General features: G+C 71.9%; 47 protein-coding genes (1 of these 47 cut by a window edge). 16 read left to right on the forward strand and 31 right to left on the reverse strand.

What is annotated here, in order from left to right; translation table 11 throughout:
- Both H490_RS20170 and H490_RS20175 read right to left on the reverse strand, forming a co-directional pair.
- On the reverse strand, nt 1-943 hold a 943-nt coding region (locus tag H490_RS20170), incomplete at its 3' end, for an ABC transporter permease (protein WP_069187453.1).
- Nucleotides 940-2,574: a TIGR04028 family ABC transporter substrate-binding protein gene (locus H490_RS20175; RefSeq protein ID WP_017883234.1), complete on the reverse strand. Its 1,635-nt coding sequence runs from the start codon at nt 2,572-2,574 to the stop codon at nt 940-942. The genes H490_RS20170 and H490_RS20175, both read right to left, overlap by 4 nt.
- Nucleotides 2,575-2,802: 228 nt before the next feature.
- Between H490_RS20175 and H490_RS20180 the strand changes: the two genes are divergently transcribed.
- The 3 genes from H490_RS20180 to H490_RS20190 all read left to right on the forward strand — a co-directional run bounded on the left by H490_RS20180 (nt 2,803) and on the right by H490_RS20190 (nt 6,221).
- Entirely contained in the window at nt 2,803-4,896 is a 2,094-nt protein-coding gene (locus H490_RS20180; RefSeq protein WP_017883235.1) for an FAD/NAD(P)-binding protein, read from the forward strand.
- A complete protein-coding gene (locus tag H490_RS20185) occupies nt 4,889-5,584 on the forward strand; it encodes an SDR family oxidoreductase (protein ID WP_017883236.1) in 696 nt (231 codons plus the stop codon). Before H490_RS20180 ends, H490_RS20185 begins: the two co-directional genes overlap by 8 nt.
- A 166-nt stretch (nt 5,585-5,750) precedes the next feature.
- Nucleotides 5,751-6,221, forward strand: coding sequence for a hypothetical protein (locus H490_RS20190; RefSeq protein ID WP_128387110.1), 471 nt, complete (start codon nt 5,751-5,753; stop codon nt 6,219-6,221).
- Nucleotides 6,222-6,440: 219 nt separating this feature from the next.
- Here H490_RS20190 and H490_RS20195 read toward each other — a convergent pair whose 3' ends face one another.
- Together H490_RS20195 and H490_RS20200 are read right to left on the reverse strand one after the other, a co-directional pair.
- Nucleotides 6,441-7,787, reverse strand: coding sequence for a pyridoxal phosphate-dependent aminotransferase (locus H490_RS20195; protein ID WP_017883238.1), 1,347 nt, complete (start codon nt 7,785-7,787; stop codon nt 6,441-6,443).
- A gap of 9 nt (nt 7,788-7,796) precedes the next feature.
- Complete coding sequence (locus H490_RS20200) at nt 7,797-11,567, reverse strand: TM0106 family RecB-like putative nuclease (protein ID WP_017883239.1); 3,771 nt, start codon at nt 11,565-11,567, stop codon at nt 7,797-7,799.
- 131 nt (nt 11,568-11,698) lie between these two features.
- On the opposite strand from H490_RS20200, the gene H490_RS20205 reads away from it, so the two are divergent.
- Entirely contained in the window at nt 11,699-12,229 is a 531-nt protein-coding gene (locus H490_RS20205; RefSeq protein WP_017883240.1) for an Lrp/AsnC family transcriptional regulator, read from the forward strand.
- Between the two features lie 3 nt (nt 12,230-12,232).
- Here H490_RS20205 and H490_RS20210 read toward each other — a convergent pair whose 3' ends face one another.
- The 9 genes from H490_RS20210 to H490_RS20250 all read right to left on the reverse strand — a co-directional run bounded on the left by H490_RS20210 (nt 12,233) and on the right by H490_RS20250 (nt 20,921).
- A complete protein-coding gene (locus H490_RS20210) occupies nt 12,233-12,709 on the reverse strand; it encodes an Lrp/AsnC family transcriptional regulator (RefSeq protein ID WP_017883241.1) in 477 nt (158 codons plus the stop codon).
- Nucleotides 12,710-12,943: 234 nt separating this feature from the next.
- Nucleotides 12,944-13,669 carry a 3-keto-5-aminohexanoate cleavage protein gene (locus tag H490_RS20215; protein ID WP_017883242.1) on the reverse strand — a complete coding sequence of 242 codons (726 nt, stop codon included), beginning with the start codon at nt 13,667-13,669 and terminating at the stop codon, nt 12,944-12,946.
- An 87-nt stretch (nt 13,670-13,756) separates the two neighbouring features.
- On the reverse strand, nt 13,757-14,443 hold the full coding sequence (locus tag H490_RS20220) for an RraA family protein (RefSeq protein WP_017883243.1): 687 nt from the start codon (nt 14,441-14,443) through the stop codon (nt 13,757-13,759).
- Between the two features lie 24 nt (nt 14,444-14,467).
- Nucleotides 14,468-15,268, reverse strand: a complete 801-nt coding sequence (locus H490_RS20225) for a carbon-nitrogen hydrolase family protein (RefSeq protein ID WP_017883244.1) — start codon at nt 15,266-15,268, stop codon at nt 14,468-14,470.
- 156 nt (nt 15,269-15,424) lie between these two features.
- Complete coding sequence (locus H490_RS20230; protein WP_017883245.1) at nt 15,425-16,522, reverse strand: ABC transporter ATP-binding protein; 1,098 nt, start codon at nt 16,520-16,522, stop codon at nt 15,425-15,427.
- A 44-nt stretch (nt 16,523-16,566) separates the two neighbouring features.
- Nucleotides 16,567-17,622 carry an ABC transporter substrate-binding protein gene (locus H490_RS20235; protein WP_017883246.1) on the reverse strand — a complete coding sequence of 352 codons (1,056 nt, stop codon included), beginning with the start codon at nt 17,620-17,622 and terminating at the stop codon, nt 16,567-16,569.
- Between the two features lie 45 nt (nt 17,623-17,667).
- The gene (locus tag H490_RS20240) at nt 17,668-18,450 is read right to left on the reverse strand and encodes an ABC transporter permease (RefSeq protein ID WP_017883247.1); all 783 of its coding nucleotides are present in this window, start codon (nt 18,448-18,450) and stop codon (nt 17,668-17,670) included.
- A gap of 3 nt (nt 18,451-18,453) precedes the next feature.
- Nucleotides 18,454-19,320: an ABC transporter permease gene (locus H490_RS20245; protein WP_017883248.1), complete on the reverse strand. Its 867-nt coding sequence runs from the start codon at nt 19,318-19,320 to the stop codon at nt 18,454-18,456.
- Between the two features lie 317 nt (nt 19,321-19,637).
- On the reverse strand, nt 19,638-20,921 hold the full coding sequence (locus tag H490_RS20250; protein WP_017883249.1) for an ATP-binding protein: 1,284 nt from the start codon (nt 20,919-20,921) through the stop codon (nt 19,638-19,640).
- A gap of 380 nt (nt 20,922-21,301) precedes the next feature.
- Here H490_RS20250 and H490_RS20255 point away from each other — a divergent pair, with 380 nt between their 5' ends.
- From H490_RS20255 to H490_RS31035, 3 genes are all read left to right on the forward strand, one after another.
- The gene (locus H490_RS20255) at nt 21,302-22,900 is read left to right on the forward strand and encodes a DEAD/DEAH box helicase (RefSeq protein ID WP_017883250.1); all 1,599 of its coding nucleotides are present in this window, start codon (nt 21,302-21,304) and stop codon (nt 22,898-22,900) included.
- Nucleotides 22,901-23,028: 128 nt separating this feature from the next.
- Nucleotides 23,029-24,264 (forward strand): MFS transporter, encoded by a 1,236-nt coding sequence (locus H490_RS20260; RefSeq protein ID WP_017883251.1) that lies wholly within the window; start codon nt 23,029-23,031, stop codon nt 24,262-24,264.
- A gap of 95 nt (nt 24,265-24,359) precedes the next feature.
- A complete protein-coding gene (locus tag H490_RS31035; protein WP_017883252.1) occupies nt 24,360-25,424 on the forward strand; it encodes a DUF4349 domain-containing protein in 1,065 nt (354 codons plus the stop codon).
- On the opposite strand, the gene H490_RS20265 is transcribed toward H490_RS31035, so the two are convergent.
- The 3 genes from H490_RS20265 to H490_RS20275 all read right to left on the reverse strand — a co-directional run bounded on the left by H490_RS20265 (nt 25,391) and on the right by H490_RS20275 (nt 29,329).
- On the reverse strand, nt 25,391-26,758 hold the full coding sequence (locus tag H490_RS20265; protein ID WP_017883253.1) for a flavin monoamine oxidase family protein: 1,368 nt from the start codon (nt 26,756-26,758) through the stop codon (nt 25,391-25,393). The two genes, H490_RS31035 and H490_RS20265, sit on opposite strands and share 34 nt — an antisense overlap.
- Before the next feature lie 122 nt (nt 26,759-26,880).
- The gene (locus H490_RS20270; RefSeq protein ID WP_164884535.1) at nt 26,881-27,552 is read right to left on the reverse strand and encodes an antibiotic biosynthesis monooxygenase; all 672 of its coding nucleotides are present in this window, start codon (nt 27,550-27,552) and stop codon (nt 26,881-26,883) included.
- A gap of 256 nt (nt 27,553-27,808) precedes the next feature.
- Entirely contained in the window at nt 27,809-29,329 is a 1,521-nt protein-coding gene (locus H490_RS20275; RefSeq protein WP_017883255.1) for an APC family permease, read from the reverse strand.
- Nucleotides 29,330-29,572: 243 nt separating this feature from the next.
- Here H490_RS20275 and H490_RS20280 point away from each other — a divergent pair, with 243 nt between their 5' ends.
- Nucleotides 29,573-30,928 (forward strand): NAD-dependent succinate-semialdehyde dehydrogenase, encoded by a 1,356-nt coding sequence (locus H490_RS20280; RefSeq protein ID WP_017883256.1) that lies wholly within the window; start codon nt 29,573-29,575, stop codon nt 30,926-30,928.
- Nucleotides 30,929-31,332: 404 nt separating this feature from the next.
- On the opposite strand, the gene H490_RS20285 is transcribed toward H490_RS20280, so the two are convergent.
- The 4 genes from H490_RS20285 to H490_RS20300 all read right to left on the reverse strand — a co-directional run bounded on the left by H490_RS20285 (nt 31,333) and on the right by H490_RS20300 (nt 36,251).
- Nucleotides 31,333-32,472 (reverse strand): FAD-dependent oxidoreductase, encoded by a 1,140-nt coding sequence (locus tag H490_RS20285; RefSeq protein ID WP_031289760.1) that lies wholly within the window; start codon nt 32,470-32,472, stop codon nt 31,333-31,335.
- Nucleotides 32,469-33,095, reverse strand: a complete 627-nt coding sequence (locus tag H490_RS20290; RefSeq protein ID WP_017883258.1) for an MBL fold metallo-hydrolase — start codon at nt 33,093-33,095, stop codon at nt 32,469-32,471. The genes H490_RS20285 and H490_RS20290 overlap by 4 nt, the downstream gene beginning before the upstream one ends.
- On the reverse strand, nt 33,095-34,180 hold the full coding sequence (locus H490_RS20295; protein ID WP_031289761.1) for an S-(hydroxymethyl)mycothiol dehydrogenase: 1,086 nt from the start codon (nt 34,178-34,180) through the stop codon (nt 33,095-33,097). The genes H490_RS20290 and H490_RS20295 overlap by 1 nt, the downstream gene beginning before the upstream one ends.
- A 169-nt stretch (nt 34,181-34,349) precedes the next feature.
- Nucleotides 34,350-36,251: an FAD-dependent monooxygenase gene (locus H490_RS20300; protein ID WP_017883260.1), complete on the reverse strand. Its 1,902-nt coding sequence runs from the start codon at nt 36,249-36,251 to the stop codon at nt 34,350-34,352.
- A 141-nt stretch (nt 36,252-36,392) separates the two neighbouring features.
- On the opposite strand from H490_RS20300, the gene H490_RS20305 reads away from it, so the two are divergent.
- The 5 genes from H490_RS20305 (at nt 36,393) to H490_RS20325 (ending at nt 42,621) form a co-directional block, all read left to right on the forward strand.
- A complete protein-coding gene (locus H490_RS20305) occupies nt 36,393-37,109 on the forward strand; it encodes an IclR family transcriptional regulator (RefSeq protein WP_017883261.1) in 717 nt (238 codons plus the stop codon).
- A gap of 165 nt (nt 37,110-37,274) precedes the next feature.
- Nucleotides 37,275-39,083 carry a thiamine pyrophosphate-binding protein gene (locus H490_RS20310; protein ID WP_017883262.1) on the forward strand — a complete coding sequence of 603 codons (1,809 nt, stop codon included), beginning with the start codon at nt 37,275-37,277 and terminating at the stop codon, nt 39,081-39,083.
- Nucleotides 39,084-39,389: 306 nt separating this feature from the next.
- A complete protein-coding gene (gene dctP, locus H490_RS20315; protein ID WP_017883263.1) occupies nt 39,390-40,520 on the forward strand; it encodes a TRAP transporter substrate-binding protein DctP in 1,131 nt (376 codons plus the stop codon).
- A gap of 78 nt (nt 40,521-40,598) precedes the next feature.
- Nucleotides 40,599-41,231, forward strand: coding sequence for a TRAP transporter small permease (locus H490_RS20320; RefSeq protein WP_017883264.1), 633 nt, complete (start codon nt 40,599-40,601; stop codon nt 41,229-41,231).
- The gene (locus H490_RS20325) at nt 41,224-42,621 is read left to right on the forward strand and encodes a TRAP transporter large permease (RefSeq protein ID WP_017883265.1); all 1,398 of its coding nucleotides are present in this window, start codon (nt 41,224-41,226) and stop codon (nt 42,619-42,621) included. The genes H490_RS20320 and H490_RS20325 overlap by 8 nt, the downstream gene beginning before the upstream one ends.
- A gap of 153 nt (nt 42,622-42,774) precedes the next feature.
- Here H490_RS20325 and H490_RS32280 read toward each other — a convergent pair whose 3' ends face one another.
- From H490_RS32280 to H490_RS20365, 8 genes are all read right to left on the reverse strand, one after another.
- A complete protein-coding gene (locus tag H490_RS32280) occupies nt 42,775-43,305 on the reverse strand; it encodes a DUF3237 domain-containing protein (protein ID WP_017883266.1) in 531 nt (176 codons plus the stop codon).
- On the reverse strand, nt 43,302-44,597 hold the full coding sequence (locus tag H490_RS20335; protein ID WP_017883267.1) for a flavin-dependent oxidoreductase: 1,296 nt from the start codon (nt 44,595-44,597) through the stop codon (nt 43,302-43,304). Before H490_RS20335 ends, H490_RS32280 begins: the two co-directional genes overlap by 4 nt.
- Nucleotides 44,598-44,610: 13 nt before the next feature.
- Nucleotides 44,611-46,272: an amidohydrolase gene (locus H490_RS20340; protein ID WP_017883268.1), complete on the reverse strand. Its 1,662-nt coding sequence runs from the start codon at nt 46,270-46,272 to the stop codon at nt 44,611-44,613.
- Between the two features lie 68 nt (nt 46,273-46,340).
- Nucleotides 46,341-46,832 (reverse strand): DUF3237 domain-containing protein, encoded by a 492-nt coding sequence (locus H490_RS20345; RefSeq protein ID WP_017883269.1) that lies wholly within the window; start codon nt 46,830-46,832, stop codon nt 46,341-46,343.
- The gene (locus H490_RS20350; protein ID WP_017883270.1) at nt 46,829-48,676 is read right to left on the reverse strand and encodes an ABC transporter ATP-binding protein; all 1,848 of its coding nucleotides are present in this window, start codon (nt 48,674-48,676) and stop codon (nt 46,829-46,831) included. The genes H490_RS20345 and H490_RS20350 overlap by 4 nt, the downstream gene beginning before the upstream one ends.
- A complete protein-coding gene (locus H490_RS20355) occupies nt 48,673-49,536 on the reverse strand; it encodes an ABC transporter permease (RefSeq protein WP_017883271.1) in 864 nt (287 codons plus the stop codon). The genes H490_RS20350 and H490_RS20355 overlap by 4 nt, the downstream gene beginning before the upstream one ends.
- Nucleotides 49,533-50,492 carry an ABC transporter permease gene (locus H490_RS20360; protein WP_017883272.1) on the reverse strand — a complete coding sequence of 320 codons (960 nt, stop codon included), beginning with the start codon at nt 50,490-50,492 and terminating at the stop codon, nt 49,533-49,535. The genes H490_RS20355 and H490_RS20360 overlap by 4 nt, the downstream gene beginning before the upstream one ends.
- A 98-nt stretch (nt 50,493-50,590) precedes the next feature.
- Nucleotides 50,591-52,234: an ABC transporter substrate-binding protein gene (locus tag H490_RS20365; RefSeq protein ID WP_017883273.1), complete on the reverse strand. Its 1,644-nt coding sequence runs from the start codon at nt 52,232-52,234 to the stop codon at nt 50,591-50,593.
- A gap of 123 nt (nt 52,235-52,357) precedes the next feature.
- On the opposite strand from H490_RS20365, the gene H490_RS20370 reads away from it, so the two are divergent.
- Entirely contained in the window at nt 52,358-52,933 is a 576-nt protein-coding gene (locus H490_RS20370; RefSeq protein WP_017883274.1) for a TetR/AcrR family transcriptional regulator, read from the forward strand.
- Nucleotides 52,934-52,995: 62 nt separating this feature from the next.
- Here the strand turns inward: H490_RS20370 and H490_RS20375 are convergent, their stop codons facing one another.
- Together H490_RS20375 and H490_RS20380 are read right to left on the reverse strand one after the other, a co-directional pair.
- Nucleotides 52,996-53,523 carry a DUF3237 domain-containing protein gene (locus tag H490_RS20375; RefSeq protein WP_017883275.1) on the reverse strand — a complete coding sequence of 176 codons (528 nt, stop codon included), beginning with the start codon at nt 53,521-53,523 and terminating at the stop codon, nt 52,996-52,998.
- Entirely contained in the window at nt 53,520-55,298 is a 1,779-nt protein-coding gene (locus H490_RS20380) for a CocE/NonD family hydrolase (RefSeq protein WP_017883276.1), read from the reverse strand. The genes H490_RS20375 and H490_RS20380 overlap by 4 nt, the downstream gene beginning before the upstream one ends.
- A gap of 315 nt (nt 55,299-55,613) precedes the next feature.
- On the opposite strand from H490_RS20380, the gene H490_RS20385 reads away from it, so the two are divergent.
- Nucleotides 55,614-56,183 (forward strand): TetR/AcrR family transcriptional regulator, encoded by a 570-nt coding sequence (locus H490_RS20385; RefSeq protein WP_017883277.1) that lies wholly within the window; start codon nt 55,614-55,616, stop codon nt 56,181-56,183.
- 180 nt (nt 56,184-56,363) lie between these two features.
- Here the strand turns inward: H490_RS20385 and H490_RS20390 are convergent, their stop codons facing one another.
- Complete coding sequence (locus tag H490_RS20390; protein ID WP_017883278.1) at nt 56,364-56,972, reverse strand: TetR/AcrR family transcriptional regulator; 609 nt, start codon at nt 56,970-56,972, stop codon at nt 56,364-56,366.
- A 116-nt stretch (nt 56,973-57,088) separates the two neighbouring features.
- On the opposite strand from H490_RS20390, the gene H490_RS20395 reads away from it, so the two are divergent.
- Nucleotides 57,089-57,671, forward strand: partial view of a phosphotransferase enzyme family protein gene (locus tag H490_RS20395; protein WP_017883279.1) — the 5' portion only. It continues 419 nt past the right edge of the window; only the first 583 of its 1,002 coding nucleotides appear in the window; it begins with the start codon at nt 57,089-57,091; its stop codon lies off the right edge, out of view.

The raw sequence follows: 57,671 nt of genomic DNA on the forward strand, positions 1-57,671 counted from the left end.
GTCCTCGGTCTAAAACGGTTTCGAAAAGCGGATCGAGCACGGGATAGAGCAGGTCGACGATCAGGTTGATCGTCACGTAGACCACCGTGGCGATCACCACGACCGCGAGCAGCACGGGGGTGTCTCGGTGGGCGACGGCCTGCGCGGTGAGGCTGCCGATGCCGGTGCGGCCGAAGACGGCCTCCGTGATGATCGCGCCGCCGACCAGTTCGCCGAAGAGCAGGCCCGCCATCGTGAGCACCGGGAGCAGTGCGTTGGGGGCGACGTTGCGCCACAGCAGCCAGCTGGTGCTGGCACCCCTCGCCTTCACCACCGAGACGAAGGGCTGCTCGCGCACCTCGTCGATGCTGCGCAGGAAGACCTGCGCGAGCGGCGCCGCGATCGGGATCGTGAGCGTGAGGGCGGGCAGGATCAGGGCTTGCGCCTCGCTCGCCCCGATGACCGGGATGAGCCCCAGCTGGAACGAGAAGACCTGGATCAGCACGATGCCGATCCAGAACACCGGCACCGACACGAAGAGCGGCGGCAGGTTGCGGAAGAGGCGGCGCAGCCACTCTCCCTTGCCGTAGGCGGCGGTGAACGCGATCACCACGGCGAGGAAGACGGCGCCCGCGAGGGCGAGTGCTGCAAGCGTGAGCGTGGACGGCAGCGCCTCGGCGAGCAGGTCGGAGACGGCCGCGCCGCTCTGCACCGAGTATCCGAGGTCGCCGCTGAGGAACGCGCCGATCGACTCGAAGTAGCGCACGACGAGCGGCCGATCGACGCCGTAGGAGGCCCGGATCTGCTCGAGCTGCTCCGGGGTGAGGCCCAGGTCGGGGTTGCCGAACCGGGCCATCACCGCGTCGCCGGGCAGCGCCGCGAGCAGCACATAGGCGCCCGTGTAGGCCAGCCAGAGCACGAGCACGGCCTGGCCTACACGTCGCAGCACTGCGCCTCGGGTCATCGCTGCAGTGTCACTTCGTAGAACGACGGGCGGCCGATCGACTCGGTCTTGAAGCCCTCGACCTGCGAGCGCAGACCGAACACCTGCGGCTCCTCGAAGAGCGGCAGCACGTAGGCCTGGTCGGCGAGGTGCTGCTGCGCGGCGACCGAGGCCTGCTGGCGCTCCTCGGTGGTCGGCACCGACGCGATCTGCGCGAGCAGGGCGTCGAGCTCGGCGTCGTGCAGCTCGTTCGTGGCGGGGTCGAGGTTGAGCAGCGCGTTGCGGTTCGCGGAGTGGAACTGCGACTTGATCACGTCGAAGTCGGCGCGGCCGACCATGGAGTGGTAGACCTGGATCGTGTCGAGTTCGAGACGCGCGGCGTCCTGCGCGGCCTGATCACCAGCGAACAGCTCGACGCCGACGCCGATCTCGCCCAGCTGCTCCTGGATCAGGGTCACGACCTCCTTGGACCGCGGCTGCGGCAGCGCCTCGTTGAAGGTGAGCACGAGCTTCTCGCCGTCCTTCTCGCGGATCCCGTCGCTGCCGGGAGCCCAGCCCGCCTCGTCGAGCAGCTGCTCGGCGCGGTCGGGGTCGTAGACGTAGTTCTGCGAGGTGTCGGTGTAGCCGAGCGCCGTCTTCGCGAGGATGCCCGTCGCGAGCGGGTAGCTCTCGCTGAAGAGCGTGTCGACGATCTCCTCGCGGTCGATGCCCGCGATGAGGGCCTGCCGCACCCGGATATCCTGCAGCAAGGGGTGCGCGAAGCGGAAGCTGAGGCTGTTGTTCACGCCGTTCGTGGAGGCCGCGACCAGTTCCAGGCCGTCCGCGGCGAACTGCGCCTCGTCGGGTGCGGGGATGGTGCGCGCGACATCGGCCTGACCCGAGGTGACGGTGCCCACGCGCACGCTCGCCTCGCCGGCGACGATGAAGTCGACGCCGTCGATCTGCGGGGCGCCCTGGTGCTCGAGCGACGGGGGCGCCCAGTCGTAGTCCTCGCGCGCGGCGAGCGAGAGCTCGGTGCCGATCTTCTCGTCGTCGATCACGAACGGGCCGCTGCCGACGATCTCGGCCGCGTTGCCCGGGCCGAACTCCTCGTTGGTGCGGTCGAGGGTCGCGTTCGAGAGCAGCCCGGAGTTGATGGTCGAGACGGCCTGCGCGAAGCCGGGCGACGGCGCGGTGAAGAAGAACTTGACGGTGCGCTCGTCGACGACCTCGCCGCGGTCGTAGTTGTTGATCGCCTCGGAGACGGAGAGCGCGCGGTCGCTGTCGCCCTTGCCGAAGAGGTCGAAGTTCTTCACGACGTTCTCGGCGTCGAGCGGGGTGCCGTCGGAGTAGGTGACGCCCTCACGCAGCGTGAAGGTGTACTCGGTGGCGTCGGCGTTGACCTGTGGCAGCTCCTCGGCGATCCACGGCTCGAGCTCGAGCGTCTCGGGGTTCTGGTAGAGCAGCCGATCGGTGATCTGGTTGAGCACGCCGCCGTTCGGGTAGAAGCCGCCCGCCGGCGGGTAGAGGGTGTTCCAGGTCTGCGGTTCGAGGTAGGTGAGGGTGCCGCCGCCGTCAGCGCCGCCGTCGTTGCCCCCGCTCGAGGAGCAGCCGGTCATCGCGATCGCGACGGCAGCCAGGGCTCCGATCCAGGCGATACGACGTTTCTTCATGGGGATACTCCTCGTGGTGGTCGGGGCGGGGATCGTGATGGGATCCGCGATCTCGGTGTCGTGGGCAGACTTCTGCACCGAAAGCTATTGTTATGGCTCGCATAACGGAAAGGAAATCTGATCTGTAACAGAACTACACACGCGGCGGGGGCCGCCGCCACCGGCCGGAGCCGTCACATTCGGTCATCTGCCGCGGACTTTCCAGGGGAAGAGGCCTATAACGGAAGCATGCCCTCTGCGAACCGAGCCGCCATCGCGATCGTCGGAGCAGGCCCCCGCGGGGCCTCGCTCATCGAGCGCATCGGTGCGAACCTGAGCGACGACGCGCCGCCGCTCGACGTGCACGTCATCGATCCCGCTCCCTCCGGAGCGGGGCGCATCTGGCGCACGGATCAGGATCGCGAGCTCTGCATGAACACGCTCTCGCACGCCGTGACGCTGTTCACCGAGCCGGGCAGCACCGTAGCCGGGCCCGTGATCCCCGGCCCCACGCTCTACGAGTGGAGCGTGCTCGTTCTCCACGGCGCGTTCCCGTCGCCGCGCACCGCCGAGATCGCGGCCGGCATCCCGCCCGCCCACATCGCCGCGTTCGAGGCGTTCACCACCCGCGACGGCCTCGCCGCCGACTACCGCGACGAGCTCGAGCGCACCCTGCCGGAGTCGCACCCCAGCCGCGCCCTCTACGGCGAGTACCTGACGTGGTGCTACGAGCGCGCGGTCGCGTCGCTCCCACCGCGGGCACGGGTGACCCGCCACCGCACGGCCGCCGTCGGAATCGATCGTCGAGGTTCGCGCGAGCGCGTCGAGCTCGCCGATGCCGGCTCCGACGGAGAGCGGTGGGTCGAGGCCGACGCAGTGATCCTCGCCACCGGCTGGATGCCGCGCTCCGAGACCTCGTCCGAGCGCGCCCTCGCGCACGAGCTCGAGCGGCGCCCCGGCCTCGTGTGGGTGCGGCCCGCGAGCCCCGTCGAGCAGGATCTCTCGCGCATCCAGCCCGGATCCCCCGCCATCGTGCGGGGACTCGGCATGGGGTTCTTCGACACGATGGCGCTGCTCACGATCGGGCGGGGCGGCAGGTTCGTGGAGGATCCGGATGCGAGCCACGGCCTGCGCTACGAGCCATCCGGCCGCGAGCCCGTGCTGCACGCCACCTCGCGCCGGGGGGTGCCCTTCCGCGCCAAGTCGCTCTACCACTCGCTGCCGCCGAGCCCCGAGCAGCGCCTGCTGCTCGGCGTCGACTGGGCCTCCGAACCGCGCCCCATCGACTTCGACCGCTCGCTCTGGCCGCGCATCGTCGCCGACGCGTTCATCGACCACGCCGAGACCCTGCACCGCGTGCGGCCCGAGGCGATCACCGCCTCGCCGCAGCAGGCGCGGCGGGCCGTGATCGAAGCGCTCGACGAGCTGCTGCGCACCGCGATCCCGAGCCCCGCCCCCGGAGGCGACGACCTCGACCGAGCGCCGGCACGGATCGCGCAGGCCGTCGCCCCGTTCATCCCCGACCCCGCCGACCGCTTCGACCTGCTCGGCGAGATGCACCCCGCCGACCGCGACTTCGCCTCGCCGCAGGCCTTCGACGCCTTCGTGCGCGAGCGCACCGCGAGCGACCTGCGCGAGGCCGAGCTCGGACGCGACAGCGCCGTCAAGGCCGGCCTCTGGTCGATCAGCGCGGCCCGCGCCGCCGCGGCGAAGATCGGCACCCTCGGCGGCTTCGACGCCGAGTCGCGCGGCTCGGGCTACGCGCTGCTGACCTCGCTCGGAGGCATGGTCGGGTCCGGCCCGCCCGCCTTCCGCAACCGCCAACTGCTCGCACTCGCCGACGCCGGCCTCGTGCAGTTCATCGGCCCGCACGCCCCCGTGCACCTGGGCGAGCACGCGTTCGTGGCGGAGTCGCCACGGGTCGCGGGGTCGCGGATCACCGCTCCCGCGCTGCTCGACGCCTGGATGCACTTCCACCGCCTCGGCGAGACGACCGACCCGCTCGCCCGAGCCCTCCTCGACACCGGTCGCGCGCGCCCCTTCGAGGTCGCCGCGCGCGACGGCGCCCCCCTCACGACCGGTTCCTTCGACATCGACTTCGCCACCGGCCGGCTCGTCACGCGCGACGGCCTGGACCCCGCCGTGCACGTCGCCGGCATCCCCGTCGACGAGCAGTTGCACGGCACCATCATCAGCCCCATGCCGGGCACCGATCCGCCCATGCTGCGAGAGACCGACCGCGTCGCCCGCAGCGCGATCGAGACCGCGCTGGCGAACGCGCGCTCCGCGTGCGCCCCCGGCACCGACCCGCAGCCCGAACTCGAAGGAGCCCTCAATGTCTGACCCCCGCCCCGTCGCCCTCATCACCGGCGCATCGAGCGGCATGGGGCGCGAGATCGCCCGCGAACTCGCCCGCACCCACCGCATCATCGCCGTCGGGCGCGACGCGCAGCGCCTCGACGCCGTCGCGCGCGAGACCGGCGCCGAGGCCTGGCGGCTCGACGTGACCGACGAGGCGGCCCTCGCCGAGCGGATCGAGGGCCTCGACCGGCTCGACGTGCTCGTCAACGCCGCGGCCGTCTCGCAGCAGCGCTCGGTCGCCGACGCGAGCGCCGACGAGTGGGCCGAGCAGCTCGCCGTCAACGTGACCGCACCCGCCCTGATCACGCGGCACTCGCTCCCGCTGCTGCGCGCCTCCCGCGGAACGGTGATCTTCATCGGTTCGGGGGCCGGCACGCGCCCCGTGCCCGGCAGCGCGATCTACACCGCGTCGAAGCACGCCCTGCGGGCCGTCGCCGACGTGCTGCGGATCGACGAGGAGCCCCACCGCGTGCGGGTGGCGACCGTCGCCCCCGGCCAGACCGACACCGCCATGCTGCGCAGCATGATCCCCTCCGACTCGTACGAGCCCGACCGCTACATCACCCCGGCCTCCGTGGCGGGTGCGGTGCGCTTCGTTGTCGACGCGCCCGACGACGTGCAGATCACCGACATCGCGGTGCGCCCGCGGCAGGAGATCGCCCGCATCTAGGGGGTGGCCTATGCCGCGGCCTGGCCGACAGCATCGCAGCGGCAGGCAGCAGATGGGATCGATGATCTCAGACGCAGCGGCGGCAATGGCCGAGCCGCTTGCCGAGGGCGCCCGCGACCGAGCGCACGGTCAGCTCGACGCGGAGCGCGGGCGTAGGCTGGTGGTCATGGATCTGAAGTTCACCTTCAACGGCGGCACGCAGGCGTCCGAGCACTCGCACGATGCGGGCACCGGGGCGGCACCAGGCATCCCGCTCCCCTTCTCGACCGTTCCGGCGGCGACGAGCAGCGTGCTCGAGCTGCACGCCCGCCTCAGCGGCGGCGCGGTCGTCGCCGAGGCGCTGTCCGGAGACGGCGTGAGCTACGCGAGCGCCGAGGTCGAGCGCGCAGCGGAGCCGGGTGACGCCGCTGCGCTGGGCAAGGCCGTGCGGTCGGCGCTCGCGCGCGCCGTGGCCGGGCTCGAGGGCCCGCTCTCGGAGGCGGTCACGTCGCTGGTGCTGGATCTGGGCGGCGCCGAGGCCGAAGCGCTGCGGTCGATCGGCATCGCGGTCGACGAGACCGCGGATCCGCGTGCCGTCGTCGACGACGCCCTGCAGCGCCGCATCGGCGTCGCCGCGGGTACACCGATCGCGTTCTGACGAACCGCCCCGCTATCGAGCGGGCCGCGCTGAGCCGCCCCCTATCGAGCCGGCCTATTCGTGTCGAGCCGGCCTATTGCTCGCGTGATTCCCGTGCCGACTCGACACGAATAGGCCGACTCGGCGCGTGCGAACCGGCCGGCTCGGCAAGGGCACGCCGACTCAGCGCGGGCACGCCGACTCAGCGCGGGCACGCCGACTCAGCGCGGGCACGCCGGCTCAGCGCTGGAAGCGGATGATCCGCTCGAGCGCCTCGGCCACGGCGGCCTCGCCGGCTGCGTAGGAGAGGCGCACGGCGCGGCCCCCCGCAACCGGGTCGAAGTCGACTCCGGGCACCACCGCGACGTCGGCGCCCTCGAGCAGTGCTCGAGCGTACGCGACCGAGTCGGGGAAGCGTTCGAGCTGCGGGCCGAGTTCGGAGTAGTAGTAGAAGGCTCCGTCGGAGGGGGCGGCGATCCCCCAGTCGAGCTGCGGCTCGGCTTCGAGGATAAGTGCGCGCGCACGGGCGAAGCCTTCGACGACGGCGTCGCGCTGCGCGTAGCTCTCGTCGGTGAACGCCGAGAGGGCGAGCTCCTGAGCCGGCGCGGGCGGTGAGAGCGCGAAGTTCGAGGCGAGCGCTTCGAAGGGGGCCACGAGGGAGGTCGGCAGCAGCGCCCATCCGAGTCGCCAGCCGGTCATGCCCCAGTACTTCGAGAACGAGTTGATCACGATCGCCTCGGTGTCGAGTTCGCGCACCGACACCCCGCGGGGGTCTGGCTCGCCCGGTTCGGGGAACGTGATGCCGTGGTAGATCTCGTCGCTGATGAGCCGTGCACGGTTGATATGGCACCACTCGACGAGCGCCTCGAGCTCCGGGCGGCCGAGCATCGTGCCGGTGGGGTTGGCGGGTGAGGCGATGACGATCCCGGCGAGGGGGCCGTGCGCGCGCACCGCCGCGTCGAGGAGCGCGGGGGTCGGCTGGTAGCGGGTCTCGGGGCCGGTGGGGATCTCGACGACCTGCACGCCGAGCGCCGCGAGGATGTTGCGGTAGGCCGGATACCCCGGGCTGGCGAGCGCAACCCGGTCGCCGGGGTCGAAGGCCGCGAGGAAGACGAGCTGGAACGCGCCTGAGGAGCCGGTGGTCACCGCTACCGTGCCCGGATCGACCTCCACGCCGTACCAGGAGCGGTAGTGCCCGGCGATCGCCTCGCGCAGGGGCCCGGTGCCGAGGGGGCCCGTGTAGCCCGCGGGCTTGAGCGTGCCGGGCGCCGGGCGTGCACCCGGCTCCCCCGCGCAGAGCGAGACGACGTCGCGGCCGGCGGCGCGGCGGCGCGCGATCTCGTCGGTGATGCGCATCACCTCGAATGCGGGAATGCCCGAGCGGGCCGACGCCCGCAGGCCCGGATCGTCGGCAGTCCGCGTCGGAGCGGCCGGGCTCCCCTGCCCGTCGAGGGTCGTCGGGACCGCCGCCTCGGGGCCGGCCGACGCGCCCGGCCCGAGCGAGCCGGCGCCGCCGCTCGCGGGCGCCGCCGGCGGCGGGAGCCTGCGTGACGGCGGGGTCTTGAAGGGGCCTGCGGGTTTCACCATGCCTCCAAACTAGCGCGCCTCGTCGGGCCGCGGGGCGGCTTCGCGGGACGGCGACGGAATCGCCCGCTCGATGAGCCGCAGGTACCCCGAGAGCGCCGCGAGACCCTCGGCCGTACCGGGCAGCCCGTCGCCGAGGCGATCGGAGGAGACGAGGTGCGCCGCCCACTGGGCGCGGCTGATGGCGACGTTGAGCCGGTTGCGCATGAGCAGGAACTCGAGGCCGCGAGGCACGTCTTCGGGGCTCGAGGCCGCGAGTGTGACGACGGCGATCGCGGCCTCCTGCCCCTGGAACCTGTCGACGGTGCCGACGCGCACGCGGCCGAAGCCGGCCTGCGCGAGCGTCTCGGCGACGCACTCGACCTGCGCGTTGTAGGCGGCGACGACGATGAGGTCGTGCTCGGTGAGCCGTCTGGGAGCGCCGAGCCGATCGCTCATCCGGGCCGCGCCGCCTGCGCCGCCGCCCTCGCCCTCGCCCTCGCCCGGCTGCGCGGACTGGGCGATGGACCCGGCGAGCGACTCGCGCACGATCCGCACCACCTCCGCGGCCTCCTCGGGCGAGCTGGTGGAGTTGCCGCTGTGCCCGACGGCGTGCCAGACGAGGCCCGCGGGCCCGGCCCCGCGCACCTCGCGCCGCGCGGCGCTCGGGTGGGCGTGCAGCCGACCCTCGTAGGCGAGCTCGGAGACGACGTCGGCGAGCTCGGGCCGCATGCGTCTCGTCTGCGAGAGGAAGTAGCCGAGCGCATCGGGTACGGTCTCGAAGTCGCCGAGCAGCCACCCGAGCGCCGAGGTGTCGACCGGCTCGGGGTGGTCGCCCTGCGACACCTGCGGCAGCTGCTGGGGGTCTCCGAGCAGCAGCAGGCGCTCGGCGGCGACCGAGGCGGCGATGGTGGGGGCGAGCGAGAACTGGCCGGCCTCGTCGATCACGAGCAGATCGAGCGATTTGCGGTCGAATCTGGCGGGGTTGCTGAAGTCCCAGGCCGTGCCGCCGATGACGCACCCCCGCCCGAGGTCGCGGTGCCCCGCGACGAAGCGCGCGTGGCCGTTGCGGGGCAGCACCGTGTAAGCGGGGGCGGACTCGCCCTCGCCGAGCGCGCCGCCCTGGGGCACCTTGCCGACCTGCCCAGCGGGGAGCCCCGCCGCGACGGCGCCCTCGAGCACGTTCTCGACCACGCGGTGCGACTGGGCGACCACGCCGATGCGCCAGCCGTGCTGCTCGACGAGCCGTCGGATCACTCGCGCGGCGAGGTAGGTCTTGCCGGTGCCGGGCGGCCCCTGCACCGCGAGGTAGCTGCGGTCGAGACGCAGCAGGCTGCGCACGACCGCGCCGATGGTGTCGGCGTCGCCGTCGGCCCCCTCGATGCGCTCGGGCCGCGTGAGCGCGCCGTCGCCCGCGAGTCTGGGCGGCACCCTGCGGATGAGGTCGACGACCGGGTCGGGCGGAAACCCGCCCGCGTCGAGCGCTTCGGCGAGCCGGGCGCCCCACTGCTCGATGGCGCCCTTCTGCGCGCCCGCCGGAGGCGGCGGCCCGGGCACGAGGGCGATCGGCAGCCCCGTGTAGGGCTCGGCGTCTCCGAGCGGCTCCTCGATCACGGCGCCATCGTCGAGTCGCTCGACGATTCGCGCCCGGCGCACGCCTCGGGCTCCGGGCGCGGCGCCCCGCTGCGGGAAGGGCGCAGGATGCTCGTAGAGCGCGTAGGCCTCGCCGCCCTCCTTCAGCGTGCTGCCGGGCGCGACCGCGCCCCGCAGCCGCAGGCGACGCCGCGGCACCCGCGCGCGCTGCGGCATGAACCAGTCGGAGTCGACCACGCTGAGCGCTTCGTCGACGATCATGACGTCTCGTGCGTCGGCCCAGTCTTCGACGGGGTCGAGGAGCCTCGCGAAGTGCGCCCACCAGAACGACTTCTGCTCGCGCTGGTGGTAGTCGATCGCGCTGGCGGCGAGCGCCGCGGCGGCGCGGTCCCGCGGCGCGGCCGAGTCGGCGTGCATCGTCAGCGCTCGTGCGACGGGGCTGAGCTCGATCGCGGGCCCGGTGTCTTCGACTGCCTCGCCGGATGGCAAGGGCGCGACGCCCCGATCGGCGGAGAGCCCGAGCAGCCAGTCGCGCAGCCGCAGCGTGGAGACGCAGTCGTATCGGTTGTAGTCGGCGATGGCCTCGAGGCGCCGCCTCCCCTCGGCCCGCTCGCTCTCGTCGGCCGCGGCGAGCTGCGCACTCGCCTCGGCGTACTCGGTGACGGACTGGGCCCCGCTCGTCACCCCGCCCTCATCGCGCAGTTCGTCGCCCATGTAGAGCGGTTCGAGCTTCTTGATCGAGTAGGAGCGCGAGCTGACCCGCAGAGCTCGACGCACGATCGGGTAGAGGTCGACGAGCACGTGCTCGCGCAGCAGCTGATCGACCTGCGCCTCGCCCACGCCGTGCCTCGCGGCGATGCTGAGCAGATGGGTCCGCTCGTAGGGCGCGTAGTGGTAGATGTGCATGCGCGGATACCGAGCCCGCCGCTCTGCGACGAGTTCGAGGAAATCGAGCAGGGCGCGCTTCTCGGCTTCGAGGTCGTGCGCCCAGAGCGGTGTGAAACGCTCGTCGGCGTCGACCATGCCGAAGAGGTAGTCGAGCCCCCACCGGGCCGTCTCGTGCGGCCCGGGCTCGCGATACATGGGGTCGCCCTCGAAGTCGAAGAAGAGGTCTCCCGGGTCGGGCTGCGGCAGCGCGGCGAGCGCGGCGGGGTCGATGACGCGGTAGGGGGGCGCGGCGGCGGCGCTCGCCTCGATCTGCAGGGCGGCCTGCGACGCGAGCCGCTCGAGCACGGCGCTCGGCAGCCCCTCGACGGCGACGGCCGGGGCGCCGGGAGCCGGGAGCAGCGCCGCTACCTGCTCGATCGTGCGGCACCCGGCCGAGAGCAGCGCGTCGCGCTGCGCCCGCCGGATCCCCGCGATGAGCAGCGGATCGCGCGCGCGCACCGCTTCGGGCTCGCAGACCTCGCAGCGGCCGCACGCCGCGATCCCGTCGTCGGCCCACGAGATCGGGGGCGCGCTCTCCCGGCGCCCGTCGGGGCCCTCTGCGGTGACGCGCTCCCGCAGCAGACGGTGCAGCCGCTGCCGGCGCGCGCGGAACACCGGGGCGATGTCGGCGATGCGGTGCCGCGAGCGGGCGCCGTCTCCGAGGATCAGCACGGCCTCGGGAGCGACCGGCACGCCGATGCGCTCGAGCTGCTCGGCGTAGGCCGCGAGCTGCATGAGCGCGGTCGCCTTCGCCCGCCGCGCGAGCTTCGTGTCCTGCACCTCGTAGGAGCCGTCGGCCTCGAGGCGCAGGAAGTCCGCGAAGCCGACGAAGCCGATCTCGGGGTCGTCGGGGGCCCCGTCTCGGCCGCACCGGTCGCCCTGCGCCCCCTCCCCGACGGCGGTCGTCGGCTCGAAGAAGGTGGCCTGGAACACCACCTCTGCCCGCCCGAGCAGCGCCTCGCGCGTCTGCTCGGCGACCCGGCGCAGCGCGGTCTCGCTCATCGACTCCGGGCGGGGGATCTCGACCACTCCGCCCGGCGCGCCGACGACCCCGCCGCCCAGACGGTCGCGGTAGCCGTCGAGCGTGCGCTCCTCGTGGGCGTCGCCGAGTCGCGCCGCCCGGGCCAGCATCGGATCGTCGGCGGGCGGCACCTCGACATCGCGCCCGAGCTTGGCGTCGACGCGTCGCAGGAACGCGAACTCGCACGTGCTCGCCGCGGTCAGGTCGCTCGCGCTCGTCACGACGCGCTGCCCGAGACCATCGGCCCGATCCTGCAAGAACATGGGCGCTCCTTCCGATGCCTACGACGCTATCGGCCTCCACTGACATTCGTGGGCGAGCGGCGCGGCGCCCGGCGCTTCACGCGGAGACGACGCTCGCCCGTCGCCCGACCGGGCGGCGCTAGACTGACTCCGTGAACGCGGCGAAGCAGCAAGAAGAAGACACCCTGCTCGACGACGTCGACCGCGACATCATCGACGAGCTGCGGGTCGACGGCCGTCTCTCGTTCTCCGAGATCGGCCGCCGCATCGGCTTCTCCGAGCCCACCGTGCGGCAGCGCTACAACCGGCTCGTCTCGCTCGGCATCATCTACGTCGCGGGCATGTACGACGAGACGAAGATCGGCGGCATCGCGGCGCACATCGGCATCCGCGTCACCGAGGTGCCCGTCGCGCGGGTCGCCGAGGAGATCGCGGATCACCCCAACGTCAAGTACGTCGCGTGCGCGCTCGGCTACTACGACATCATCCTCGACGTGGTCGCCCAGGACGCGCAGGAGCTCGGGCGCATCGTGCTGCAGGATCTGCGCCGCATCCGCGGCATCTCGGATCTCGAGACGCTCACGGTGCTCGAGGTGATGAAGGACACGTACCTGTGGCAGGGGTTTCGCGAACCGCTCCCCGCGAATCGCGCGGGCCGGCTGCTCAGCCGCCCCGGCCGGTGACGCTCAGCCGTCCGGGTCGCTGATGCTCTGCCCGGCCGTGCCGCGCAGCCCCTCCCACGTGTAGTCCTTGGCGAGCGACGTCACGATGATCGGCTGGATCGACGCTACGCCCGGGTGCCGGCGGATCTCGTCGAGCAGGTCGATGAGCTGGGGCTGGTCTCGGCAGGTCGCCTCGAGGTAGAGGTCGTGCGAACCCGCGACGAGTGCGACGTGGTTGATCTGGCTGATCCCGAGCAGCCCGTTCGCGACGGAGCGCGGGGTGAGGTTGCGAACGCGCAGCAGGAGGCGCACGACCTGGTGGCCGAGCAGCAGGGCGTTGCACAGCGCGACGATCTGCAGCACGTCGTCCTCGCGCAGCTTCGAGAGCCGCGTGCGCACGGTCGACTGGGAGACCCCGAGCTCGTCGGCGAGGGAGGCGAAACTGCGCCGCCCGTCGCGCGCGAGCATCTCGACGAGCCGTCGGTCCAGGTCATCCAGCATGCGTCCCGCCCCTCTCACCGCTGCACTCCAGGGTAGCGGTCCCCCGGGTCGGCTCGGGGGCGCGACGGCAAGCCGCGCCCCGTCCCGAGGCGGAGCCCGCGCGAAGCGGGCGCCGCCGAGGCCGACGCCCCCGGGGCGGAAGCGCCTCGACAGCCGTACCCCGGGTGGGAAGCGATCGCGGGGCGACCCGGTTGCCCGGGCCGCCCCGCGATCAGGAGGCCGCGCGCCGTGCGGTCAGCGCCGCTCCAGCTCGCGCACCGCGCGCACGAGGTCGGCGTTGTCGCGCGGGGCGGATCCGTCCGGCAGGGTCACGCCATCCTCGAAGCCGATCCGCGTCTCGCAGCCGTCCTCGATCGCGGCCTCGACGACGGGCCACACGGTCTCGTCATACCCGTGGTAGAGGATGGGCGCCGTGACGCCGGCCTCGCGCAGCACGGCCGCGATTTCGCGGCACTGCGCGACGGCGAGCCTCGGATCCTCGGTCTCGGGTTCGATGAGCACGCGCACGTTGCGGTGCAGCGTGGGCGATGCCAGCAGGGCGGGCACGTCGTCCATCGACCAGACGGCCGACTCCAGGATCATGCCGCGCTCGAGCACCAGCTCGGCCGCCTCCGCGGCGCCCTCCTCGCAGAACGCGACCGACGCGAAGTCGGGCAGCGCATCGGCGGGCCAGGCGGCGACCTGCGCCATGCGCTCCTCATGCGAGGAGACCGTCCAGAGGCCCGTGGTCGTGCCGATGACGACCGAGGGATCGGCGGCGCGCATCGCGCGCACCCACGCGCCCACGGCGTCGGGGCGGATGGTCTGCTCCCCGTCGTCGGTGATCACGTGCGCGTGCACGACGTCGGCGCCTGCGTCGATCGCGGCGAGGCTCGCAGCGACGATCTGTTCCGTGGTGCGGGGCACGGCGGAGTGCTCCTCGGTCGGGCGACCACCGTTGATGGCGGCTTTCAGCAGCATGTTCGATCCTTTCCAGGGGTATTCGGGCACGGCGGAGCACCGGCCTGCTCGGCCGGTCCCCCGCCGAGCGGAGAGTCTGAGGCGCCGCTACTGCGGCGTGTCGCGCGCGAGCAGCGCGTCGACGGTCTCGCTCGCGCCGGTGAGACTGCCGAGCGGGGCGCCCGCCCGCAGCTCGGCGACGAGCTCGGGCTCCTCGGCGTCGTCCTGCAGTGCGATGTCGACGATCCGCTCGAGCACGTCGACCGGCACCGCGAGCACGCCGTTCGCGTCGGCGAGCACGGCGTCGCCGGGGCGCACCACCGCGCCGCCGCAGGTGACGGGCACGTTGACGCCGCCGGCGTCGATCCCGTGCAGCTTCGTGGTGAGCATGCTCGTGCCGCGCGCGTGCACCGTGAGGCCGAGCCGCTCGATCTCGTCGACGTCGGTCACGACGCCGTCGACGACGGCGCCCGCGGCGCCGCGGGCCACGAGCTGCGCCGCGACGACCTCGCCGAGGGGGGCGTGCCGGCGGTCGCCGCCGGTGTCGAGCACGAGCACCTGGCCGGGCTCGATCATGCCGGCCGCGTGGTGCAGGGCGGTCGAGTCGGTGGCGGTGGTGCGCACGGTGAACGCCGTGCCGACCACTCGGCCGCCCGCGGCGACGATGCGACGCACATCGGGGTCGACGAACCCCTCCTCGAGGTAGTGCCCGAGCGTGGGGAAGCTCAGGCGCTCGAGCTTGGCCCGCAGTTCGTCGGGGAGGCCGTTCGGGGTGCTTCCGGTGTGGAAGAACATCGGTGTTCCTTTCGGGTCGTGCGACTACTGGACGCTGTAGTCGAGTTCGATGCGGCGGTTCTCGAGGGCGGGCAGCATCTCGCGGGCGCCGCGGGTGCGCCCGTCGTCGATGTCGGCGATGACGAGTCCCTCGTCGTGCGCGTCGGCCGTCGCGACGACCACGCCGAGGGGGTCGATCACGCGGCTGAGCCCGACGGAGTCGGGGCCGACCGTGCCGGAGGCGAGGAACCAGCTGACGTTCTCGATGGCGCGGGCCTTGGTGAGCACCTCCCAGTGCTCCTCCTTGCCCTTGCCGGACACCCAGGCGGCCGACAGCGAGATGACGTCGACGCCACGGTCGGCCATGCTGCGAAACAGCTCGGGGAAGCGCACGTCGTAGCAGTTCGCGATGCCGACGCGGAGCCCCTCGACCTCGATGATCGGGGGCAGCTCGGATCCGCGCGTGACGTACGCCGACTCCCGGTAGGCGAAGGCGTCGTAGGTGTGCATCTTGTGGTAGCGGGCGATCTCGCGGCCCTCGGGGTCGAAGGCGAGGATCGTGTTGTACGGCAGCGCGGCGTCGTTCGGCTCGTAGCCGGCGGCGATGATCGTCACACCGTGCTCGCGGGCGAGCTCGGCCAGCAGCTTCTCGAAGCGCGGCCACACGTCGCGCAGGATCTCGGGGAAGCGGGGCTTGATCTCGTCGTCGGCGAGCAGGGCCGCCTCCTCCGGGAAGACGACGAGGCGGGCGCCGCGGGACGCCGCCTCTGCGGTGTAGCGGCGGATGGTGGCGAAGTTGACGTCGGCATCGATGCCGGGCGACGTCTGGGCGACGGCGACTCTCATGATGGCCTCTCTCTGCTGCGGGGTCGGGTGGTACGGGGTCGGGTGGTGCGGGGTTGTACGGGGCGCGCAGGCGGGCGGGTGCGCGGGCGGCGGATCCGGGCCGCCGCTCACCGAGCGGGACCGGGGATCCGGGATCGGGGATCCGGGGTCGGCGGATCAGCGGATCACGATCCGGGCGTCCTCGGGCCGCCACCCGATGCGCAGCTCCTCGCCGACCGCGAGCCCGGGCAGGTCGCGCTCCTTCACGAGGCTCGGCAGCGACACCTTGATGGTGCGGCCGCTGACCGCGAGATGCACGTGCCACTCCTCGCCCAGGAAGGTGAGCGTCTCGACGGTGCCGGGCACGCCGTCGCCGCCGCGGCGCACGTCGATGCGCTCGGGCCGCAGCAGCAGCGTCGCCGCCTGTTCGCGGTGCACGTCCTCGGCGAGCACACCGGGCAGCACGCCGACGCCCTCGAGCACCGCCCCCACCTCCTGGCCGGCCGCGCCGGCCGGCACGGTCACGTCGAGCAGGTTGCAGCTGCCGATGAAGCCCGCCACGAAGCGGGTCTCGGGCCGGTTGTAGATGTCTTCCGGCCCCGCGACCTGCTGCACGACGCCCTCTGACATCACGGCGATCCGATCCGACATCGTGAGCGCCTCCTCCTGGTCGTGCGTCACGTAGATGAACGTGATGCCGACCTCGCGCTGCATGCGCTTCAGCTCGTACTGCATCTCCTTGCGGAGCTGCTGGTCGAGCGCGCCGAGCGGCTCGTCGAGCAGCACCACCTTGGGGCCGGAGACCACGGCGCGCGCGAGGGCCACGCGCTGCCGCTGACCGCCCGAGAGCTGGTCCGGCTTCCGGTCCCCGAGGTGGGCGAGCTTCACGAGCTCCAGCGCCTCCCGTGCCCGGCGGTCGGCCTCGGCCTTGGGCACTCGGCGCACCCTGAGCTCGAAGACCACGTTGTCGAACACGGTGAGGTGCGGGAAGAGCGCGTAGCTCTGGAACAGCATGTTGAGATCGCGGTTGCGCGTCGGCACGTCCGTCACGTCGGCCCCGCCCAGCCGCACCCGGCCGCCGCTCGGCGTCTCGAATCCGGTGATCATGCGCATGAGCGTGGTCTTGCCGCACCCGGAGGGGCCGAGGATCGAGAAGAACTCGTTCTCGCGGATCTCGAGGTCGAGCGGGTGCACGGCGAGGTGCTCCCCGAAGCTCTTCGAGAGGCCCTCGATCTCGACGGCCGGTGCAGTGGTGGTCGTGGTCTGCGTATTCATGATCCCAATCGCTGTTCGCTCGGAGCTGTCGCTGCGTGTGGAGGTCAGGAGGCCTTCACGCGGGTCCAGCCGTCCTGGTAGAACTTCATGGCCGAGCCGGGGTCGACGATGAAGTCGGCCTCGGCCACCTGCTCCTCGGAGGCGTAGACGGCCGCGTTCGACAGCAGGCCCTGGTCGGTGACGTGCTCCTGCGCGGCCTGGTTGGCGCTCGCGAGGCCGCCGTCGTTCGTGGCCATCGCCGCGATCTCGGGGCGCAGCAGGAAGTTGATGAACTCGTAGGCCGCGTCCTGGTTGGGCGCGCCCTTCGCGATCGCGAGGCCGTCGACCCAGAGGCTGCCGCCCTCCTCGGGGATCACGTAGTGCACGTGCTCGTTCTCCTCGACGATCTTCGCGGTGCTGGTGCCGCCCCACGCCTCGGAGATGCAGACGTCGCCGTTCGCGACGAGCTCGCCGTAGTTGGTCGAGTTGTAGCCCGCGAGCAGCTTCTTCTGTTCGATGAGCGACTCGGTCGCCTCGGCGATCTCCTGCTCATCGGTGCTGTCGGCGCCGTATCCGTTGACCTGCAGGCCGGCGATGTAGGCGGCGAGCATGTTGTCGAGCATGTTCAGCTTGCCGTCCCACTTGGGGTCGAAGAGCGACTTCCAGCTGGTGATCTCCTCGCCGCCCGTGCACTCGTCGTTGTACATGAGTCCGGTCGTGCCCCACACCCACGGCACCGAGTACTCGAGGCCGGGGTCGTAGCTCGGGTCGGCGAAGGTCGATGCGATGTTGTCGATGCCCTCGAGCTTCGACTTGTCGAGCGGCTCGATCAGTTCCTGGCCCACGAGCTGCTGCACGGCGTACTGGCTGGGCTCGACGATGTCGTAGCCCGAGTTGCCGGCGGCGAGCTTCGAGATCATGGTCTCGTTGCTGTCGAAGCTGTCGACGTTGACCGCGATGCCGGTCTCCTCGGTGAAGGCGTCGAACACGCTCTGCGGGATCTCGTCGGCCCAGGCGTAGACGTTGAGCTGCTGGGAGCCGCCTTCGGAGCCGCCGCCGCTGCATCCGGTCAGCGCCAGCGCGGCGACGATGCCGGCGGCTGCGAGAGTCTTCTTCTTCATGACGGGTGTCCTTTCGATGGGGTGAGGTACAGCTGGTTCGGAGCGCTACGAGCGGGAGTCGACGAGGATGCGCCGCATCTGGGTGACGCCGACCGCGAGCACGATCGCGAGTGTGAGCAGGATCAGCAGCGCGCCGAGTGCGTTGATGCTGGGGGTGAGACCGGTCTTGAGGCTCGAGTAGATCCGCAGCGGGAGGGTGGTCGAGCCGACGCCGCTCAGGAAGGTCGACATGACGATGTTGCTGAACGAGGTGGTGAAGCTCAGCAGCCACGCCGCGATCACGGCGGGCCGGAGCAGCGGGAAGTAGACGCGGGTGAAGGTCTGCCAGGGGGTGCAGCCGAGGTCGGTCGCGGCCTCCGGCAGGCTGGGGTCGAGCATGGCGGCCGAGCTCATGAGCACCAGCGTGGCGAGCGGGAGCGACACGATGAGGTGGCCGAGCACGAGGGTGGCGATGCCGAGGGGCACCTTGGTCGCGCTGAAGACGCTCAGCAGCGCGACGCCGAGCACGATCTCGGGCACGATGAGCGGCAGGGCGATGAGGGCCAGCAGCCCGCCCTTGCCTCGACCGCGGTAGCGGGCCATGCCGAGGGCGAACATGATGCCGACGATCGTCGCGACGGTGGCGGCGAGCACGGCCACGATGGCGCTCGTGCGCAGGGTCTGCATGAGGGCGCCGTCCTGGAACAGGTCGGCGTACCACTGCAGGGTGAAGCCCTCGAAGCGGGTGCTCGTGCCCGCGGCGTTGAACGAGTAGACGATCACCGCGGCGATGGGCACGTAGAGGAAGACGAAGACTCCACGGGCGATGCCGTTCACGATGCGATCCACGGGCTACGCCCCCTTCTTGTTCGAGGTGCGCTTCATGAGGAGTCCGATCAGACCCATCGAGAGCACCATGAGCACGAGCAGCACCATCGAGACGGCGGCGCCCATCGGCTGGTTGCGGAACTCGGTGTAGAGCGTGACGATCAGGTTGCCGACGAGCGGATCCTTGCCGCCGCCGAGCAGCACGGGGATCACGAACACGCCCATGGTGGGGATGAAGGTGAGCAGCGCGGCGCCGAGGATGCCGGGGCGGCTGAGGGGCAGGATCACCCGTCGGTGCACGCCCCACCAGCTGCAGCCGAGGTCGGTCGCGGCCTCTTTGAGGGAGGGGTCGATCGAGCGCATGGACGCGTAGATGGGGAAGATCGCGGTGGGCAGGAACGCGTACAGCAGGCCGAGCACGACGGCGACGTTGCTCGGGATCATCGAGAACCCCGTGATGCCGAAGATGCCGAGCAGGCCTGCGATGGGGCCTCCTGATCCGAGGATCGTGATCCACGCGAAGGTGCGCACGAGGAAGTCGGTCCAGAAGGGGATGATGATGAGCAGCAGGAGCATGCCCTGCCGCCCCTCGGGCCGGGAGACGATGTAGTACGAGGTGAGGTAGCCGACCACGATGCAGACGACGGTGTTCAGCAGACCGAGGCCGAGCGAGAACAGCAGCGTCTTCGAGTAGACGGGGTCGAGCAGCTTCGCGTAGTGCTCGAGCGTGAATCCGCCCGTGATCCCGCCGTAGTCATCGGCGACGGCGAAGCTGTTGCGCGCGACGATGAAGAGCGGAAGGATCCCGAGCAGCACCACCGATGCGATTCCGGGGATGAGCAGCAGCAGCGATCCGCGCTTCGGCCGTTCCTTCCGACCAAGGTGAATCATGCGTGTCGTCGATGTCACGTTGCTCCTTTGCACTCGCCTTCGGTCTGTGTAATGACCATCCTGGGCGGCGGGGCGAGTGCCGCGCGCACGGATGGGCCGCGGAATCCGTGGAAGACGCCGCGAATCTTCACGCAGTCCGCGAGGCGGGTCCGGCGGGCCGCCCGCGGCGGTCGCGCGAAGCGGCCAGGATACGCGAAGCGCACGACGGCTCGCCGGGAGCGCACCACTGATTCGGTTGTGCGCCCGGGGCGGCGCGCGGCGCGCGGCCGCGGGCCGGCGAGTCGGCGGCGCAGGGAGCGGGCGGTGCGCCCGCCAGCCTAGAGCCGCGCGAGCGTCTCGATGTCTTCCAGGAAGGTCGTCAGCTGCGCCTCGGAGACCGTCGCGCGCGTGACGGCGAGCGCCGCCAGGTAGTCGTCGGTCGCGAGGTCGGTGCGGGATCCGGATCCCGTGTCGCCCGCCCGCAGCGCCCGGGCGAGGGCCTCCTGGGAGGCCCGCCTGGCCGCGTACTCGATGTCGGCGGGGGTGAGGCCGGCGCTCTCGGAGACGAGGCTGCCGAAGTCGATGGCGCCGGCGAGGTGCGCTGGCACGTACCGCCGCCAGATCGCCTCGCGCGCCTCGTCGTCCGGCAGGCCGATCGGCAGCACGTAGTCGAAGCGCCCGTGGCGCAGGAAGGCGGCGTCGAGCCCCCGCACGAAGTTCGTGGCGCACACGAGCAGCAGCCCCTCGCGCGCCCTGAAGTCGGCCACGATCTTCAGCAGCTCGTTGGTCACACCCTGCGTGGGCGTGGGCGGGTCGCTGCGCTGGGAGGCGATCTCCTCGACCTCGTCGATGAACACGACGCCGTGCTCGAGCTCGCCGATCTGCTCGAAGACGCCCCGCAGCGATGCGGCCACGCTCGTCTTGCCGTCGCCGAGCCGCGACGGGAACACCTCGACGAACGGCCAGTCGAGCCGCGACGCGACCGCCTTCGCGAACGTCGTCTTCCCGGTGCCGGGCGGGCCGAACAGCATGACGGCGTGGGGTGGTACGACCCCGTAGCGGTCGGCGAGGTCGGGTTGCGCGAGCGGCGCCACGAGGCGCTCCTCGAGCAGCTGCTTCTCGCGGCGCATGCCCGCCACGTTCTCCCAGAGGTGGCGCGGCAGCACGCGGCCGCCCACGTCTTTCAGCAGGTCGAGCTCGCGCCGCTGCACGGGCATCTGCCGCTCGAGGTAGCGCAGGCTGTGCCGCACCTGGAAGCCGTTGGAGGTGAGCAGGTCGAGGCGGCTGCCCTCGGGCATGAGCACCGACAGCGTCGAGAGGCCGATCGGGGCCATCTTGCGTTCGAGAGCGTCGAGCAGCGCGCCCGAGACGTTGCCCGAGCGCGATGCCTCGGCGACCCCGAAGAACACGATCCACCCCTGCGCGTGCGCCGCCCGGCCGACCGCGGCGGCGACCACCTTCTCGTCGCGCACCGCGACCACGGCGTGGTCCTCCCGGCACGAGGCGGTCACCTCGGCGAGCGAGTAGACGGGCTGCTCGGCCGAGGAGCGCGCCTCCCACCAGAGCTGCACGACCGCGTCGAGGTCGTCGTCGTGGAAATCCCGGATCGTGACGCGTCCCATGCGCCGATCATGCCAGAGGGGGGCGCGTCGCGGCGCGTTCTCATCGAACCTCGCGCATGCAGATCGGCGTTTCTTCTGCTGCGAGGCAGAACGATCGTGTTTCTCCCGTCGAGATCGATCACCCGTTTCGGCGCGGAACCCGCTAGGCTGGGACGCACGGGCCGGTCACGCCGGCCCCATCGTCGCTGATTTTCAAGCGTGATCCCCGCTAGACCGGCGGATCCGCACCGGTGCTCCAGGCACCGCGACTCTCCGCGGCGAACGGATGCGCGATCCCGCGCACTCGCCGATACCGCAGCGACGCACGGCCCGGGCCCGCCCGCATCCCATGATGCCGGCCCGCCGCCTCGCCGCGCGCTGCACCGCACAGAAAGGTCCACGTGACCGACACCAACTCCCCCACGTTCGAATCGCTCGGCGTTCCCGCGCCCATCGCGCACGCGCTCGACAAGAACGGCAAGACCTCTCCCTTCCCGATCCAGCGCGACACCCTGCCCGACACGCTCGCCGGCCGCGACGTGCTCGGCCGCGGCCGCACCGGCTCAGGCAAGACCATCGCCTTCGGCATCCCGCTCGTCGCGAACCTCATGGAGGACGTGCAGCAGAAGCGCCGCCCCAGCCGGCCCCGCGCCATCGTGCTCGCACCGACCCGCGAGCTCGTCACCCAGATCGCCGAGACCGTGAAGATGCTCGCCGACCCGGTGGGCGTCAAGGTGACCACCATCTTCGGAGGCATCCCGCAGCGCCGCCAGGAGGCCGCGCTCGAGGCCGGCGTCGACATCGTCGTGGCCGCCCCCGGCCGCCTCGACGACCTCATGAAGCAGGGCCTCGTGAGTCTCGACGGCGTCGAGATCACGGTGCTCGACGAGGCCGACCACATGGCCGACATGGGCTTCCTGCCCGTCGTCACGCGCATCCTCAACAAGACGCCGAAGGTCGGCCAGCGACTGCTCTTCAGCGCGACCCTCGACAACGGGGTCGACAACGTCGTGAAGAAGTACCTGCACGACCCGATCCTGCACTCCGTCGACAGCGCCGAGAGCCCCGTGCCGCAGCTCACCCACCACGTCTTCGAGGTGGCGGGCAAGGCGCAGAAGGACGCCCTCATCGAGGCGCTCGCCTCGGGCACCGCGCGCCGCATCTTCTTCACCCGCATGAAGCACCAGGCGAAGAAGCTCGCGAAGCAGCTCACCGCGGCGGGCATCCCCGCCGTCGAGCTGCAGGGCAACCTGTCGCAGAACGCGCGCGACCGCAACCTCGCCGAGTTCGTGAGCGGCGAGGCGAGGGTGCTGGTCGCGACCGACGTCGCCGCCCGCGGCGTGCACGTCGACGGCGTCGACCTGGTCGTGCACATCGATCCGCCCGTCGAGCACAAGGCGTACCTGCACCGCTCCGGCCGCACCGCCCGCGCCGGCAACGAGGGCGACGTCGTCACCCTCGTGCTGCCCGAGCAGCGGGGCGAGATGAAGCAGATCATGCGCGCCGCGAAGATCCGCGTCTCGCCGAAGCAGGTGAACCCGATGGCGCAGAGCATCGACCCCGAGGTGCTCTCGCTCATCGGCGAGGTGGCACCGCGGGTGGATCCGCGCGTCACCGAGCAGAAGCGCGCCGCCGCGCAGACGGCGCAGCAGCGCGCCGCCGGTCACGCCCCGGCGGGAGAGGGCCGCAGCACCGGCGCCAACGCGAAGCGCAAGCGCTCGCGCGGCGGTCGCGGTCGCGGCCCCGCCCAGGGCGCCGGATCGGGCCAACAGGGATCGCAGCAGTCGGCCGGCGGCCGCCAGGGCGGCCAGGGCGGCCAGGATCGCGCGGCGCAGTCGCAGGGCCAGCGCCGCGGCGGTTCGCAGCAGCGCGCCCAGCAGCCCCAGTCGCAGCAGCGCTCGCAGGGCGGGTCGGAGGCGCCGCGCGGGCGCCGTCGCGGCGGCCGCCGGGCTCAGAGCTCGGGCGGCACGGTCTACTCGACGAGCAGCCCGGGAGCCTGAGCGCGAGGGCGCCCGGGCTTTCCGCCCGGGCGCCCTCCGCGCAGTATCCGCAGCGTCAGCGCCTGTTCACCCACGATTCCGTAGCCGTTCGCGCTGTACACGCGCGATCCCGGTCGTATACTGATCTGATGGGCATTTATGGGTCACTGGCGCAGCAACCGGGGGTCGTCCGCGTACTCGTCTCGCAGCTGCTCGCCCGATTCCCCTTCGGGATGCTCTCGATCATCCTGCTGCTGCACATCCAGCTGGCCTACGGCGATTTCACCTCGGCCGGCATCGTGCTGGCCGCGCAGAGCGTCGGGCAGGCGGTCTCGGGCCCGCTGAGCAGCCGCTTCCTGGGCCGCTTCGGCATGCGCCGGGTGCTCACCCTCACCTCGATCGTGTGCGCCGCACTGCTCGTGACCATCGCGCTCGTGCATCTGCCGCTCCCGATCGTCGCCGGGATCGCCGTCCTCATCGGCCTCACCACCCCGCCCGTCACACCGGCGGTGCGCACCCTGTACCCGAAGCTCGTGCCGAACACGCAACTGTCGGCCCTCTTCTCGCTCGACGCCGCCGCCCAGGAGCTGATCTGGGTGTTCGGCCCGGTGGTCGCCGTCTTCGTGTCGTCGCAGTTCGGCACCACGGCGGGGCTCTGCGTGGCGGCCGGTTTCATGCTGGTCGGGGGTGCCTGGTTCATCCTGAGCCCGGCCGTGGGCGCGGTCAAGCTGCCGCCGTCGAGGCGCGGTTTCGGCGCCGTGCTGCGCTACCCGACGGTGGTCATCGCCACCGTGGTCGGCTTCTTCTTCGTCGCTTCGATGGCGGCGGTCGAGGCCGGGGTGGTCGCCGCCTTCGCGGGTGACGGGCACGGCGGATCCGGCGGGCACGGCAGCATGGAATCGGGCATCGTGCTCGCCCTGTTCGCGGGCGGATCCCTCGTGGGCGGCCTGCTCATCGGCCACCGCGAGATGCGCCCCTGGTCGCTGCTGCTGCGCATCACGCTCGTGCTCGCCGGCATGCTCGCCTGCGTGGTGAGCCTCAACATCTGGTGGCTCAGCATCGTGCTGTTCATCGGCGGCCTCGGCACCGCCCCCGCGTTCGCGGCGCTCTCGAACATCGTCGCCTCGACCGTGAAGTTCTCCGAGACGGCAGAGGCCTACGGCTGGGTGGGCATGGGGCAGCTCGTGGGTGTGGCCGCCGGATCGGCGTTCGCGGGCGTCGCGATCGACGCGTTCGGCGCGCGCGGCGCCATCCTCGTCGCCGCCGCGATGCTCGCGGCCGCGGCGCTGTGCGCCGCCTCGACGATGCGCTGGATCCCGGATCTCAAGGGCCGCACCATCGAGGTGCCGCCCGAGACCGGCACGGTCACGATCCCGCTCGCCTAGGGCGCCACCTCTCGCGGATAACGATCTCGCCACGCACAGGCAAGCCGCAGGCGGCGTGCCGCCCGCGCGAGCCCCGCGCATCGTAGGGTGTGGTCATGAAGCGCCGCATCGCACTCCCGATCGTCCTCGCCGCCGTGCTCGTCGCGCCGCTGGCCGCCTGCTCCGCGCAGTCCGGGGCCGGGCTCCCCTCGACCTCGCACGAGATGCCCACCCCCTTCACCGAGCTGGACCGCGGCGTCGTGGCCGAGGACTCGGCCGCTCCCGCGACCGGCAGCACGTCGGGCAGCCGCGCCGAGCGCTCGGTCATCCGCACGGGCGACGTCTCACTCGAGGTGGCCGACCCCCGTGAGGCAGCCGACGAGGTCGCCGAGGTCGCGGAGCGCCTCGACGGCGGCGTCGAGTCGTCGACGGTGCGACGGGCGGGCGGCGAGGTCGGCGACGTCGGCCGCGGTGCCGCCGCCGCGGCCGATGTCACGATCCGTGTGCCCGAGGACCGCGTCGACGAGGCGTTCGAGGCGCTCTCGGAGGTGGGCGAGGTGCTCTCGCAGAGCCGCTCCGAGTTCGACGTGACGACCGAGCACGTCGACCTGCAGGCCCGGGTCGCAGCCCTCGAGGAGTCGGTGGACCGGCTCACCGAGCTCATGGCCGGCGCCGCGACCACGAGCGAGCTGCTCGAGGCCGAGGCCGCGCTGTCGCAGCGCCAGCAGGAGCTCGACGGGCTGCGCGCCCAGCTGAAGTCGCTCGAGGGGCAGGTCGACGAGGCGACCATCCACGTCTCTCTGCAGACGCGCTCGGCGCTGCCCGGCGGCGGCCCCGCCAACTTCTGGGAGGGCCTGCTCGCCGGCTTCGGATCGCTCGGCGCCGCGGGCTCGGGCGCGCTGGTGCTCGCCGGCATCCTGCTGCCCTGGCTGCTCGTCGCCGCGATCGTCGCACTCGGGATCGTGCTCATCGTGAGCACGGCGAGGCGCCGGCGGGCGCGCAGCGCGGACGCCGCCCCGCAGCAGCCCCAGCACGCCCAGGGCCCCGACCAGCCGACCGCGCAGCAGCCCGCCGCGCCCGACGCCGCGCAGCACCAGCCGGCTCAGTATCCGGCCGGTCACTCCCCGGCCGCCCAGCAGCCGCCGGCTCAGTACCCGCCCGCGCCGACGAGCGAGCCGTAGGGCAGCTCACGGCCGAGGATCCGCTCGGCCGCCCGGTGCCCCGAGGCCAGCGCAGCGGTCACGGTCGCGGGATCCTCGGCCCACGTCGCCTCGCCCGCGAGGTGCAGCACGCCGTCGATCGGCGTCGCGATGAGATCGTGATCCTCGGGCCGCGAGCCGACCGTCATGTAGGCGTACGCTCCCCCCGCCCAGCGGTCGTGCTGCCAGTGCGTGACGTGCACGTGCACGGGATCCGGGATCCCGTCGCCGTAGATGCCCCGCAGCGCCTCCATGACCGAGGCCGCCACCCGATCGTCGGACCAGTCCCGGATCTGCTTCGCGCACTCCCCCGCCGCGAAGGTGAGCAGCGTGGGCTCGCCGTGCAGGTCCGTGAGGTCGTACCAGGAGTGCCACCACTCGGCCGCCGCGCCCTGCCGTCGGATCGCGTAGACCCCCTCGTCCCAGAAGCGCTCGGGGAAGCGCAGGAAGACCTTCTCGAACGCGTTCATCTCGAGGCCCGAGAGCGCGTCGGCGACCGGTTCCGGCAACGGCGGATCGAACACGATCCCACCCGAGCGCAGCACCCCCACGGGCGCGGTGATCACGGCCCGGTCGGCGGCGAAGGCTCCGCGGCCCGTCACGACCTCGACGCGAGCCCCCGCTGCGTCGCCGCCGCGTCGCACCACCCGCGAGACGGCGTGCTCCAATCGCACGTCGAGCCCCTCGGCGAGGTGCGTCGCGAGCCGGTCGTACCCCTCGGGGAACACCACCTCGTCGCCCTCGATCGCGTCGTCGTCGAGGCCGTGCGCGTCGAGCAGGCGCGCGTCGGCCCCGTACTGCTCCTCAGAGCGGTGGAACAGGTACTCCACCACCCGCGCGGCGCGCTCCGCGCTCCAGCCGCGCTCGTCCGCCACCTCGGTGACCGCGGTCTCGGCGGCCTCCGCGTAGCTCGTGGCCGGCGCCGCCGCCGCGATCACCTCGCCGAGGCGCTCGTCGACGAGCGCCGCGTCGGTGACGAACCGTTGCGCAGCCGCCTCGTCGAGACGCGCGCCGTCGGGGCCGTAGTAGGCGATCGGCCGCCCGCCCGCCTGATAGCTGCCGACCGTGAACTCGACCGTGGGCATCCCCCACGCGGCGACCGCCTCGAACAGCGGGCTGTTCGAGATGCCGTGGATCCACGACGCCCCGAGATCCGTCACCCGCCCGCCATCGCGCTCCGTGTGCACACGACCGCCGATCCGATCCCGCGCCTCGAGCACCGCGACCCGCTGCCCCGCCCCCGCCAGCAGCCGCGCGGCGGTGAGCCCGGCCACACCCGCGCCCACCACGATCGTGTCGAAACGCTCCACCGTCATCGTCCGCTCCCGCACTCGCTCCGAGGCGGGCGTCGCCGTGACGCCCGCATGGAGTCAGGATACCGGCGCCCCGCGGCGGTATCCCGCTCGGTCCCCGGGCGCGCTCAGCCCCGGGGGTGCGCTCAGCCCCGTGCCGTCCCGGGAGGCCGCGGCGCGGCGGCCCGCGAGTCGAGCGCCTCGAGCAGCGAGCGCTCCGTGCGGATCGCCCCCGGGTTGCGGCGCAGCCAGGGTCGCAGCACCCGCGTCACGGCGGGCATCATCACGAAGGTCATGAGCGGGGCGAGCACCGTCACGACGAGTGCCGAGCGCAGCAGCACGGGCGCGTCGCCCCACCACGGCAGCGTCGAGATCACCCACGACGACGCGACGTTCACCGGGTACATGCCCACCCAGATGGCCATCGCCTGCTTCCAGCGCTGCGGCGCCGAGCGCACCACCACGGTGCGCGCGTCACCCGTTCGCACGTCGACGCTGCGCCGCAGCTGCGGCCCGTCGAACCAGCCCTCGATGCCGGTGCGACGCTGCACCCGGGCATCGAGGACGAGGGGGGAACCCGCTTCGAGCCAGCGCCGGCGCTGCTCCGAGCGCTCCCAGTCGCCGAGCGCCGCCTCATCGGCGAAGCGGTAGATCGCGTGCAGCACGTTCTCGTCGCCGCTGTCGCGCAGCACCCCGCCGCCCAGGCAGCCGTCGAAGCCGCGGGCGAGCCGCAGGCCCTCCTCGACCCACGCGACCGCGTCGCCGCTGCGGGCCGGCATCGTCTGCCGCCTGACCGCTACCGTGACCGGGGTTCCCATGCCGTCCATTGCAGCGCGGGCGCGTGACGGGGGCGTTACGCCCCGTCACGCCCCAGTGAAGAGCGAGTTACGATTCGGCGCGGATGCCGCGCCCCGGAGACGATCGGGCGCCCGAGGCGTCGCGGCACGGCCTTCGTGACCCGGTCTCCGGAAATCCCTCCTCGGGGATCCCGTACCCGGGCCCCGGCCCCATGGCCCGCGCCCCCGCCGAGCCTCCGAGCCTCCGAGCCTCCGAGCCTCCGAGCCACGGCCCCGCTCACTCGTCGGGAACGAGCACCGGGGTGTCGCGGTTCAGGCTCTCGCCCCGGAAGAACGGCTTGGATCCCGGGCGCAGCCACCAGATGCCCATGAGCACGAAGCCGAGCAGGATCGCGCCGACCCCGATCACGAAGGCGCCGCCCACGCCGAGCAGCACGGTCTCGCTGTACTCCGTGCTCCACATGTCGATCGCCGACTGCACGAACGCGTAGCCGAGCATAAGACCGCCGAGCGCGGGCAGGATGCCGCGCATCCACAGGTTGCGGGCGCTGTCGCGCAGCGTGCCGCGGAAGTACCAGACGCAGGCGAACGAGGTGATCGCGTAGTAGAGCGCGACGGCGAGACCCATCGACGTGAGCGAGTCGGCGAGCATGTCCTCGGACAGGATCGACATGCCCACGTAGTAGATGATCGCCGCCGCGCCCATGAGCGTCGTCGAGAACCACGGCGTCTTGAACTTGGGGTGCAGCTCGGCGAACTTCGCGGGCAGCGCGCGGTAGACCGCCATCGAGAGGGTGCCGCGCGCGGTCGGCAGGATCGTCGTCTGCGTCGACGACGCCGCCGACAGCATCACGCCGAGGATCAGGAACCAGCCCCACGGCCCGAAGAGCGCGCCGCCCAGCACCGAGAACACGTCGTCGAGGCTCTCGGGGTTCGTGAGGCCGTACCCCGTGTCGCCGAAGCCGGCGAACATCATCACCACGACCGAGATGCCCACGTAGAGCACGATGAGCACCACGATGCTCGACAGCGCCGCGCGACCGGGCGTCTTGCGGGGGTTCTTGGTCTCCTCGTTGAGGGCGAGGCAGGTGTCCCAGCCCCAGTAGATGAAGAGTGCCAGCAGCACGGCCTCGATGAAGCCCGACCACGAGGTGAGCTCGGCGGGGTTGAACCACTGCCAGTCGAACGCGATCGAGTCGGGGTTGCCGCCGTCGAGCGAGTGCCAGAGGGCGAGCACGCCGAAGAGCACCATCGCGACGATCTGGATGGTCATGAGCACCATCTGCAGCTTCTCGCCGATCTGCACGCCGATCGTGCTCACGAACGTCATGATCGCCATGAACACGACCGAGGTGGCGACCACGATCACCCGGTTGTCGGCGAACTCCTCGTTGCCGAGCAGCAGCCAGAAGTACTTGCCCGTGATCTCCCCCACGTTGGCGAGCACCATGATCGCCGAGACCGCGACCGCCCAGCCGCCGATCCAGCCGACGACGGGCCCGAAGCCCTTGGTGCCCCACACGAAGGTGGTGCCGCAGTCGGGCATCTCGCGGTTGAGCTCCTGGTAGGCGAAGGCGGCGAAGATCATCGGCACGCAGGCGATGATGAAGACGAGCGGCGCCTGAGCGCCGACCGCGAGGATCACGTAGCCGAGCGTCGCCGCGAGCGAGTAGAGCGGAGCGGTCGAGGCGAGCCCGATCACCGTCGATCCCACGACGCCGAGCGCGCCCTGGTTGAGGCCCTTGCCGACGTGAATGTGCCCGGTGTCGGTGGCGTTGCCCAGCGTGTGCTTCTCCATGGGGTCATTCTGCTGCATCGGCTCGGATCTGGGAAATGGCCGGGCGGATCCGACACGCCGCGGCCATCGGCCCGCTCTGCCGCGGATTCCGCAGTTTTCAGCTCCATACACTATCGAGATCGACACCCGAAGCTGACTTGGGCTACGCGAAGACGGGGGCGTCCGCGCTAGTGCTGTGCACCGAGGTGTGCCAGACTTGGCACTGTCCGACACCCGACGAAGTCACTAAGGAGTGAGTCATCTATGGGCACCTTCGCCGTAATCAATCCGGCCACGGGCGAGACCGTCGCCGAGTACCCCGACGCGACGGCCGAGGAGATCGAGGCCGGCCTGGCTTCGGCTCAGCAGGCCTACAAGGAGTGGGCTCGCAAGACCACGGTCGCCGAGCGCGCCGCCCTGGCGAAGCGTGCCGCCGAGCTGTTCGAGGAGCGCAAGGACGAGCTGGGCGCGATCATCAACCGTGAGATGGGCAAGCCGCTCGACCAGTCGGTCGGCGAGGCCGAGTTCTCGGGCGCGATCACCGCGGCGTTCGCCGACAACGCCGAGCAGTGGCTGGCCGATGAGGAGCTGCAGGTCGAGGACGGCCTGAAGACCTTCTTCCGCTTCCAGGGCCTCGGCGTGATCCTCGGCATCATGCCCTGGAACTACCCCTACTACCAGGTCGCCCGCTTCGCGGTGCCCAACCTGATCCTGGGCAACACCATCATCCTCAAGCACGCCGCGCAGTGCCCCGAGTCGGCTCTCGCGCTCGAGAAGCTCTTCCGCGACGCCGGCTTCCCCGAGGGCGCCTACGTCAACGTGTTCGCCACCCATGACCAGATCGCCGACATCATCGCCGACGACCGCATCCAGGGTGTCTCGCTCACCGGCTCCGAGCGCGCCGGCGCGATCGTCGCCGAGCAGGCCGGCCGCGCGCTCAAGAAGTGCGTGCTCGAGCTGGGCGGCTCCGACGTCTTCCTCGTGCTCGACACCGACGACCTCGACCACGCGGTCGAGCACGCCGTGGGCGGCCGCATGGAGAACACCGGCCAGGCCTGCAACGGCTCGAAGCGCATCGTCGTGCTCGACAAGTACTTCGACGAGTTCAAGGAGAAGTTCGTCGCCGCGATCGGCGGCCAGAGCTACGGCGACGACTTCGGCCCGCTGTCGTCGGCTCAGGCCACCAAGACCCTCTCGGGTCAGGTGCAGGGCGCGATCGATCAGGGCGCCGAGGTGCTCGTGGGCGACAACGAGCCCGAGGGCAACCTCTTCACCCCCACCGTCCTCTCCGGCATCACGCCCTCGATGGACGTGTACAGCCAGGAGCTCTTCGGCCCTGTCGCGCAGCTCTACAAGGTGTCGAGCGACGAAGAGGCGATCGAGCTCGCCAACTCGTCGCCCTACGGCCTCGGCTCCGTGGTGATCTGCGACGACCTCGAGCGCGCCGAGCGCGTGGGCGACCAGCTCGACGTGGGCATGGTCTTCATCGGCGGCGCCGGCCTCGAGGGCGCGGACGTGCCCTTCGGCGGCGTGAAGAAGTCGGGCTACGGCCGCGAGCTCGGCAAGGTCGGCATGCTCGAGTTCGCCAACAAGAAGCTCTTCCGCTTCGCGCAGAAGTAGGCTTCTCGGCTGAGACGAGGCCCCGGCGACCATCGGTCGCCGGGGCCTCGCGCGTTTCCGGCCCCTGCGCAGGTGCCCCAGGGCCGTGCGTGTCGTGCGTGCTGTGCGTGCCGTTCGTGCCGTTCGTGCCGTTCGTGCCGTTCCCGAGCCTGCCGAAGGGAGCCCCTGCCCCTTCCTCACTCCCCCGCGAGTGGGCAGAAACTGCTGCGTTCCTCCGATCCGCGCACCCTTTTCGACCACTCGACGGGTCCTCGCCCCCTCGAAGAGTTCCGGGGCCGGCAAGGCTCAGGCCGCGAGCAGACTCAGGGGCAGGCACGCTCTGGCCAGGCACGCTCTGGGCAGGCAGCCTCAGGGGCAAGCACACGCAGGCCTGGAGCGCGAGTGGCGCGCGAGCACGCGCGCGCCTACGCGTGCGCGGCGAGCCTGAACGCCTCGGGCGGCGTCCGCTCGCCGAGCGCGGCGTCGGCGAGCACGCGCCCGATCACGGGCACGAACTTGAATCCCTGCCCCGAGAAGCCCGCGGCGACCGTGAGCGGCCCGCACTGGTCGAGCACGAAGCGCTCGCTCTCGGTCGAGGTGTAGGTGCAGCTGATCTCGGCGGCCGAGCCGGGATCGAGGCCGGGGAACCACTCGGCGACGTGCTCGCGCAGCCTGCGGCGCAGTTCGTCGGTCGCGCGGAACGCCCGCGCGTCGGGGTCGACCGGCTCGCCGGTGAGGGGCAGGCCCACCTTCACGCCCTCGCCCGGGGTGAGCATGCCGTAGACGGTGCCCCGGCTGGCGCCGCGCTCGTCGAGCTCCCGCGGGAAGTGGTTGAACGACGGCCAGGCGGCCGACTCGTAGCCGGGGCGGATCGCGAAGTGGGCGGGGTGCTCCTCGGTGACGGCGAGCGGCGGCAGCCGCACGAGCCCGTCGAGCAGCGGCGCGCTCCACGCGCCGGCCGCCACGACCGCGCCCTCGGCCTCGACGCGCACGAGGCCCTGCGGGCCCTCGGCGGTCACGAGGACCCGATCCTCGCCCGGTTCGATGCCGACGACGCGGTGCCCGTAGCGCAGTTCGGCGCCGTCGACGCGCGCGAGGTCGGCGAGCACCCGCAGCGCGGCGGCGGCGTCGACGCGCCCGGCCTCACGGTTCACGAGCGCGTCGGTCTCGAAGCGCAGGCCGGGCCACCGCTCCCGAGCGGCGGCGGCGCTCACCATCTCGGCGGCAGCGCCCCGGGCTCGCAGGGCCTCGTACGCGGCCGTCACGCGGTGCTCGGCGCCGTGCGTGACGAGCCCGTCGAGAGTGAGCAGATCGTGCCCCGACGCCCGCTCGAGCACGCGGAAGAGCCGCAGCGACTCGTCGTAGAGGTCGAGGAAGTGATCGTCGGCGTAGGCGTTGTTCATGTTGCGCGTGGCGCCGTGGGAGGCGCCGCGCGAGTGGCCGGGCTCGAAGCGTTCGAGCAGCAGCACTCGGATACCGCGCTGCGCGAGCTGCCACGCGGCGGCGAGGCCCATGGCCCCGCCGCCGACGATCACTCGGTCGAAGCGCTCGACGGTTCGGCTCAATGCCCCCTCGCGATCCACTCGTCGAGGTGCGGCGCCTCCTCGCCGATGACCGTGGTGTCGCCGTGGCCCGTGTGCACGACCGTCTCGGGGGGCAGCGTGAACAGCCGATCCCGAATCGACTCGATGATCGTGGGGAAGTCGCTGTAGGAGCGGCCGGTCGCGCCGGGGCCGCCGTTGAACAGGGTGTCGCCGGTGAACACGGCGCCGAGCGCGGGAGCCGAGAAGCACGTAGACCCCGGAGAGTGCCCCGGTGTGTGCAGGGCCGCGAGGCGCACGCCGGCGACCTCGAACACGTCGCCGTCGGCGATCTCGGCGTCGGGGGCCTCGTCGTGGACGGCGTCCCACAGCACACGGTCGTCGGGGTGCAGGTGCAGCGGCGCGCCGAGCTTCTCGGCGGTCTCGCGCGCGGCCCGGACGTGATCGTCGTGCCCGTGGGTGAGCAGGATCGCGCGCACCTCGCGCTCCCCGACGGCGGCGGCGACCGCGTCGGCGTCGTGTGCGGGGTCGATCACGATCACCTCGGCGTCGTCGCCCACGATCCACACGTTGTTGTCGACATCCCAGGTGCCGCCGTCGAGCGAGAAGGTGCCGCTGGTGACCAGGTTCTCGATGCGGGCGACCATCAGAGCACCACCACCGATCGCAGCACGTTGCCGCCGCTCATCTTCGCGAACGCGGCCTCGACGTCGCCGAGGCCGATGCGCTCGGTGACGAAGCCCTCGAGGTCGAGGCGGCCCAGCTTGTACTGGTCGATGAGCATCTGGAAGTCGCGGCTGGGCAGGCAGTCGCCGTACCACGACGATTTCAGCGAGCCGCCGCGACCGAAGACGTCGAGCAGGGGCAGTTCGAGCCTCATGTCGGGGGTGGGCACGCCGACGAGCACCACGCGCCCCGCGAGGTCGCGGGCGTAGAACGCCTGCTGGTAGGTCTCGGGCCGGCCCACGGCGTCGATCACGACGTCGGCGCCGAAGCCGCCGGTGAGGGCGCGGATCGCCTCGACGGCGTCTTCGTCGCGCGAGTTGACGGTGCGAGTGGCGCCGAAGCGCTTCGCCTGCTCGAGCTTCGCGTCGTCGATGTCGACGGCGATGATGGTGGTCGCGCCGGCGAGCTGGGCGCCGGCGATCGCGGCGGTTCCGACGCCGCCGCAGCCGATCACCGCGACCGACTCGCCGCGGCGCACCTCGCCGGTGTTGATCGCCGCGCCGATGCCGGCCATGATGCCGCAGCCGAGCAGGCCGACGGCGGCCGCGTCCGACTCCTCGTCGATCTTCGTGCACTGGCCGGCGGCGACGAGGGTCTTCTCGGCGAAGGAGCCGATGCCGAGCGCCGCCGACAGCTCGGTGCCGTCTTCGAGCGTCATCTTCTGCTTCGCATTGTGGGTGGCGAAGCAGTACTGCGGCTGCCCCTTGGCGCAGGCGCGGCACTGGCCGCAGACGGCGCGCCAGTTCAGGATCACCCGGTCGCCCACCGCGACCTCGGTGACGCCCTCGCCGATCGCGGCGACGCGCGCGGTCGACTCGTGGCCGAGCAGGTACGGGAACTCGTCGCCGATGCCGCCCTGCTGGTAGTGGTAGTCGGTGTGGCAGACGCCGCAGCTGAGCACGTCGACCACCACCTCGCCCGGCCCCGGATCGGGCACGATCACCGTCTCGATGGTGGCCGGCGCGTTCTTCTCGCGCACCACCACTCCCTGCACTCGATAGACCACGCGGGCCCCCTTCGTCCGGCGGCGCCCCAGGTCACGGCGCCGTGCTCCTTCGAGCCTAGGCCGTCGCGGGCGATTCCTCATCTCCGGCGTGCGCGCGGGCGCGTACGACGCGCGAAGGCCTCGGATCCACGACGGGATCCGAGGCCTGCTGCTGCGCCCGATCGGGCGCTCAGCGTGCGAGGAGGATCGGCTCGAAGAACTCGGCGGTCCGCTCGGGGGCGTCGAGGGGCAGGATCGCCGAGACGTAGTGGTCGGGGCGCACGATCACGACGGCGCCGTCGCGGCTGATGCCGCGCTGCTCGAAGATGTCGTCTTCGGGCTTGGCCGCGTAGATCTTCTCGTAGTCGACGAGCTGGAAGGGGCCGGAGAGGGGGCGGAAGAGCTCGTCGAGCGCCATGATGTCGACGTCGTGGTGCTCCTGCTGCATGACCGCCTTCACGTCGAAGATCGAGTCGATGTCGTCGCCGGCCGGGGTGAATCGGCGGATCGGCGACTCGTCGGAGGTGCGCAGCCACTCGGCCCAGCGTGCGAGCCGCTCGCCCGAGGCGTCGGCGAAGGCGTAGACGCGGAAGCGGCCGTCGGCGCGGTGGTGGTGGCCGATGTGCACGTCGACGGCGTCGGCGACGCGCGTGGTCATGACCGACTTGAAGCGCTTGCCGAGGGGGAAGCCGCTCGCGAGCTGCTGGTTCTCGGGGGCGCTCGTGATCATCGAGGGCTCGTACTCGGTCATGAACCCGGCGGGGAACTCGGCGGTCTGCACGTAGAAGTCGCGCAGCTGCGAGGGCGAGTCGAACTCCTCCGGCTTCTTCGCCATGAGCGTCGACCACTCCAGGTCGAAGTCGATGAGGTTCTTCGCGGTGACCTGGCGCTCGTCGGAGTAGGTCTTCAGCAGCGACTCGGGGCTGCGGCCCTCGAGCACGTAGCCGAGCTTCCAGCCCAGGTTCCAGCCGTCCTGCATGGAGACGTTCATGCCCTGGCCCGCCTTGGCGCTGTGGGTGTGGCAGGCGTCGCCCATGAGGAAGACGCGGGGCTTGCCGTCGGGCGAGGTCGCGGCGTCGTCGAAGCGGTCGGTGAGGCGGTGGGCCACCTCGTAGACGCTGTGCCAGGGCACGTCGCGCACGTCGAGCGTGTAGGGGTGCAGGATCGCGTTGGCCTGCGCGATGACGGCTTCGAGCGGGGTCTCGCGCACCCGGCCGCCGTCGTGCTCGTCGGTCTCGCCGAGGTCGACGTAGATGCGGCAGAGGTGGTTGCCCTCGCGGGGGATGTGCAGGATCGAGCCGGCTTCGGAGTTGATGATGCACTTCTTGCGGATGTCGGGGAAGTCGGTGCGCGGCAGCACGTCCATGACGCCCCACGCGTGCATCGAGGCGCCGCCCTGCAGGGAGCCGCCGATCGAGCGGCGCACGCCGGAGCGGGCGCCGTCGGCGCCGATGACGTACTTCGCCCGGACGGTGAACTCGTCGCCGGTGGAGACCTCCGAGTCGACGGTGTTGATGCCTGCACCGCTGTACCCGGAGACGCGACGCAGGGTGACCTCGACGGGGTACTCGCCCTCGCCGACCTGCAGGTCGACGAACTCGTAGCCGTAGTCGACGTCGCCGCGCGCCGGGGCGCGGCGCGCGTACTCGGCGAAGTAGTCGATGACGCGGGCCTGGTTCACGATGAGGTGGGGGAACTCGCTGATGCCCTGCGGGTCGTCGGGGGTGAAGCCGGTGCGCACGATGTTCCGGGGGTTCTGGGGGTCGGGGTTCCAGAAGGCCGTCTCGGTGATCCGGTAGGCCTCTTTGGTGATCTCCTCGGCGAATCCGAAGGCCTGGAAGGTCTCGACGCTGCGCGCCTGGATGCCGTCGGCCTGGCCGAGCACGAGGCGACCGTCGCGGCGCTCGATGGTGCGGGTGACGATGTTCGGGAACTGGGCGAGCTGCGCCGCGGCCGTGATGCCGGCGGGGCCGGAGCCGACGATGAGCACGTCGATCTCGGAGGGGAGCTCTTCGGGTCGGTCGAGCCCGACGCCGGCCGCCGGCTGCACGCGCGGGTCGGTGGAGACGTATCCGTGATGATGGAACTGCACTGTTTCTCCTCACTGAGCGGGGCCGAGCCCAGCCTATTCACTATGTGAATATCAAGTTTGAATATCGCACAGCAAGAATAAACCGCGGCGCGCGATCGCACAACACCGTCCGGCAACAATTCCTACGGGAGAATATGCCCCATGAACACTTCGTCCGCGAGGGGACCGGCGACCGCCGGATCGCAGACCCTCTCCCGGGGGCTGCAGGCGCTCGAGCTGCTCGGCGAGGCCGAGGCCCCACTCACGATCAACGAGCTCGCCGAGGGGCTCGGGATCCACCGCTCCAACGCCTACCGCATCCTGCGCACGCTCGAGCAGCGCCGCTTCGTCGCGCGCGACGAGGCGGGCCGGATCCGCCTGGGGCCGAAGCTCACCGCGCTCGCCCGCGGCGTCGCCCCCGCGCTGCACACGGCCGCGACGCCCGCGATCACCGAGCTCGCCTACCGACTCGGCATGACCGCCTTCCTGACGGTGCTCGACATCGACGAGGTGGTCACCCTGATCACGGTCGAGCCCTCGAATGCGACCGCCATCGCCAGAAACCCCGGCGTGCGCCACCCCGTCGAACGGGGCGCCCCCGGCCACGCCATGGAGGCGTCGCTCTCGGCCGTCGAGCGCGAGCGCCTGCTCGGCAGCCCCGAGTTCGGCGAGGCCGCCCTCGCCGCGAAGCGCGACGGCTACGCGCTCAGCCGACACGAGGTCGTCGAGGGCGTGATGGGCGTCGCGGTGCCGCTGCGCATCCCCGGCGAGCCGCCGGCCGCGGTCGCGGTCGTGCACTTCTCGCTGCCCGAGTCGCTCGACGACATCGTCGGGGCACTGCAGGGCGCGGCGCGGGAGATCGCCCAGAATTACGCGTGAGCCGCCGCGTTTATCACTACAATGGGTGCGTCCAGCTCGGTCGGGTGATTTCCGACCCGGCCGGCTAAGGCGCTCGAAAAAGGGGCGCTGCTGTCGCTGAGGCACGGTTGCCTCCCGACGAGACATACACGGTTCCCACTCCATCGAATCTTTCAAGGATCTGTGATGTCCGCTTCTGCGACCCCTTCGCTCACCCGTGCCCTCGCGGCAGCCCTCGCCCGGCACGCCGACCACAGCTTCGGCCTCATGGGCAACGGCAACGCCCACCTCATCGAGCACCTCGCCCAGGTCGGCGTGCCCTACACCGCCGTGCGACACGAGGCCGGCACCGTCGCCGCCGCCGACGCCTACACCCGGGTGAGCGGCAGGCTCGCGATCGCCACCACCACCTACGGCGCGGGGTTCACCAACACGCTCACGGCGCTGGCCGAGGCCGCCCAGGCCCGCACGCCCATGCTCGTCGTCGTGGGCGACGCGCCGAGCGGCGGCCCCCGCCCCTGGGACGTCGACCAGGAGATGCTCGCCGCGGCGCTCGGCGTGCGCACCCACATGCTCTCGGTCGCGAACATCGACCGCACCGTGGATCGAGCGGTGGCCTACGCGCAGCGCGTGCGCCGCCCCGTCGTGCTCGGCATCCCCTACGACCTCGTCTCGGCGCCCGCCGTCGAACCGCAGCCGGCGGCCGGCGCGAACGGCGCCCCCTTCCCCGGCATCGACCTCGGCGATCCCGCCGTGCTGGCCTCGCTCAGCGCGTCGGTCGCCGATGTGGCGGGGCACGCCGCCCCTGCCGTCGCACCCCAGCCGGAGCGGCTGGGCGGCCCGGCCGGCCACCAGCTCGAGGCCGCGGTGCGCGCGCTGCTCGAGGCCGAGCGGCCGGTGGTGCTGGCCGGCCGCGGTGCGCACCTCTCCGGCGCCTCGGCCGAGCTCGGCGCGATCGCCGACGCGCTCGGCGCGCTCACCGCCACGACGGCACTGGCCCGCAGCATCTTCCCCGCCGCCCGCTTCGACCTCGGCGTGACCGGCGGCTTCGGCCAGCAGGCCGCGATGGAGACCATCGAGTTGGCCGACGTGGTGCTGGTGGTCGGCGCGAGCCTGAATCAGTTCACGATGCGCTTCGGCGACCTCTTCGGACCGGGCGCCACCGTGATCCGCATCGACGACGAGCAGGTCGCCCCGCCCAAGACGAACCGCCCGATCACGCACCTGCTGCTGCAGGGCGATGCCCGGGCGACGCTCGAGACGCTGCGGGGCGCCCTGGTCGACGCGGGCCGTCTGCCGAGCGGGTGGCGCGAGAGCGTGCTCGGGCTCGAGCCCGGCGGCGCCCTCCGCGTGCGCGACGACGGCCTGCTCGCCCACCCCGACGGCATCTGCGCCGACGGCCGCCTCGATCCCCGGGCGGTGGCCGCGCGGCTCGACGAGCTGCTGCCCGCGAACCGCCACGTCACCACCGACGGCGGCCACTTCATCGGCTGGGCCAACACGCGGTGGCACGTGGCCTCGCCCGAGCGCATGATCATGGTCGGCACCGCCTATCAGACCATCGGCCTCGGCTTCCCGACCGTGGCGGGCGTCGCCGCCGCGGCCCCGGGCACGACGACGGTGCTGAGCACGGGCGACGGCGGCGGTCTGATGGCGCTCGCGGATCTCGAGACCGCGATCCGCACCTCGCCGAGCGGCGTGATCGTGGTCTGGAACGACGGCGCCTACGGCGCGGAGGTGCACCTCTACGGAGCGATGGGGCTCGGACAGGATCCCATGCTCATCCCCGACGTCGACTTCGCAGGGCTCGCGACCGCGCTCGGCGCGCAGGGCGTGCGCGTGCAGCGCCTCGAGGACCTCGATGCGCTGAGCGCCTGGACGGCCGCCGGCGCTCAGGGCACGATCCTGCTCGACTGCCGCGTCTCCCGCAGCGTCGTCGCCGAGTACCAGCGCGAGATCCAGCGCGTCAACGGTCTCGACGTGCCGGCTGAGTAGCCGGTCGCGCACTGCGCCCCCGCCGCCCCCGTCGCTCTCGAGCGGCGGGGGCGGCGTCGTTCTCCGGGCGACGTCGCCCGTCCGCTTTGCCGCGACCGGGTTGTTTCCCATGCCGATACATCGATATGCCGTTGGTTCTTGATCACTCTCCGATGCTTTCGCTATGAAAGATCACAGATTAGACACGATCGTATATCTGGCTTCGATAGTTGACCTCGGTGTGTAGATAATGAATGCGCGAAGTGCGCGGGGGCTCGGCGCACCGGTCGCAGCAGAACACCGATCTGCTCATTTCAAGGAGGAACCATGACCACAGCCCGACTCACGACGCCCGCCCTGGCACTCGCCGCCGCGGGTCTGCTCACGCTCACGGCCTGCAGCGGCGGCGCCGACGAGGCCGCCCCCGCCGAGAGCGGCGAGAGCGTCACCGTCAACGCCATGACGATGGTGCTGCCGAACACCCCGAGCGCCCCCGCCGTCGAGTGGTTCTTCAGCGAGCTCGAGCAGCGCTCCGACGGGCGCATCACGGTCGACCGCACCGAGCCCGAGTCGATCTGCAAGGCCCCCGAGATCGCCGAGTGCGTGCGCGACGGCCGCGCCGACGTGGGCGTCTCGATCTCCGACTACTCGGCCTCGATGTTCCCCTCGATGTCGGTCGCGGGCATCCCCTTCATGGTGAACGACCCGCAGGCCCTCATGGAGGCCCTCTACGAGGTCAACCTCAACAACGAGTCGGCCGTCGCCCAGTGGGACGACATGGGCATCGAGTTCATGGGCGCCTGGAGCCCGGGCACCACCATCATCGGCTCGAACGGCCCCGTCGACGGCATCGCCGATCTCAACGGCCTCAAGCTGCGCGCCATCGGATCGTCGCTGCCCGCCGCCTTCGACGCCGTCGGCGCGAACGTCGTCTCGATGCCGGCCGCCGAGACCTACGAGAACATCGAGCGCGGTGTGGCCGACGCGGTGTCGTGGACGCTCGACGGCCCCGTCGACTACAAGCTCATGGAGCAGCTCGACACCTGGACCGACCCCGGCGTCGGCGCTTACACCACCTTCGCACTCTGGATGAACCAGGACTTCTACGACGGCCTGCCCGCCGACCTGCGCGCCATCGTCGACGAGGTGCGCGACGACTTCAACCGCGGCGCCGCCATCGAGCAGTTCAACTCGGTCAACGACGAGCAGTGCACCGCGCTCATCGACTTCCCCAACACGAAGAGCCTCACCGCGTGGAGCGCGGCCGCGACGGCCGAGTGGAAGGACCTCGTGCAGGATCAGCTCATCGCGGACTACGTGCAGCAGGCAGAAGCCGACGGCCTCGCCGACGCGCAGGGCTACTTCGACGCCTATGTCGAAGCGCTCGAGCAGGCGGGCGCGGGCGCGCAGGGCGACGACCCGGTGTCCACCTGCATCACCCGCTTCGAGGAGAAGTAACCGCTCCCCGATCTGCGCGGGTCCGGATCCTCACGGTCCGGACCCGCGCTCATCGCGCTCGAGAGAGAAACAGACACCATGAAGAGATTCGTGCTCGGAACGAGCTCATTCCTCGGCGTGCTGGCGACGCTCGCGACCGTCACGATGATGGTCGCCATCACCGTCGACGTGATCGCCCGCGGGGTCAGCGGCGCCTCCATCCCCGGCGTGCTCGAACTCGGGGAGACCGTGCTCGTGGCCGCCGTCTTCCTGGGGCTCGCCTACACGGGCGCCACCAACGGCCACATCGCCGTCGATCTGGTCACCGACCGGCTGCCCCGCCGCGCGAGCCGCTGGGTCGTCGCGTTCGGCTGGTCCTCCACCGCCCTCATCCTGCTCTGGCTCGCCTACGCGACCGGAGCGCGCGCGCTCGAATCGACCGAGAAGAACGAGTCGCGCATGGGCCTCGTCAACTGGCCGCTGTGGCCGGCGCGCTGGCTCATCGTCGTCGGCCTCGTCGCGATGCTGCTCGTCGCCGTCGTCAACGTCGCCCGCCTCGTGCGCGGCAAGGAGGTGCTCGGCTACCAGAGCTTCGAGACGACCGTCACCGACACCACCTCGTTGCAGGTCGCGGTGCAGGAGCGCGAGGACATCTCGTCGCTCACCGCGGCGAACGAACCCGTCATCGTCGCCGACGACGAGACGAACCGGAAGGATGCGAGCGATGCATAACGGCCCCCTCGTCATTGCGATCATCCTGCTGCTGCTCGCGCTGCTCGCCACCCGCATGCCCGCCGCGTTCGCACTCGGGCTCTCGGGCGCCGTGGGCCTGCTGCTGCTGCGCGACTTCGACTTCGCCACCAACATGCTGGGTGCGATCCCGTTCGACGACACCGCGAAGTTCACGCTCACGATCATCCCGATGTTCATCCTCATGGGCATGTTCGCCATGAAGGCGAAGATCGCCGAGCAGGTGTTCGCGGTCGCGGCGCACGCCTTCCGCAGGCTGCCCGGCGGCCTCGGCGTCGCGACGGTCATGGCGTGCGCCGGCTTCGCCGCCGTCTCGGGGTCGTCGATCGGCACCACCGCCACCATGTCGAAGCTCTCCGTGGGCGAGATGCGCAAGCACGGCTACCCCACCCCGCTCGCCACCGCGAGCGTCGCGGTCGCCGGCACCCTCGGCGTGCTGATCCCGCCGAGCATCATCCTGGTGCTCTTCTCGATCATGACGAGCGAGTCGGTGGCCAAGATGTTCGCCGCCGGCATCATTCCGGGGGTCATGTCGGCGCTCGTCTACTCCGCCTACATGATGGTCGCCGGTCGCAAGGCCCTCAAGCGTCGCGCCGACGCCGACGCATCGCTCGAGACCGCTCTCGAGGCCGCGTCGGGCAAGGACGACGCGGCGAGCGCGACGCGCGAGCGGCGGGCCGACGAGAGCGCGACCCGCTACCGCGACCTGCCGAAGCGCGGTCTCGTCTACATCGTGATCCTCTTCGGCGTGGTGCTCGGCGGCATGTACTCGGGCATCGTCACCCCCACCGAGTCGGCCGCCATCGGCGCCCTCGCGGCGATGGTGATGGTGCTCATCGAGAACATGCGCTCAGGCGCGAGGGCCACCCTGCACGCGATCGTCGACGCGCTCAAGGAGACGGCCGGCACCACCTCGATGGTCTTCGCGATCATCGTGGGCTCGGCGATCCTGTCGGTCTTCTTCGTCGCCGCCAAGGTGCCGCAGATGCTCACCGCCGGCATCGTCGACGCGGGTCTCGACCCGCACCTGACGATGGCGATCCTGCTGCTGGCGCTGCTGCCCCTCGGCATGGCGCTCGAGTCGCTGTCGATCCTGGTGATCACCGTGCCGCTGCTCGCGCCCGTCGCGGCCGAGCTCGGCTTCGACAACATCTGGCTCGGCATCCTGGTCGTGAAGCTCATCGAGATCGGCATGGTGACGCCGCCGGTCGGCATCAGCTGCTTCGTGGTCTCGGGCACGTCGGGGGTCAAGGTCACCGAGGTGTTCCGCGGCGTCCTGCCGTTCGTGCTGCTCGACCTCGCGGTCGTCGCGGTGCTGTTCGCCGTGCCCGACATCATCCTGTGGCTGCCGTCGCTCGTGGTCAACTACTAGCGGCGCCCGTCGCGGCGCCCCCGCGACTCCCGAAACGCGGAGTCCCGAACAGCGTCTTCGATCTCGAAGCAGCGGTTCGGGACTCCGCGTCTCCGCGCCCGGGCGGCGCGGCGGCGCAGTGATTCGGCAGGGCGCCGACGCGACACGGCCGGATCAGCCCACGCGGTAGACGGTGTGGCGCACCCGGTCGGCCTCGCGCACGCCATCGGCGATGAAGAGCGCCTCCTGCAGCTCGGCGAGCGAGGGTTCCGCCGTCTCGAGGCGCAGCATCACCCTGAAGTAGACGCGGGGCGGGGTGGATCCCAATCGTCCGCTCTCGCCGGACAGCACGCGCCGGATGCCGATCGCGTGCACCCCGATCAGCGCGCCGTCGGCGGTGCGGGCGTCGTAGCGCGCGTCGATCTCGACCGTCGGCGCGGCGTCGGCACCTGGACCGGGTCGGGGAGCGCGCAGCAGCTGGCGGTCGCCGCCGCCCGGCAGGATCGCGGCGCGCAGGCCGCGCACCGCCTCCCCCGCGTCGGCCCCCGGCATCCCCCGCAGCTCTCCCCCGACGATCGGGGTGAAGCGGCGCGCGCCGTCGCGGGTCGGGCCGAAGTCGAGCGGCTCCCCCAGCTCGACGACGACCTCGCACACGGGGATCAGCGACGGCGCCGATCCCGGCGCGATCCCGGCGCCGTCGTTCACGACGCCCCGGCGACGGCCGACCCGTCCGTCGCCCCACCGCCCGCGCGCGCCGTGAACGACGAGCGCGCGTTGAGCTGCTCGGGGTGGAACCCCGCCGCGATCTTGTACTCCGCGGCGATCGATTCGAGCTCCTCGCGCGGGATCACGTCGTGGACATCGACGAAGCCGTCGGGGGCGCGCTCGTAGGCGATCTGCATGACCCGCTCGGGGCCGGTCTGGCGCGTGAGCTCGAGCAGGCGGGCCGTGGCGGGGCGGCGCGCCCCCTCGTATGCGACGAGCGCCGCGTCGATCGAGGGCGCCGTCGCCAGCTCGTAGGCGAGCGTGCGCGCGTCGAGGGTGGCCTGCGAGCCGCCGTTCGAACCGTTCGGGTACATCGCGTGGGCGGCGTCGCCGAGCAGCACGACGCGCCCGAACACCCACTGCGGGATCGCGTCGCGGTCGACCATCGGGTACTCGAGCAGCTCTTCCGCGCCCGCGATCACAGCGGGGATGTCGAGCCAGTCGTAGCGCCACCCCTCGAAGATCTCGGCGATCGGGCCGCGCTCGACCTGTCGGTTCCAGTCGGCCGAGGGCGAGCCGCCGCCGCGGCGCTCGGCGATGAAGTTGAGGCGCTGGCGGCCGTCTTCGAGCGGGCCGCTCAGCGGGTAGGCGACGAACTTCTGCTCGGCGTCGCCCACCATCACCATGGTGCGACCGTCGAGCAGGGGGTCGACGAGGGCGGTACCGCGCCACAGGGTGAGACCGCTCCATACGGGTTCGCCCTCGTCCGGGTAGAAGAGCTTGCGCGCGGCGGAGTGGATGCCGTCGGCCGCGATGACGAGGTCGCCCGAGAGCTCGGTGCGGCTACCGTCGGTCAGCTCGAACACGGCGGTCGCTCCCGGCCGGCCGTCGACGCCCTCGCGCAGGTCGACGAGCCTGTGGCCGAGCCGGATCACGTCGCCGAGGCGCTCCTCGACGAGGTCGCGGAGTTCGAGCTGCAGGCGGCCGCGGTGCACGGAGAGCTGCGGCCACGCGTAGCCGGCGTCGCGGCCGCGCGACTCGCTCCAGATCGGCTGGCCGTGGCGGTTGTAGTAGCTGAGCGTGCCGGGCTCGACGCCGAGCGCGGCGATGCGGTCGGCGACGCCCAGCTCGGTGAGCTCGCGCACGGCGTGCGGCAGCAGGTTGACGCCCACCCCGAGCCCGCGGATCTCGGGGGTGCGCTCGGCGACGGTGATGTCGGTGAAGCCGGCGGCCTCCAGGCTCAGGGCGGTGATGAGGCCGCCGATTCCGGCACCTGCGATGACGATCTTCATGGGGTGTGCTTCCTTACACGGTTGCTTGCGGATGGGGTGCGGGGGCGATCCGCTCGTGCACCACGTCGCCGCCGACCACGGTGATGGCCGCAGCGACGCGGAACAGCTGATCCGGCGGGATCTCGAACGGATCCTCGGTCGAGACGACCAGGTCGGCGCGCTCGCCGACCCGCACACGGCCGGCGGAGCCGAGCACGAGCGAGGCCGAGCCGCTCGTGTAGGCGGCCAGCCCCTCGGCGAGCGTGAGGGCCTGCGATGGGTCGAGCGGCGGCAGCCCCGCGCCGGGCCCGAAGGGGTGCGCCCGGTTGACGGCGACGTGGATCGCCTGCCAGGGGTCGGCGAGCGACACCGGCCAGTCGGAGCCCATCGCGATGTCGGCGCCGCTCTCGATCAGCTCGCGGAACGGGTACGACCTCGCCGACCGCGCCTCGCCCACGACCGCGATCATCGACGGGTCGGTGGTGGCCCACAGCCCCTGGATGTTGGCGGTGACCCCGAGCGCCCCGAAGCGCCGGGAGTCGTCGGGGTCGATCATCGACAGGTGCGCGAGGTGGTGCCGGGGGCCGGGGCCGTTCGCCCGTCGCGCGGCTTCGATCGCGTCGAGGGCGATGCGCGTGCCGCGGTCGCCCATGACGTGCAGGTGCAGGGCGAAGCCGCGGGCGTCGAGCCGGATCGCGAGCTCGCGCATCGTCTCGGCGTCGATGTGCAGTTCGCCCGAGTGCGGGTGCGAGCAGTAGGGGTCGAGCAGTGCGGCGGTCTCGCCCTGGGGCACGCCGTCGACCATCGCCTTGCACGTGGCGGAGGGCAGCCCGGCGGCCTCGTTCTCGGCGCGCAGGCGTTCGAATCGCTCGACGAGCGCGGGCACGTCGGCCGCGGTCGTGCCCGGTGGGATCCACAGCGCACCCGAGACGCGGCTGCGCAGCGTTCCGTCGGCGGTCGCGGCGAGGTAGGCGGGGGTGCAGTCGGCTTTGCCGTTGAACTCGCCGAGGATCGCCTCGTGCCAGCCGGTGACGCCGAGCGACCACAGGTAGGCCTGGGCTTCGAGCAGGCCGGCCGTCATCTCCGCGACGGTCGCGGCGGGGATGGACGGGGCGAGCAGTTCGACGCCGCCCTCGTTGAGGTAGCCGGTCGGCTCGCCCTGCTCGTCGTGGTAGACGTGCCCGTTGGCGGGCTGAGGAGTGTCGCGGTCGATGCCGGCGATCTCGAGGGCCCGGGTGTTGGCCCAGAGCGTGTGGTGGCCGGCATCGCTCAGGGCGACCGGCCGGTCGGGGGCGATCGCGTCGAGCATCTGGCGGGTGGGGTGCGGCAGGAGTTCGTGCGACCACCCGCCGCCGACCAGCCAGGCATCGGGGGTTGCGGCCTCGTCGAGCCGAGCCGCCGCGCGGGCGATCAGGTCGAGCGTCTGCTCGACGGTGGTCGCGGGGGTCAGGTCGAGGCTGAGGCGCTCGACGCCGGCGAAGACGGCGTGGGCGTGCGCGTCGACGAAGCCGGGCAGGATCGCGCCGCCGCCGGCGTCGACCACGCGCGTGTCGGGGCCGCGGTGCGCGAGCACGGAGGCGTCGTCGCCGACCGCGAGGATGCGGTCTTTGCGCACGGCGACGGCGGTGTGCACGGTGCGCACGCGGCCGTCGAACACGCGGCCGGAGACGATGCAGAGGTCTGCTGGTGCTGACATGGGTGCTTCTTTCTGGGTGGGTGCTTCTGGGTGCTCGGGACGGGATCGCGGGCGCCCGGGGGCGGCGGTTACACCAGCCGGAACACGCGGATCACGACGCGGCCGGGCTCGGGGCGCGCGTAGCCGACGAACTGCGATTCGGCGAGCCACTGCAGTTGGGGGTGCTCGGTCTGGAACACGAAGGCGGTGCGGTAGTAGAGCTCGCGCTCGCCCACCGGTTCCCCCGCGAGCATGCGCTCGAAGCTCTCGGGCTCGGTGCGCCAGGTGCCGCGGTTCACGACGTCGATCGCTGCGCGCCCGGCACCGCCCGGCAGCTCGGCCTCGATCACGTAGCGCGCGTCGAGCCGCACGGTGAGGCCGCGGCCGTGCCACCAGTCGCCACCGCCGGGCAGGATGCGCCCGCGCAGGCGGGGGCCCTCGAACGCACCGCCGTTGATGCCCGCGAAGTGCAGGCCCTCGCCCTCGTCCGATCCGCCGACGGGAATGGCGTCGGCCACGTCGACGCGCAGCTCGAAGCAGAACTCGAACGCGGGCTCGATGAGTTCGGGTGCGGGGGTCATGCGAGGTCCTCCATGTCGGGGATGGGCTGGGCGGCGGTGACGACGGGGATCGCCGAGGTGCGGCCGAGCCGTCGCCGGCGCGGTTTCCACCCCTCGCGCGGGATGGAGTCGAGCAGCAGCCGGGTGTACTCGGCTCGGGGCGAGTCGAGGATCTCGTCGGCGGTGCCGTACTCCTCGATCGCGCCCGCCCGCATCACGGCGACGCGGTCGCAGAGGCGACGGATCACGGTGAGGTCGTGGGTGATCATGAGCAGCGCCACCCCGGTATCGCGTCGGATGGCGTCGAGCAGCGAGAGGATCTCGACCTGGGTGGTGACGTCGAGCGCGGAGACTGCTTCGTCGAGCACGAGGATGCGCGGGTCGGCGGCGAGCGCCCGCGCGATCGCGACCCGCTGCCGCTGCCCGCCCGAGAGGGAGCGCGGCCGGGCGTCGAGCAGGGTCCCGTCGAGACGCACCTGCCGCATCAGCTCTGAGGTGCGGGCTTCGACGGCCGCGCGGGGGTCGCGCGGCCGGTGCACGCGGATCGCCTCGGCGAGGCACTCGCGCACGGTCTGCCGGCGGTCGAGCGACTGGTAGGGGTCTTGGAACACCATCTGCACGGTCTTCGCGCGGGCGCGGCGGGCGGCGGTGCCGCGCGCCGGGGAGCTCCAGTCGTCGCCGGCCACGGTCACGGTGCCGGCGTCGGCGCGTTCGAGGCCGCAGATGATGCGGGCCGTGGTCGATTTGCCGGATCCCGACTCGCCCACGATGCCGAGGGAGCCGCCGGGTGCGAGCTCGAGGGAGACGTCGTCGACCGCGACGAAGGTCTCGCGGCCGCCGCCCTTCGCGCTGCGCACCCGGAACGTCTTGCGCAGGCCGGCGACGGCGAGGATCGGCGCGGCCTGCGCCGGATCGGGGCCGCGGCGCCCGCCCGTCGATACTTCGGACGACGCCGGTGCTTCGGGTGAGAACCCGGCCTCCGCTCCGAGACATCGGTGCGATCCGAAATTCGGACGGGCGAATCCGGATCCCCCGTCGCCCTCGGGCAGCGCCGCCGACATGAGCACGCGCGTGTACTCCTCGCGCGCGTCGCGGCGCATCGTGGCCGAGCGCAGCGTCTCGATCGTGCGCCCCTGCCGCATCACGGCGACGCGGTCGGTGACGGCGCCCGCGAGCGCGAGGTCGTGGGTGATGAACAGCATCGACAGCTCGCGGTGCTTCCGCAGCTCGCCGATCACGGCCATCACCTCCTCCTGCGTGGTGACGTCGAGGGCGGTGGTGATCTCGTCGGCGAGCAGGATCTCTGGATCCATCGCGAGGGTCGCGGCGATCATCACGCGCTGCAGCAGACCACCCGACAGCTCGGCCGGGAACTGCCGCAGGCGGCGCGCGGGATCGGTGATCCCGACCTCGTCGAGCAGTTCGACGGCTCGCGCACTGGCCGTCTCTGGCTTCGCGCCGGCCACCGTCACGAGCGCCTCGGTCATGAAGTCGCCGATCGAGCGCAGCGGGTTGAGGTGCGCGCGAGGGGTCTGGAAGACCATGCCGACGCGGCGGGCCCGCAGCTCGCGCAGCTCGCGCGCGCCCAGCTCGGAGATGTCGCGGCCGAGGATGCGGATCGACCCGCCGGTCTCGAAGTGCGCGGGCAGCAGGCCCGCGACGGCGCGCACCGAGAGCGTCTTGCCCGATCCCGACTCGCCCACGAGGCCCACGGCCTCGCCGGCGCCGACCCGCAGCGAGCAGTCGTGCACGAGCGTGCGGCCGGGCATCGAGATCGACAGCCCGTCGAGCTCGAGCACGGGCTCGGCGGCGGTTGCCGCGGCGGCCTCGGAGATCGCGTCCGCGGCGTTCTCGGGAGTGCTCATCGTTCCTTCTCCTCTGCCCAGGTGGTGACGCGGGCCCCGATGATGCTCACCGACAGCACGGTCAGCACCACGAAGATCGCGGGGAACAGCGACTGCTCGGGGGCGCCCGCGAGGATGCCGGACTGGCCGCTCGCGATCATGGCGCCCCAGTCGGCGGCGGGCGGCTGCTCGCCCAGGCCGAGGAACGAGATCGCGGCCAGGTCGAGCATGGCGTAGCCGAAGCCCACGGCCATCTGCGCGGCGACCACGGGCACGAGCGCGGGCACGAGGTGCTTGAAGCAGATCGCGAGGCTCGACACGCCCTGCACGCGCAGCGCCGCGATGTACGGCTTGCCGAGTTCGCGCGACGCCGCCGTCTGCGTGAGCCGGGCGACGACGGGGATGTACGCGATCGAGAGCGCGATCACCGGGGCCACGAGCCCCTTGCCGAACATCGCGACCGCCAGCACGGCGAGCACGAGGCCGGGGATCGCGAAGATCACGTCGACGACGCGGGCGATCGTGCCGCGCAGGGCGCCCCCGAACCAGGCGCCGAGCACCGCGAGCGAGGCGCCCGCGACGGTCGAGAGGATCACCACGAAGATGGGGGCCACGACGCTCGTGCGGGCGCCGACGAGCACGCGCGACAGGATGTCGCGGCCCACGTCGTCGGTGCCGAACGGGTGCGCGGCCGAGACGACGCCGTTCACGTCGCCCGCGTAGAGCTCGGTGTGGTCGTAGGGCGCGATCCACGGCCCGAGGACGGCGGCGAGCGCGATGAGGCCGAACACGGCGAGGGCCGTGACGAACATCCAGTCCTTCTGGGCGGCGCGGATCGCCGCCCTCGGCGCGCGGCCGGATGCGAGCTGGGCGACGCTCATGCCTGCCTCCCTGCGGTGACGGTGTCGGGATCGATGAGGGCGCTCAGCAGGTCTGCGACCGCGTTCAGCACCACGAAGATGGCGACGAGCAGCAGCGACACGAGCTGCACGACGGGCAGATCCTTGCGGGCCGCGGCCTCGGTGAGCAGCGAGCCGATGCCGCCGAGCCCGAACGCCTGCTCGGCGATGGCCGACGCGGCGAAGAGGCCCGCGATGGTCGTGCCCGAGATCGCGAGGATTTGAGGCGACGCGTTGCGGAACACGTGCACGCGGAAGATGCGGCCGCGAGGGATGCCGCGCACCTTCGCCGTCTCGACGTGCTCGGAGTGCAGCTGGGCCACGAGCGAGGAGCGGGTGACGCGGCTGATGTACGCGATGAACATGACGGAGAGCGACACCGCGGGCAGGATCAGGTGCCAGAGACGGTCCCACCCGCCGGATCCCTCGCCGAAGACGGGGAACCAGCCGAGGCTCTTCGCGAAGATCCAGATCAGCAGGATCGCGACGACGAAGGTGGGCAGCGCCATGCCGAGCGCGGTGGCGACGGCCACGGCGCGATCCACCGCGGGGCCGCGGGTGGCGGCGAGGATGCCCGATCCGACGCCGAAGACGAGGATGATCACGACCGTCAGCAGCACCAGCTGGAAGGTGACGCCGAAGCGCGGCGCGACGAGGTCGAGCACGTCGGTCTTGTAGACGAAGGACCGGCCGAAGTCGCCCGTGAAGACGCCGCCCAGCCACTGCAGGTAGCGCGACCAGATCGGGTCGTCGAGGTGGTGCTCGGCGCGTATCTGCGCGATGAGCTCGGGCGTCGGCTTCGCCCCGCCCGCGAGTGCCGCGATGGGGTCGCCAGGTGTGAGCAGCAGGGCGGAGAAGATCACGACGCTCGACAGGAAGAGGGTCAGCAGCAGGCCGCCCAGTCTTCCGATCAGCGTGCGCAGCACGAGTCCGTTCACCGTGTGTGTTCCTTACCTTGTAGGTCTGTTCTTGGGGCCGGTGCCGGTCTCCGGGCCAGTCGAGGGAGCGCACCCCCGCGACGGGCCCGGAGCGGGGCCTACTTGCCGCCGAGGTGCAGCGCCCAGGGGCTGCTGTAGATGGCGATCGAGGTGGTGGCGCCGGTCAGCTCGTCCGAGAGGTACGTGAGCTGGTAGGCGCCGGCGAGGGTGACCTGCAGCTGGTCGGGGGCGAAGACGCGCTGCGCGGCGACGAACTCCTCGGCCGCCGTCTCGGGGTCGGTGGCGGTGCGGGCCGCTTCCATGCGGGCGGTGACCTCGTCGTTCGAGTAGGCGCTCCAGTTGAAGACGCCGCCGCGATCCTCGGGCAGCATGAACAGCGAGGGGTAGCCGATCACGCCCGGGGTCTCGAGGTAGCCCTGCGTGGCGACGAAGTCGATGCCGTCGCGGGCGCCCGGGTCGTAGAACATGGCGCCGAAGTCGGCGGGCTGCATCTCGTCGATCTCGATGTCGAGCCCGATGCTCTTGCCCGCGCTCTGGATGATCGCGGCGGTCTGCTGGAACTCCTTGGCGCCCGCGGGGATCGCGACCACGAGGGGTCGGCTCACGTCTTCGCCGCTCTGCTCGATGAGCTGCTCGGCCCGCTCGAGGTCGACCTCGGGGGCGTCGAGTTCGTCGTAGGCCGCCTGGTAGACGCTGCTCGCCTCGGATTCGCCGAAGGTGAAGGGCGGCACGATGGTCTTCTGCACCTCGCCGAGCCCGTTCAGCACGGTGTCGATGTACTTCTCGCGGTCGATGGCGAGGCTGAGCGCCTGGCGGATCGCGGGGTTGGCGGCGGGGCCCTCTGCGGTCGCGGGGCCGAAGCTGAACGACGCGGTGGAGGGGCCGAGGATCAGGCTGCCGGCGCCCTCGCCCTCGAAGGTGCTGCGCGATCCGGGCGGCACGTTGTAGGCGCCGTCGATCTCGCCCTGGGCGAGCGCGGTCGAGAGGGTCGACCCGTCGGTGACGAAGACGTACTTGAGCGTCTGCACGAGCGGGGCGCCGCCCCAGTAGTGCTCGTTCGCGGTGGTGACGATCTCGCTGCCCGGCTTCCAGCCGCCCTGCTCGAGCTGGTAGGGGCCGGTGCACATGAGGCCGCCCTCGGAGGTGCCGAGGGCGGGGCCGGCCTGCTCGCCGTAGGCCCGGCTCATCACGGCGCCGGCGCCGCCCGCGATGGCGTCGCGGAAGGCGGAGTCGGGGGCGTTGAAGCGCACGGTGACCTCGAGGTCGCCGGTCTGCTCGATGCTCGAGATGAGCACGAAGGCGGCGTACCACTGGGAGGAGGGGTTCTGGCCGCGCTGCAGGCTGTAGACGACGTCGTCGGCCGTGAGCGGGGTGCCGTCCCAGAAGGTGACGTCGTCGCGCAGCTTGATGACGAACGTGACGGGATCGGCCCAGTCCGCGCTCTCCGCGACGCCGGGAGCGATCGAGAAGTCGGGCTGCAGCTGCAGCAGGTTCTCGCAGAGGTTGGGGATGATCACGGTCGCCGAGGAACCGGGATCGAGCGTCGCGGGCTCCCCCTCGACGACCGACCACACGACCTCGTCGACCGGGTTCTCGCCGGCGGGCAGCGCGGTGACGAGTTGCGTCTCGTCGATCGCCTCGCGATTGTCGGCGGTGCCGCCCTCGCGGGGTGCACAGGCGGTGACGGCGAAGAGCGCCGCTGTTCCGAGCGCCAGTCCTACGACCAGTCCGCTTCGTTTCATGGTTCCGTCCTTTCGGAATCGCTTCGGGGTGGATCGTCGGTGATCCGTCCCCTCGTCATCATAATATAACGCTGTTGTATATCAATGTTGCATTTTGGTTTCGCTGCTCGCTAGGCTCGCGATATGCCCAAGGACATCGACCGCGAAGCACGCCTGCAGGCCATCGCCGAGGCCACGATCCGCGTTGCGCGCAGCGCCGGCGCGAACGCCGTCACCATTCGGGCGGTCGCCCGCGAGCTCGGCGGGTCCACCACCCTCGTCACGAACTACCTGCCCTCGCGGGCAGAGCTCATCCTCAACGTGCTCGACCGCGCGAGCGCGCGCTGGCGCGCCGAGTACGAGGGCGCCGCCGACGGCCTCTCGCCGGTCGAGCGCTTCGAGGCGCTCGTCTCGTGGGAGCCCGAGCCCGACGAGGTCGAGCCCGTGCTGCGCGCCCTGATCCTCGAGATCGTGGCCAATGCCGAGACCGAACCCGCCCTGCGCGACGCCCTGCGCCGAGAATCTGAGGCGTACCGCACCGTGCTGCACCGCGCTGCCCGCGAGGCCGGCTACGCCGACCCCGCACTCGCGACCGAGCTGGGCTACCTGCTGCTGCGCGGCTCCTACTTCGCGAACGCCGAGGATCCCGCCTACTGGCACGCGGCGCGCACCCGGGAGATCACGCTCTCGGCGCTGCGCGCCCTGCCGCGCGGACGCTGAGCCGGCGCCCATCCCCGCGCCGCCCCGGGCTCCGATCCCGATCCCGATCCCGATCCCGCGCATCATCGCACCGCGAAGACCCTGATGCACACCTGCGGCTCGCCGGCCCCGCCCTCGCCGTCGCGGGCGAGGCCGATGAACTGGTGCTCGGCGAGCCAGCGATGCGCGGGGGCGTCGGTCTGGAATACCGGAGCCGTGCGGAAGTACAGGCCCGGGTCACTCTCGAGCACCGCCTCGCCGCGCTCCATGCGCGCCATCACCTCGTCGGTGGCGCGGAAGTAGCCGCGGTTGAGCACGTCGATCACGGCGCCGTCGTCGGCGCGGATGAGGTAGCGGGCCTCGAGCTGCGCGGTTCCCGAGCGCTCGACCGCCCAGTCGCCGCCGCCCGCGAGCACCTCTCCGTTCAAGCGGGGCCCGGTCACGCTGCCGCCCGAGATCGGAGTGAAGGTGAGCAGTTCGTCGGCCCCGCGGCCGATGCGCAGATCGGGATCGACCGTCGCGCGGATCTCGAAGACGTACTCGAGGGTCGGCGCCGGCAGTTCACCGGGGGCGCGGGCGGCTGCGGGCGCCGTTGCGGTTGCGGCGGTCATGCGAGTGCTCCTTCCAGCACGGGGATGTCGATGGCGAGGGCGTCGGCCCCGCCGATCACGATGGTCTGCGTGTTGGTGCGCATCCGCTCCCCCTCGGTCCAGGGGTCCGCACCCGTGCCGGGTTGCGGCAGGAACTCCGGGTAGTCGCTGCTCGACACGTGCACCCGCAGTTGGTGACCGGCGCGCAGCCGATAGCCCACGTGGCCGAGGTCGATGGCGAGCGTCTCGGCACGCGTCGCGTCGCGCAGCTGCAGCTGACCGCGCGCGATCCTGAGCGCCGTGCCGTCGGGCGCCACGTCGAGCAGCCGCACGAAGCAGTCGGCGACGGGGCCGCTCGAGCGCAGCCGCACGCGCGCCTCGACCGGGCCCGCCAGATCGACGTCGCAGGGCTGCACCGGCGCCTCGAAGACGAGCACGTCGCCGCGGGCGCCGATGGGCGCCTCGTCGGGCAGGTGCAGCAGATACGAGAACGCGTCGGGCACGCTCGAGGGCACCGGGTCGGCGGGGTCGTGCCGCCAGCTCGCCTCGCCCGCCTCCGCCGGACGCTCGGCGGCGAGACCGCCCCGCGGCGTCGCGAAGCGCGTCTCGACGCGCACCCCGGCGGGCGGCCAGGCGTCGGCGATCCGCATCTCCCCCGCGTCCCCCTCGTCGCTGGCCGCCAGGTTCCAGCTCACCCGCGGCACATCGGCCGGCGAACCGTTGCCGCGCACGAACACCTCGAAGAAGGCGAGCGCCGGATCGAGCGTGCGGGGCAGCAGCGCACGGATCTGCGCCTCGCTGCGCTGCTCGACCCGGTCGGCGGCGCGCTCGACCAGGCGGAAGCTCTCATGGTCGATCGGCTCGATGCGCAGGTAGTGGAGAGCATCCCAGTTCGGGTGCTCGCGGATCGCGTCGACGTCGGCCCACGAGAGCGGCGCGCAGTTGTCCCACCAGCCGATCGTGTGCAGCGCCGGAACGGAACGGCCCGCGAACGGGTCGCCCTGCGGGAAGCGCGGCAGGGTCACCGGGTGCGGCGCCCACTGATCGTAGGAGCGGGATCGCGAGCCGGCGTGCGCCATGAACGCCTCGGCCTGCGCCGCGAAGTCCCTGCGCGACCAGTCGGGCTCCCACAGCCAGGTGTCGGGCCCGTGGAAGTGGGTGAGCGGGTAGAGGTTGGTGATCGCCCACTCGACGGGACGCGTGCGATCGCCCGGGCGCCGGTGCACGGGCTCGCCCAGCTGCGTGCCGGTCACCCGGGGGGCGATCGCCCTGAGCGCGGGATGGCCGCTCGCGGCCGCCGCCCACTGCGTGTAGCCGTAGTAGCTGTCGCCCCACATCGCGACGCGGCCGTTCGACCAGGGCTGCTGTACGATCCAGTCGAGGGTGTCGGAGCCGTCGCGCACCTCGTTCACGAAGAGCAGCGCCTCCCCCTCCGAGCGGAACTTGCCGCGCACGTCCTGCGCCACCACCCGGTAGCCGTGCCGCGTGAAGTACTCGGCGATCAGCGGGATGAAGGTGTACTCGCCGCTCTTGTCGTAGGGCAGGCGGATCAGGATCGTGTCGCCGGGGGTCTCGTCGAGTGCACCCGTCTGCGCGAGGTTCGCCTGCTCGGCGCCCGCGTCCGGCGCCGGCCGCTCCGCTCCCTCCGGCCGATCCGCGTCCGTCGATCGCGAGCCCCCTGCCCGCGGCAGGTAGACGTCGGTCGCCAGGCGCACCCCGTCGCGCATGCGCACCCGCTCCTCGCGGGCGAGCTCGCTCACGGGCGCGGGGCCGAGGCGGTGGTACTGCGTCGTCATATCACTCCTTCGGGATGGGGCTCCGGGTCTCGCCGCCGCGAGGGCGCCGGTCTCGCGAGAGCGTGCCCTTCTCGCGAACGGGTGCCTGCTCTCGCGCCCGGGATGCCTCCCCTCGCGACCACGGCACCCCTCGTCACGAGAGCATCCTCACGGCGAGACCGCCCTCCGGACCAGCCGGGTGAGAACCAAGGTAGGGGCGCTTCCGTAATTAGTCAAGTCCGACTAGACAATTTTTGTTCGCGGCGAGATCCCGCTATTCTTCGGGGAGGCACCGCGGGCTTCGCGGCGCCCGCACCCATCCCGGAAGGAGCGCGCATGGCACGCCCATCGGTCGCCGACGAGCGCCGCGAGCAGATCATCGAGGCGACCCTGCGCACCATCTCCGAGCACGGCATCAGCGGCACCACACTCCACCGCATCGCCGACGCGGCGGGCATGTCGCGCGGGCACGTGCGCCACTTCGTCGGCAACCGGGATCGCCTGCTGCTCGACACCGCGCGCGCCTTCTACGCCGACGAGAACGGGCGGCCCGCGATCCTGCCCGCCGCCGTCGACGGCCTCGACGGCGCGCTCGACTACCTCTTCGGCACCGAGTTCGCGGCGTCCAGCTCGGAGAACGCGATCGTGCTCGCCTTCGTGGAGCTCGCGCGCTCCACCCCCGAGATCGCCGAGGTGCTCGCCGCCGCCTACTCGTCGACGCGCGAGCGACTCGCCGCCTACATCGCCGAAGCGAAGCACGGCGCGCCGGAGGCGGCCCGCGACGCCGCCGCGCAGGGTGTGCTCTCCGCCGCCCTCGGCAACGTGTTCATCGGCGACTTCGACCGCGACGAGGGCCGCACGGCCCGCGCGCGCGCCGCGGTCGACGCGCTGCTCGCGGCACTCTAGCGACCCGACCCGATCCGCGGCCCCGGCCGAGCCCCACCCGCCGCGCTCCAGCGACCCAACCCGATCCGCAGCACCGAAAGGCGGGTTTCGCATGCCTTCCCGGGCCGGCGCATGCGTTTTCCGCCTCTCGACGAGGTCGAGCCGTCGCGGGAGGTCCCCGCTCTCGCCGCCGGCTGCCGCCTAGCGCGCGGCGAGCCCGTCGATGAGGCGGGCGAACGCGGCGAAGGCGCGATCCGCGTCCCGATCCCCCGCGGCGACCCCCATCGCGGCCTCGCGCATCGCGCCGACCAGCAGCGCGGCCACCGCGTCGGCGTCGACCGCGGGGTCGACCTCTCCCGCGGCCTGCGCGGCCTCGAGCGCCTCGCGGATCATCACGATGCTCGCGCCCGAGCCGATGCCGCGCTCGGCGCCGTCGACGATGAGCGTGGGGCCCGACACGTTGTAGAAGTGGCCGATGCGGGGGTCGTCGGCCAGGTCGAACATGGCCCGGGCATGGGCGACGAGCCGCCCTCGCCAGTCGCTCGCCGCCGACACCGCGGCGCGGGTGCGCTCGACGAGCCCGTACCCGAGGCGGGCGTATGCGGCGCGCAGCAGCTCGTCGCGACCGCCGGGGAAGTAGGCGTAGACGGTGCCGCGCGACACCCCCGACTCGGCCGAGACCCGGTCAATCGTGGTGTCGGCGAGGCCGCTCTGACCGATGACGGCGAGCACGGCCTCGACGAGCTCTTCGCGGGTGCGCTGCTGCCGCCGCTCGCGCAGCGTGGAGGGTGCGGGGGTCGCGGACTGCATCCCCTCAGTCTAGGAGCAGAACCCCGCACTTGTGTACTCCGAGTTCAGTTTCTATACTCAGCGTATAGTTTTCTGTCGAGGGCGCGAGCCCGACAGCCTCCGCCGGAAGGAACCGCATGATCACCGTCGATCTCACCGCCGCCGCAGAGCTCGCGCGCGAAGCCCTCGCCGAGTACGACCTCGACCCCTCGGCCGAGCTCGCCCTGCTCAAGCAGCGCGAGAACTTCGTGTTCTCGCTCAGCGACGGCGGCACCGACTACGTGCTGCGCGTGCACCGCCGGGGCTACCACACCGACGACGAGCTCGGCTGCGAGCTCGACTTCGTGCGCGCGCTGCACGGCGAGGGCGTCGCGGTGCCCGACTTCGTCACGGCGCGCGACGGGCGCGGCTTCTGCGTGGTCGGGCGCGAGCACGCCGCCGGCGTCCACCAGGTCGACCTGCAGCACCTCATCCCGAACCGCGGCAGCTTCGGCGACGAGCGCACGGCGGTCGCCGGCACCGCCGACCTCGACCCGGCCGACTTCGCCGAGCTCGGCCGACTCGCAGCCGAGGTGCACCGCGCCACCGAGCAGTCGGGCTACACGATGGCGGTGCCCCGCGACGATTGGGATCTCGACGGGCTCGTCGGCCCGCAGCCCGCCTGGGGCGATCCGCTGCGGATCGAGGAGCTGCAGGGCGAGGATCGCGAGGCCGTGGTCG

Source organism: Leucobacter sp. UCD-THU (assembly GCF_000349545.1).
In the GTDB taxonomy this organism is placed as follows: domain Bacteria; phylum Actinomycetota; class Actinomycetes; order Actinomycetales; family Microbacteriaceae; genus Leucobacter; species Leucobacter muris.

Coding starts and splice junctions, on each gene's coding strand:
- H490_RS20175 (WP_017883234.1), bottom strand. CDS start 2,574: ATGAAGAAACGTCGTATCGCCTGGATCGGAGCCCTGGCTGCCGTCGCG.
- H490_RS20180 (WP_017883235.1), top strand. CDS start 2,803: ATGCCCTCTGCGAACCGAGCCGCCATCGCGATCGTCGGAGCAGGCCCC.
- H490_RS20185 (WP_017883236.1), top strand. CDS start 4,889: ATGTCTGACCCCCGCCCCGTCGCCCTCATCACCGGCGCATCGAGCGGC.
- H490_RS20190 (WP_128387110.1), top strand. CDS start 5,751: ATGGATCTGAAGTTCACCTTCAACGGCGGCACGCAGGCGTCCGAGCAC.
- H490_RS20195 (WP_017883238.1), bottom strand. CDS start 7,787: ATGGTGAAACCCGCAGGCCCCTTCAAGACCCCGCCGTCACGCAGGCTC.
- H490_RS20200 (WP_017883239.1), bottom strand. CDS start 11,567: ATGTTCTTGCAGGATCGGGCCGATGGTCTCGGGCAGCGCGTCGTGACG.
- H490_RS20210 (WP_017883241.1), bottom strand. CDS start 12,709: ATGCTGGATGACCTGGACCGACGGCTCGTCGAGATGCTCGCGCGCGAC.
- H490_RS20215 (WP_017883242.1), bottom strand. CDS start 13,669: ATGCTGCTGAAAGCCGCCATCAACGGTGGTCGCCCGACCGAGGAGCAC.
- H490_RS20220 (WP_017883243.1), bottom strand. CDS start 14,443: ATGTTCTTCCACACCGGAAGCACCCCGAACGGCCTCCCCGACGAACTG.
- H490_RS20225 (WP_017883244.1), bottom strand. CDS start 15,268: ATGAGAGTCGCCGTCGCCCAGACGTCGCCCGGCATCGATGCCGACGTC.
- H490_RS20230 (WP_017883245.1), bottom strand. CDS start 16,522: ATGAATACGCAGACCACGACCACCACTGCACCGGCCGTCGAGATCGAG.
- H490_RS20235 (WP_017883246.1), bottom strand. CDS start 17,622: ATGAAGAAGAAGACTCTCGCAGCCGCCGGCATCGTCGCCGCGCTGGCG.
- H490_RS20245 (WP_017883248.1), bottom strand. CDS start 19,320: ATGATTCACCTTGGTCGGAAGGAACGGCCGAAGCGCGGATCGCTGCTG.
- H490_RS20250 (WP_017883249.1), bottom strand. CDS start 20,921: ATGGGACGCGTCACGATCCGGGATTTCCACGACGACGACCTCGACGCG.
- H490_RS20260 (WP_017883251.1), top strand. CDS start 23,029: ATGGGCATTTATGGGTCACTGGCGCAGCAACCGGGGGTCGTCCGCGTA.
- H490_RS31035 (WP_017883252.1), top strand. CDS start 24,360: ATGAAGCGCCGCATCGCACTCCCGATCGTCCTCGCCGCCGTGCTCGTC.
- H490_RS20265 (WP_017883253.1), bottom strand. CDS start 26,758: ATGACGGTGGAGCGTTTCGACACGATCGTGGTGGGCGCGGGTGTGGCC.
- H490_RS20270 (WP_164884535.1), bottom strand. CDS start 27,552: ATGGGAACCCCGGTCACGGTAGCGGTCAGGCGGCAGACGATGCCGGCC.
- H490_RS20275 (WP_017883255.1), bottom strand. CDS start 29,329: ATGGAGAAGCACACGCTGGGCAACGCCACCGACACCGGGCACATTCAC.
- H490_RS20280 (WP_017883256.1), top strand. CDS start 29,573: ATGGGCACCTTCGCCGTAATCAATCCGGCCACGGGCGAGACCGTCGCC.
- H490_RS20290 (WP_017883258.1), bottom strand. CDS start 33,095: ATGGTCGCCCGCATCGAGAACCTGGTCACCAGCGGCACCTTCTCGCTC.
- H490_RS20305 (WP_017883261.1), top strand. CDS start 36,393: ATGAACACTTCGTCCGCGAGGGGACCGGCGACCGCCGGATCGCAGACC.
- H490_RS20310 (WP_017883262.1), top strand. CDS start 37,275: ATGTCCGCTTCTGCGACCCCTTCGCTCACCCGTGCCCTCGCGGCAGCC.
- dctP (WP_017883263.1), top strand. CDS start 39,390: ATGACCACAGCCCGACTCACGACGCCCGCCCTGGCACTCGCCGCCGCG.
- H490_RS20320 (WP_017883264.1), top strand. CDS start 40,599: ATGAAGAGATTCGTGCTCGGAACGAGCTCATTCCTCGGCGTGCTGGCG.
- H490_RS20325 (WP_017883265.1), top strand. CDS start 41,224: ATGCATAACGGCCCCCTCGTCATTGCGATCATCCTGCTGCTGCTCGCG.
- H490_RS20335 (WP_017883267.1), bottom strand. CDS start 44,597: ATGAAGATCGTCATCGCAGGTGCCGGAATCGGCGGCCTCATCACCGCC.
- H490_RS20340 (WP_017883268.1), bottom strand. CDS start 46,272: ATGTCAGCACCAGCAGACCTCTGCATCGTCTCCGGCCGCGTGTTCGAC.
- H490_RS20345 (WP_017883269.1), bottom strand. CDS start 46,832: ATGACCCCCGCACCCGAACTCATCGAGCCCGCGTTCGAGTTCTGCTTC.
- H490_RS20350 (WP_017883270.1), bottom strand. CDS start 48,676: ATGAGCACTCCCGAGAACGCCGCGGACGCGATCTCCGAGGCCGCCGCG.
- H490_RS20355 (WP_017883271.1), bottom strand. CDS start 49,536: ATGAGCGTCGCCCAGCTCGCATCCGGCCGCGCGCCGAGGGCGGCGATC.
- H490_RS20365 (WP_017883273.1), bottom strand. CDS start 52,234: ATGAAACGAAGCGGACTGGTCGTAGGACTGGCGCTCGGAACAGCGGCG.
- H490_RS20370 (WP_017883274.1), top strand. CDS start 52,358: ATGCCCAAGGACATCGACCGCGAAGCACGCCTGCAGGCCATCGCCGAG.
- H490_RS20375 (WP_017883275.1), bottom strand. CDS start 53,523: ATGACCGCCGCAACCGCAACGGCGCCCGCAGCCGCCCGCGCCCCCGGT.
- H490_RS20380 (WP_017883276.1), bottom strand. CDS start 55,298: ATGACGACGCAGTACCACCGCCTCGGCCCCGCGCCCGTGAGCGAGCTC.
- H490_RS20385 (WP_017883277.1), top strand. CDS start 55,614: ATGGCACGCCCATCGGTCGCCGACGAGCGCCGCGAGCAGATCATCGAG.
- H490_RS20390 (WP_017883278.1), bottom strand. CDS start 56,972: ATGCAGTCCGCGACCCCCGCACCCTCCACGCTGCGCGAGCGGCGGCAG.